Origin of the sequence: Sphingomonas sp. (genome assembly GCF_029239295.1) — a bacterium.
Taxonomy (GTDB): Bacteria; Pseudomonadota; Alphaproteobacteria; order Sphingomonadales; family Sphingomonadaceae; genus Sphingomonas.
The window spans coordinates 57,288-113,682 of the sequence record NZ_JAQZBC010000009.1; the positions used below are offsets into that span (position 1 = coordinate 57,288).

General features: G+C 65.0%; 53 protein-coding genes, 3 tRNA genes and 1 pseudogene (2 of these 57 only partly in view). 20 read left to right on the forward strand and 37 right to left on the reverse strand.

The annotated features are described in order from the left end of the window. Positions 1-873, reverse strand: the 5' portion of a protein-coding gene (locus tag K0S66_RS10515; protein WP_301075331.1) for a TetR/AcrR family transcriptional regulator. The gene continues 378 nt to the left of window position 1, outside the view; 873 of the gene's 1,251 nt are visible here — the first part of the coding sequence; its start codon is at positions 871-873; its stop codon lies off the left edge, out of view. Between the two features lie 155 nt (positions 874-1,028). Between K0S66_RS10515 and K0S66_RS10520 the strand changes: the two genes are divergently transcribed. The 5 genes from K0S66_RS10520 (at position 1,029) to K0S66_RS10540 (ending at position 6,260) form a co-directional block, all read left to right on the forward strand. Then, positions 1,029-2,348: an acyl-CoA dehydrogenase family protein gene (locus K0S66_RS10520; RefSeq protein WP_301075333.1), complete on the forward strand. Its 1,320-nt coding sequence runs from the start codon at positions 1,029-1,031 to the stop codon at positions 2,346-2,348. Between the two features lie 103 nt (positions 2,349-2,451). Continuing rightward, positions 2,452-3,540, forward strand: coding sequence for a Zn-dependent alcohol dehydrogenase (locus K0S66_RS10525; protein ID WP_301075334.1), 1,089 nt, complete (start codon positions 2,452-2,454; stop codon positions 3,538-3,540). After that, complete coding sequence (locus K0S66_RS10530; protein ID WP_301075335.1) at positions 3,537-4,607, forward strand: phosphotransferase family protein; 1,071 nt, start codon at positions 3,537-3,539, stop codon at positions 4,605-4,607. The genes K0S66_RS10525 and K0S66_RS10530 overlap by 4 nt, the downstream gene beginning before the upstream one ends. A 30-nt stretch (positions 4,608-4,637) precedes the next feature. After that, positions 4,638-5,417, forward strand: a complete 780-nt coding sequence (locus tag K0S66_RS10535; RefSeq protein ID WP_301075336.1) for an SDR family oxidoreductase — start codon at positions 4,638-4,640, stop codon at positions 5,415-5,417. 48 nt (positions 5,418-5,465) lie between these two features. Beyond that, positions 5,466-6,260 carry a glucose 1-dehydrogenase gene (locus K0S66_RS10540; RefSeq protein ID WP_301075337.1) on the forward strand — a complete coding sequence of 265 codons (795 nt, stop codon included), beginning with the start codon at positions 5,466-5,468 and terminating at the stop codon, positions 6,258-6,260. Positions 6,261-6,503: 243 nt separating this feature from the next. Here K0S66_RS10540 and K0S66_RS10545 read toward each other — a convergent pair whose 3' ends face one another. The 8 genes from K0S66_RS10545 to K0S66_RS10580 all read right to left on the reverse strand — a co-directional run bounded on the left by K0S66_RS10545 (position 6,504) and on the right by K0S66_RS10580 (position 17,092). Further along, positions 6,504-8,354: a DUF885 family protein gene (locus tag K0S66_RS10545; RefSeq protein WP_301075338.1), complete on the reverse strand. Its 1,851-nt coding sequence runs from the start codon at positions 8,352-8,354 to the stop codon at positions 6,504-6,506. Positions 8,355-8,463: 109 nt separating this feature from the next. Beyond that, a complete protein-coding gene (locus K0S66_RS10550; RefSeq protein WP_301075339.1) occupies positions 8,464-9,375 on the reverse strand; it encodes an acyl-CoA thioesterase II in 912 nt (303 codons plus the stop codon). A gap of 126 nt (positions 9,376-9,501) precedes the next feature. Continuing rightward, positions 9,502-10,629: an acyl-CoA dehydrogenase family protein gene (locus K0S66_RS10555; RefSeq protein ID WP_301075340.1), complete on the reverse strand. Its 1,128-nt coding sequence runs from the start codon at positions 10,627-10,629 to the stop codon at positions 9,502-9,504. A 138-nt stretch (positions 10,630-10,767) separates the two neighbouring features. Next, the gene (locus K0S66_RS10560) at positions 10,768-11,952 is read right to left on the reverse strand and encodes an acyl-CoA dehydrogenase family protein (RefSeq protein WP_301075341.1); all 1,185 of its coding nucleotides are present in this window, start codon (positions 11,950-11,952) and stop codon (positions 10,768-10,770) included. Next, a complete protein-coding gene (locus K0S66_RS10565; protein ID WP_301075342.1) occupies positions 11,949-12,353 on the reverse strand; it encodes a VOC family protein in 405 nt (134 codons plus the stop codon). Before K0S66_RS10565 ends, K0S66_RS10560 begins: the two co-directional genes overlap by 4 nt. Beyond that, positions 12,350-13,672, reverse strand: a complete 1,323-nt coding sequence (locus K0S66_RS10570; protein WP_301075343.1) for an amidase family protein — start codon at positions 13,670-13,672, stop codon at positions 12,350-12,352. Before K0S66_RS10570 ends, K0S66_RS10565 begins: the two co-directional genes overlap by 4 nt. Positions 13,673-13,777: 105 nt before the next feature. Continuing rightward, entirely contained in the window at positions 13,778-15,808 is a 2,031-nt protein-coding gene (locus K0S66_RS10575) for a 3-hydroxyacyl-CoA dehydrogenase NAD-binding domain-containing protein (RefSeq protein ID WP_301075344.1), read from the reverse strand. Between the two features lie 60 nt (positions 15,809-15,868). Then, positions 15,869-17,092: a serine hydrolase domain-containing protein gene (locus K0S66_RS10580; protein ID WP_301075345.1), complete on the reverse strand. Its 1,224-nt coding sequence runs from the start codon at positions 17,090-17,092 to the stop codon at positions 15,869-15,871. A 114-nt stretch (positions 17,093-17,206) separates the two neighbouring features. Here K0S66_RS10580 and K0S66_RS10585 point away from each other — a divergent pair, with 114 nt between their 5' ends. The 6 genes from K0S66_RS10585 to K0S66_RS10610 all read left to right on the forward strand — a co-directional run bounded on the left by K0S66_RS10585 (position 17,207) and on the right by K0S66_RS10610 (position 22,909). Further along, positions 17,207-18,937 carry an AMP-binding protein gene (locus K0S66_RS10585; protein WP_301075346.1) on the forward strand — a complete coding sequence of 577 codons (1,731 nt, stop codon included), beginning with the start codon at positions 17,207-17,209 and terminating at the stop codon, positions 18,935-18,937. A gap of 32 nt (positions 18,938-18,969) precedes the next feature. Continuing rightward, positions 18,970-19,695, forward strand: coding sequence for a Crp/Fnr family transcriptional regulator (locus K0S66_RS10590; protein WP_301075347.1), 726 nt, complete (start codon positions 18,970-18,972; stop codon positions 19,693-19,695). A 122-nt stretch (positions 19,696-19,817) separates the two neighbouring features. Next, complete coding sequence (locus tag K0S66_RS10595) at positions 19,818-21,059, forward strand: AI-2E family transporter (RefSeq protein WP_301075348.1); 1,242 nt, start codon at positions 19,818-19,820, stop codon at positions 21,057-21,059. A gap of 24 nt (positions 21,060-21,083) precedes the next feature. Further along, positions 21,084-21,160: transfer RNA gene (locus K0S66_RS10600), tRNA-Asp, on the forward strand. Positions 21,161-21,287: 127 nt separating this feature from the next. Further along, positions 21,288-21,364, forward strand: a tRNA-Asp gene (locus K0S66_RS10605). Between the two features lie 195 nt (positions 21,365-21,559). Next, on the forward strand, positions 21,560-22,909 hold the full coding sequence (locus K0S66_RS10610; RefSeq protein WP_301075349.1) for an MFS transporter: 1,350 nt from the start codon (positions 21,560-21,562) through the stop codon (positions 22,907-22,909). 11 nt (positions 22,910-22,920) lie between these two features. Here the strand turns inward: K0S66_RS10610 and K0S66_RS10615 are convergent, their stop codons facing one another. The 18 genes from K0S66_RS10615 to K0S66_RS10700 all read right to left on the reverse strand — a co-directional run bounded on the left by K0S66_RS10615 (position 22,921) and on the right by K0S66_RS10700 (position 39,686). Further along, on the reverse strand, positions 22,921-23,367 hold the full coding sequence (locus tag K0S66_RS10615) for a DUF6628 family protein (RefSeq protein WP_301075350.1): 447 nt from the start codon (positions 23,365-23,367) through the stop codon (positions 22,921-22,923). A gap of 64 nt (positions 23,368-23,431) precedes the next feature. After that, positions 23,432-24,775: a bifunctional folylpolyglutamate synthase/dihydrofolate synthase gene (locus tag K0S66_RS10620; RefSeq protein WP_301075351.1), complete on the reverse strand. Its 1,344-nt coding sequence runs from the start codon at positions 24,773-24,775 to the stop codon at positions 23,432-23,434. A gap of 106 nt (positions 24,776-24,881) precedes the next feature. Next, a complete protein-coding gene (gene accD / locus K0S66_RS10625; RefSeq protein ID WP_301075352.1) occupies positions 24,882-25,742 on the reverse strand; it encodes an acetyl-CoA carboxylase, carboxyltransferase subunit beta in 861 nt (286 codons plus the stop codon). Continuing rightward, positions 25,739-26,533, reverse strand: a complete 795-nt coding sequence (trpA, locus tag K0S66_RS10630) for a tryptophan synthase subunit alpha (protein ID WP_301075353.1) — start codon at positions 26,531-26,533, stop codon at positions 25,739-25,741. The genes accD and trpA overlap by 4 nt, the downstream gene beginning before the upstream one ends. After that, positions 26,530-27,759 (reverse strand): tryptophan synthase subunit beta, encoded by a 1,230-nt coding sequence (gene trpB, locus K0S66_RS10635; RefSeq protein ID WP_301075354.1) that lies wholly within the window; start codon positions 27,757-27,759, stop codon positions 26,530-26,532. Before trpB ends, trpA begins: the two co-directional genes overlap by 4 nt. After that, positions 27,756-28,388, reverse strand: coding sequence for a phosphoribosylanthranilate isomerase (locus K0S66_RS10640; protein WP_301075356.1), 633 nt, complete (start codon positions 28,386-28,388; stop codon positions 27,756-27,758). Before K0S66_RS10640 ends, trpB begins: the two co-directional genes overlap by 4 nt. A gap of 73 nt (positions 28,389-28,461) precedes the next feature. Beyond that, entirely contained in the window at positions 28,462-28,698 is a 237-nt protein-coding gene (locus K0S66_RS10645; protein WP_366520814.1) for a glutathione-dependent formaldehyde-activating protein, read from the reverse strand. Positions 28,699-28,824: 126 nt separating this feature from the next. Further along, complete coding sequence (gene pyrF / locus K0S66_RS10650) at positions 28,825-29,499, reverse strand: orotidine-5'-phosphate decarboxylase (RefSeq protein ID WP_301075358.1); 675 nt, start codon at positions 29,497-29,499, stop codon at positions 28,825-28,827. Between the two features lie 3 nt (positions 29,500-29,502). Then, on the reverse strand, positions 29,503-29,841 hold the full coding sequence (locus K0S66_RS10655; protein WP_301075359.1) for a hypothetical protein: 339 nt from the start codon (positions 29,839-29,841) through the stop codon (positions 29,503-29,505). Positions 29,842-29,896: 55 nt separating this feature from the next. After that, a complete protein-coding gene (locus tag K0S66_RS10660; protein ID WP_301075360.1) occupies positions 29,897-32,182 on the reverse strand; it encodes a patatin-like protein in 2,286 nt (761 codons plus the stop codon). Beyond that, positions 32,179-32,877, reverse strand: a complete 699-nt coding sequence (locus tag K0S66_RS10665; protein WP_301075361.1) for an endonuclease/exonuclease/phosphatase family protein — start codon at positions 32,875-32,877, stop codon at positions 32,179-32,181. Before K0S66_RS10665 ends, K0S66_RS10660 begins: the two co-directional genes overlap by 4 nt. Positions 32,878-32,922: 45 nt before the next feature. Continuing rightward, a tRNA-Thr gene (locus K0S66_RS10670) sits at positions 32,923-32,998 on the reverse strand. A 20-nt stretch (positions 32,999-33,018) separates the two neighbouring features. Next, positions 33,019-33,867: a hypothetical protein gene (locus K0S66_RS10675; RefSeq protein WP_301075402.1), complete on the reverse strand. Its 849-nt coding sequence runs from the start codon at positions 33,865-33,867 to the stop codon at positions 33,019-33,021. A gap of 31 nt (positions 33,868-33,898) precedes the next feature. After that, positions 33,899-35,131 carry a serine hydrolase gene (locus K0S66_RS10680; RefSeq protein ID WP_301075362.1) on the reverse strand — a complete coding sequence of 411 codons (1,233 nt, stop codon included), beginning with the start codon at positions 35,129-35,131 and terminating at the stop codon, positions 33,899-33,901. A 297-nt stretch (positions 35,132-35,428) separates the two neighbouring features. Beyond that, the gene (locus K0S66_RS10685) at positions 35,429-36,742 is read right to left on the reverse strand and encodes a replication-associated recombination protein A (protein ID WP_301075363.1); all 1,314 of its coding nucleotides are present in this window, start codon (positions 36,740-36,742) and stop codon (positions 35,429-35,431) included. A 160-nt stretch (positions 36,743-36,902) separates the two neighbouring features. Continuing rightward, a complete protein-coding gene (locus K0S66_RS10690; RefSeq protein ID WP_301075364.1) occupies positions 36,903-37,514 on the reverse strand; it encodes a septation protein A in 612 nt (203 codons plus the stop codon). Between the two features lie 67 nt (positions 37,515-37,581). After that, complete coding sequence (gene ftsY / locus K0S66_RS10695; protein ID WP_301075365.1) at positions 37,582-38,514, reverse strand: signal recognition particle-docking protein FtsY; 933 nt, start codon at positions 38,512-38,514, stop codon at positions 37,582-37,584. Next, positions 38,511-39,686: a MiaB/RimO family radical SAM methylthiotransferase gene (locus K0S66_RS10700; protein WP_301075366.1), complete on the reverse strand. Its 1,176-nt coding sequence runs from the start codon at positions 39,684-39,686 to the stop codon at positions 38,511-38,513. Before K0S66_RS10700 ends, ftsY begins: the two co-directional genes overlap by 4 nt. Between K0S66_RS10700 and K0S66_RS10705 the strand changes: the two genes are divergently transcribed. Beyond that, complete coding sequence (locus K0S66_RS10705) at positions 39,685-40,272, forward strand: DUF924 family protein (RefSeq protein WP_301075367.1); 588 nt, start codon at positions 39,685-39,687, stop codon at positions 40,270-40,272. The genes K0S66_RS10700 and K0S66_RS10705 overlap by 2 nt on opposite strands. Positions 40,273-40,282: 10 nt before the next feature. Here K0S66_RS10705 and K0S66_RS10710 read toward each other — a convergent pair whose 3' ends face one another. The 3 genes from K0S66_RS10710 to K0S66_RS10720 are packed head-to-tail and all read right to left on the reverse strand — an operon-like array spanning position 40,283 to position 43,221. Next, positions 40,283-41,080: a crotonase/enoyl-CoA hydratase family protein gene (locus K0S66_RS10710; protein WP_301075368.1), complete on the reverse strand. Its 798-nt coding sequence runs from the start codon at positions 41,078-41,080 to the stop codon at positions 40,283-40,285. A 21-nt stretch (positions 41,081-41,101) separates the two neighbouring features. Then, complete coding sequence (locus K0S66_RS10715) at positions 41,102-42,253, reverse strand: acyl-CoA dehydrogenase family protein (RefSeq protein ID WP_301075369.1); 1,152 nt, start codon at positions 42,251-42,253, stop codon at positions 41,102-41,104. Then, the gene (locus K0S66_RS10720; protein WP_301075370.1) at positions 42,250-43,221 is read right to left on the reverse strand and encodes an acyl-CoA dehydrogenase family protein; all 972 of its coding nucleotides are present in this window, start codon (positions 43,219-43,221) and stop codon (positions 42,250-42,252) included. Before K0S66_RS10720 ends, K0S66_RS10715 begins: the two co-directional genes overlap by 4 nt. Before the next feature lie 151 nt (positions 43,222-43,372). Here K0S66_RS10720 and modA point away from each other — a divergent pair, with 151 nt between their 5' ends. The 3 genes from modA to K0S66_RS10735 are packed head-to-tail and all read left to right on the forward strand — an operon-like array spanning position 43,373 to position 45,406. Then, positions 43,373-44,131, forward strand: coding sequence for a molybdate ABC transporter substrate-binding protein (gene modA, locus K0S66_RS10725; protein ID WP_301075371.1), 759 nt, complete (start codon positions 43,373-43,375; stop codon positions 44,129-44,131). After that, positions 44,128-44,814, forward strand: coding sequence for a molybdate ABC transporter permease subunit (gene modB, locus K0S66_RS10730; protein WP_301075373.1), 687 nt, complete (start codon positions 44,128-44,130; stop codon positions 44,812-44,814). The genes modA and modB overlap by 4 nt, the downstream gene beginning before the upstream one ends. Beyond that, positions 44,804-45,406 carry an ATP-binding cassette domain-containing protein gene (locus K0S66_RS10735; RefSeq protein ID WP_301075375.1) on the forward strand — a complete coding sequence of 201 codons (603 nt, stop codon included), beginning with the start codon at positions 44,804-44,806 and terminating at the stop codon, positions 45,404-45,406. Before modB ends, K0S66_RS10735 begins: the two co-directional genes overlap by 11 nt. Here the strand turns inward: K0S66_RS10735 and K0S66_RS10740 are convergent. From K0S66_RS10740 to K0S66_RS10760, 5 genes are all read right to left on the reverse strand, one after another. After that, positions 45,396-46,022, reverse strand: coding sequence for a TIGR02281 family clan AA aspartic protease (locus K0S66_RS10740; RefSeq protein ID WP_301075377.1), 627 nt, complete (start codon positions 46,020-46,022; stop codon positions 45,396-45,398). The two genes, K0S66_RS10735 and K0S66_RS10740, sit on opposite strands and share 11 nt — an antisense overlap. A gap of 172 nt (positions 46,023-46,194) precedes the next feature. Then, the gene (gene rpsI, locus K0S66_RS10745; protein WP_301075378.1) at positions 46,195-46,743 is read right to left on the reverse strand and encodes a 30S ribosomal protein S9; all 549 of its coding nucleotides are present in this window, start codon (positions 46,741-46,743) and stop codon (positions 46,195-46,197) included. Further along, complete coding sequence (gene rplM / locus K0S66_RS10750) at positions 46,743-47,222, reverse strand: 50S ribosomal protein L13 (protein ID WP_301075380.1); 480 nt, start codon at positions 47,220-47,222, stop codon at positions 46,743-46,745. The genes rpsI and rplM overlap by 1 nt, the downstream gene beginning before the upstream one ends. Before the next feature lie 140 nt (positions 47,223-47,362). Continuing rightward, entirely contained in the window at positions 47,363-49,786 is a 2,424-nt protein-coding gene (locus K0S66_RS10755; RefSeq protein WP_301075381.1) for a TonB-dependent receptor, read from the reverse strand. 224 nt (positions 49,787-50,010) lie between these two features. Then, positions 50,011-52,287, reverse strand: a complete 2,277-nt coding sequence (locus K0S66_RS10760) for an FdhF/YdeP family oxidoreductase (RefSeq protein ID WP_301075382.1) — start codon at positions 52,285-52,287, stop codon at positions 50,011-50,013. A gap of 106 nt (positions 52,288-52,393) precedes the next feature. Here K0S66_RS10760 and K0S66_RS10765 point away from each other — a divergent pair, with 106 nt between their 5' ends. Beyond that, positions 52,394-53,047, forward strand: coding sequence for a sulfite oxidase-like oxidoreductase (locus K0S66_RS10765; RefSeq protein ID WP_301075383.1), 654 nt, complete (start codon positions 52,394-52,396; stop codon positions 53,045-53,047). A 12-nt stretch (positions 53,048-53,059) separates the two neighbouring features. On the opposite strand, the gene K0S66_RS10770 is transcribed toward K0S66_RS10765, so the two are convergent. Continuing rightward, entirely contained in the window at positions 53,060-54,100 is a 1,041-nt protein-coding gene (locus K0S66_RS10770) for a COX15/CtaA family protein (protein ID WP_301075385.1), read from the reverse strand. Positions 54,101-54,244: 144 nt separating this feature from the next. Here K0S66_RS10770 and K0S66_RS10775 point away from each other — a divergent pair, with 144 nt between their 5' ends. Then, the gene (locus K0S66_RS10775; RefSeq protein WP_301075386.1) at positions 54,245-54,634 is read left to right on the forward strand and encodes a MerC domain-containing protein; all 390 of its coding nucleotides are present in this window, start codon (positions 54,245-54,247) and stop codon (positions 54,632-54,634) included. Between the two features lie 15 nt (positions 54,635-54,649). On the opposite strand, the gene K0S66_RS10780 is transcribed toward K0S66_RS10775, so the two are convergent. Next, positions 54,650-55,486, reverse strand: coding sequence for a methyltransferase domain-containing protein (locus K0S66_RS10780; RefSeq protein ID WP_301075387.1), 837 nt, complete (start codon positions 55,484-55,486; stop codon positions 54,650-54,652). 45 nt (positions 55,487-55,531) lie between these two features. Here K0S66_RS10780 and K0S66_RS16790 point away from each other — a divergent pair. From K0S66_RS16790 to grxC, 3 genes and pseudogenes are all read left to right on the forward strand, one after another. Continuing rightward, a pseudogene (locus K0S66_RS16790) lies at positions 55,532-55,723 on the forward strand (double zinc ribbon domain-containing protein); the annotation flags it as partial. Positions 55,724-55,798: 75 nt separating this feature from the next. After that, positions 55,799-56,257 carry a phosphoribosyltransferase family protein gene (locus tag K0S66_RS16795; protein ID WP_366520818.1) on the forward strand — a complete coding sequence of 153 codons (459 nt, stop codon included), beginning with the start codon at positions 55,799-55,801 and terminating at the stop codon, positions 56,255-56,257. A gap of 31 nt (positions 56,258-56,288) precedes the next feature. Further along, positions 56,289-56,395, forward strand: partial view of a glutaredoxin 3 gene (gene grxC, locus K0S66_RS10790; protein ID WP_301075389.1) — the start only. Its footprint extends 151 nt past the window's final position; only the first 107 of its 258 coding nucleotides appear in the window; it begins with the start codon at positions 56,289-56,291; the stop codon falls past the right edge of the window.

A 56,395-nucleotide genomic window follows, 5' to 3' on the forward strand; every position in this document is an offset into this window, starting at 1 on the left:
GTCAGCCAGCCGCTGGGTTGCCGATATGGTATCGAAGCTCCGCTTGTAGCAGGCGATCACCAAATCATCCTTGGCATCAAGGTGGTGGTAGAAGCTGCCCTTGGTGACGTTCAGTTCGCCCGCAATTCGCTGAACCGAGGCGCCGCGATAGCCCAGTTCATTGATAAGCCGGGTGGCCGCTAGCAGGAACGCCTCGCGCCCCTCCGCCGGGTCCTGCGGTAAGGCGACTGGGCGCGGCGCCCAGTGTGCGCTCGGGCCGGCAAGTCCGTGCCGAAAGACATCCATGACGCGTGCTTCAACGCGCCCGAGTTGGTCCATGTCATAACGCGGCAGCCAGACGGGTAGCCAAAAGGTGTTTTCCATCAGAACATGCGCTCTCGCGCCGTTGAGGTCCGTCTGCGCTCTTGTTTCCGCTGGCCCCCACAGGCCACGCGCACGCCGAAATACTTCGCGCCACCCGCCGAGAAGGCGGCTGCGCACCGGATCCTCCATCGCCCTCAGATCGGACAGGCCAGCAATCTGGCGTTCCTCGCCACGCTGGACACGCGACAGGCGCGCCATGTTCAGCGCGAGGTAGCGTTCTACCCGCGCCTCCGGGGTCGGTGCCTCCATCGCGGCGTCCAGCATCACCAGCAGGTAATCAAGCGTATGCTCGAACGCTGCGGCGGCGAGATCTTCCTTTCGCTTGAAATAGTAGGTGACGCTGGTGGTGTTCAGCCCCACGCGTCGCGCGACGTCCGCAAAGGTCATGCCCTTTGCGCTCTGTTCGTTGATTGCGTCGGCTGCGGCGGCAAGAATGGCTTCGCGCTTCGCCCGAAAGCGCCGCGTGCCGATCTCCTCCCCGTCGCCGCTCGGTTCCACCTGAGCTTGCATCCGGTGATCGTAGCAGCGATTTTTCGAAGAAATAGTCCCTTTTATGATCAGGCTGACGCAACTCTCCTCGCCGCCGCGGAGGCACTAAATCAGGTGCTTTACCGAACATGCGGTACGCTCTACAGCCACATCAAACAGCGAAGCGGAGGGATGCGATGGACTTCACCTTGAGCGAGCGCGAGACCTACTTCCGGGACCGCGTGAAGGTATTCATCGACGCGGAAATTGCCCCGCGCCAGGAAGAATATAATCAGCAGTCCCATAGCGGCGATCGGTGGAAGGTGATCCCGGTCATCGAAGAGGTAAAGGAGAAGGCCAAGGCAGCCGGACTCTGGAATTTCTTCATGCCGCCGCACTCCGGCCAGCAGCATGTCGACGACACCTTCGAGTTCGAGGGCACCCAGCTTACCAACCTCGAATACGCGCTGTGTGCCGAGGAGATGGGCAAGATCGGCTGGGCGAGCGAGGTGTTCAATTGCTCCGCGCCCGACACGGGCAACATGGAGGTGCTGCATCGCTACGGCACGCTTGAGCAGAAGGAAAAGTGGCTTCGTCCACTGATGAAAGGCGAAATACGTTCCGTTTTCTTCATGACCGAGCCGGCAGTCGCCTCATCGGACGCTACCAACATCGAGACGCGCATTGAGCGTGATGGCGACCATTACGTCATCAATGGTCGCAAATGGTGGTCCTCTGGCGTGGGCGATCCGCGCTGCAAGATCGGCATCCTGATGGGCAAGACCAGCTTCGAAGGATCGCGGCACCAGCAGCAAAGCCAGATCCTCGTGCCGATGGATACGCCGGGTATCAAGATCGAGCGGATGCTGTCCGTGTACGGATACGACCATGCGCCGCACGGCCACGGGGAGGTCAGCTTCACAGACGTTCGCGTGCCGGTCGAAAACGTGCTGCTGGGCGAAGGGCGCGGGTTCGAAATCGCGCAGGGTCGCCTCGGGCCGGGCCGTATTCATCACTGCATGCGCACGATCGGCGTCGCCGAAGTCGCGCTGGAGAAAATGGCGAAGCGTCTGCTGAGCCGCGTCGCGTTCGGAAAGCGGATTTCCGATCATTCGGTATGGGAGCAGCGTGTCGCGCAGGCCCGCATCGAGATCGAAATGACCCGCCTTCTGTGTCTGAAGGCAGCGCAGACGATGGACAAGGCAGGCAACAAGGCTGCGTTGCAGGAAATCGCCATGATCAAGGTGTTCGCTCCGAACATGGCGCTGCGCGTACTGGACGATGCGGTCCAGGCGCATGGCGGCGGCGGCGTGGCAGAGGACTACGGTCTCGCCCACGCATGGGCGTCGCAGCGCACGTTGCGCCTCGCTGACGGTCCTGACGAGGTGCATGCTCGCACGATCGCGCGCAACGAGTTCGGCAAATATGCCGACTGGAAGGCCGAGGTTGCCTCGAACGATCGCGGTGGACCGCGTGGTGCCGAAATCTCCAGCGGAGACATTGGCGTCTCGCGCTGATCGCATTCCGGGTTGAGGATTGATCTGTTCCAGTCGCGTCGCCGTCGCCGCCTTGTCGCGGTGATCGTGCGATGCCGGCTTGGACCGAGTGGAGGGAATAACCGTGAAAGCCGCTGTTCTATTTGAAACCAAGGCCCCGCTTCGGATCGAGGACGTGGTCGTGTCGAAGCCCGGCCCGCATGAGGTTCTGATCCGGACGGTCGCCTGCGGCGTGTGCCGTTCCGACCTTCACTTCGTCGACGGTGCCTATCCTCACCCGCTGCCCGCAATTCCGGGCCACGAGGCTGCTGGCATCGTGGAAGCGGTTGGTGACGAGGTGCGCACCGTCAAGGTTGGCGATGCCGTGGTGACCTGCCTCAGCGCGTTCTGCGGGCATTGCGAGTTCTGCATCACGGGCCGCATGTTCCTGTGCGTCAGCGCGGAAACGCGGCGCTCTCCGACGGCCGAGCCGCGGTTGAAGCTCGCAAACGGCGGAAACGTCAACCAGATGCTGAATTTGTCGGCCTATGCCGAGCAGATGCTGGTTCACGAGCATGCCTGTGTCGCGATCGATCCGGAAATGCCGCTCGATCGGGCCGCCTTGATCGGTTGCGCGGTAACCACCGGCGCCGGAGCGGTCTTCAACACCACGGACGTCACGCCGGGCGAGACGGTTTGCATCGTCGGTTGTGGTGGCATCGGGCTGGCTGCGGTCAACGCCGCGAAGATCGCCGGGGCGGGCAAGATCATCGCGCTGGATCCGGTGCCGGAAAAGCGTGCGGTTGCCGAGAAGTTGGGCGCGACCCACACGTATGATCCGATGGCGGACGGCGTCGTCGGTGAAGTGGTGGAACTGACCAAGGGCGGCGTTCATCATGCGATTGAGGCGGTTGGTCGGCCGCAGTCCGCACAGACCACCATCGACGTTCTTCGTCGCGGCGGGACCGCCACGATCCTGGGCATGATGCCGCTGGATTCGAAGGTCGGGCTGTCGGCAATGGAGTTGCTGTCCGGCAAACGATTGCAGGGTGGCATCATGGGATCCAATCGCTTCCCGGTGGATATTCCCAGGCTCGTCGACTTCTACATGCGGGGGCTGTTGGATCTGGATACGATCATCGCCGAGCGGCTGCCGCTGGCCCGCATCAACGATGCCTTTGACGAACTGCGCAAGGGCGATGCGACCCGCAGCGTGATTGTATTCGATCAATGAGCACGGCAGTGGCGGAAGATACCGGGCTCCAGGCGGAGATCAGCGAGCGCGATCAGCTCGATACCGGCCGACTGTCGGCCTGGATGAAGGCGCATGTGGCCGAGTTCGAAGGGCCGCTCAGCTATGCCAAGTTCGCCGGGGGCCAGTCCAACCCCACGTACAAGCTGATGACGCCGGCACGCAATTACGTCCTGCGGCGCAAGCCAATGGGCGATCTGCTGCCATCGGCGCATCAGGTCGATCGCGAGTATCGCGTTATGGCGGCGCTGCATCCCACCGGCTTTCCGGTGCCGCGTCAATATGGCCTGTGCGAAGACGATGGCGTGATCGGTTCGGCCTTCTACGTGATGGAGATGGTTGAGGGGCGAACGATCTGGGACGGATCGTTTCCGGGGATGGATGCCGAGACCCGGCGCGCGCACTATCACGCGATGATCGACACCTTGGCGGATCTGCATAATGTGGATCTGAAGGCGACGAACCTCGAAGATTTCGGCCGGCCGGGAAATTACTTTGAACGGCAGGTGAGCCGCTGGACGAAGCAATATCGCGGTGCCGAAACCGAGCATATGCCGGCGATGGAACGGTTGATCGAATGGCTGCCGCGAACCATTCCCGAGCAGACACGCACGTCGATCGTTCACGGCGATTACCGGTGCGACAACATGAAGTTTGCGCCTGGTCTGGAGCCGCGGGTTGCGGCCGTATTGGACTGGGAGCTTTGCACGACGGGTGATCCGCTGGCGGACCTCAGCTACTTTCTCATCAGCTGGGTGACCCAGCCGGAGGGTCGTTCTGGCGTCATGGGGCTCACTGGTCGCGAGACGGGTATTCCGACGCTGGAAGAGGTCGTCGCGCGCTACTGCGAAAGGACCGGGCGAGACTCGGTTCCTGATCTGAACTGGCTGCTCGCTTTCAACCTGTTCCGCCTTGCCTCGATCGTTCAGGGAATTCGCAAGCGCTTCCTGATCGGCACCGCCTCAAGCGCGAATGCCGAGGCGACCAGTGCGCGCGTTCCGATGCTGGCAGATGCCGCTTGGGACTTTGCGGTGAAAGCCGGCGCGTAGGCCGCCACATAGAATAGAGAAGAGAGACGGATGAGCTTATTCGATCTGACCGGGAAGGTCGTCGTGATCACCGGTTCGTCGCGCGGCATTGGCAAGGCCAGTGCTATCGCGTGTGCGGAGCAGGGCGCGAAGGTGGTGATTTCCAGCCGCAAGCAGGATGCATCGCAGGCCGTTGCCGACGAAATCAACGCGCGCTTCGGCGACGGTACGGCCATCGCGGTGGCGGCCAACATTTCCGACAAGGCGGCGCTGCAGAACCTGGTCGATGAAAGCCGTCGAGCATTCGGCAAGATCGACTGCCTTGTCTGCAACGCAGCATCCAACCCCTATTACGGGCCACAGGAAGGGATTGCCGACGAGCAGTTCCGCAAGATCTTGGACAACAATATCCTGTCGAACCACTGGCTGATCACCATGGTCGCGCCCGAGATGAAGGAGCGCGGCGCAAAGGGCGAGGACGCGGGATCGATCGTGATCGTGTCGTCGATCGGCGGCCTGCGCGGATCGACCGTGATCGGCGCTTATTGCATCTCCAAGGCGGCCGACATGCAACTCGCGCGGAATCTGGCGCATGAGTATGGCCAGCACGGCATCCGGGTGAACTGCATCGCGCCGGGCCTGATCAAGACCGACTTCGCCAAGGCATTGTGGGAAGACGAGGCCGCGGTCGCGGAGCGAAACCGTACTACCCCGCTGCGCCGCATCGGAGAGCCTGAGGAGATCGCCGGAGCGGTGGTTTACCTGGCGTCGAAGGCCAGCGGTTTCATGACCGGCCAGACGATGGTGATCGACGGCGGCGTGACGATCTGAGGATGTCACCCGAAGGTGCGTAGCGCACGGGTTTGAGCGGAGGTTGAAGTGAGGTTCACGGGCAAGTCGGTCATCGTCACTGGAGCAGGATCCGGTATCGGCCGGGCAGCGGCTACGCTGTTCGCCGCAGAGGGTGGGCAGGTTGTGGTCGCGGACAAGGTTGGTGCCGAGGCTACGGCCGCTGCCATCCGGGATGCAGGTGGTACCGCGCATGCGATCGAAATGGATGCCGGCAATGAGGAGGACGTCCTGCGCACGATCGCGCTGGCGTGCGACAGCTTCGGCGGACTGGATGTAATGTTCGCCAATGCCGGAATATCCGGCGGGATGGCGAACATCTTCAACACAGATGTCAGCCTGTTTGCCGAAGTGCTGCGGGTGAACCTGATCGGGCCGTTCCTCGCCATCAAGCATGGTGCCCCGCGCATTGCCGAACGGGGAGGTGGGGCGATCATCCTGACGGCGAGTGTCGCCGGAATCCGCTCAGGCGCTGGATCACCAGCCTATTCTGCGTCAAAGGCGGGTGTCATTAACCTCGCGCAGGTGTCGGCGCAGCAATTGTCGGGCTCGAACGTGCGGGTCAATGCGATCTGTCCGGGGCTGACCGAGACGGGCATGACGCAGTCGGTATTCGATTACGCGCGCGATGCTGGAAAGATTGACCGCGTCGGCAGGCTCAATCCGCTACGACGCGGCGCGCAACCGGACGAATTGGCGAAGGTGGCGTTGTTCCTGGCCTCGTCGGACGCCAGCTATGTCAATGGACAGGCGCTGGCGGTCGACGGTGGTTTGTCCTCCAGCCATCCGGTGACTAAGCAAGAATACGGGCGCACCAGCGCCTGACGGTACCGACTCCACCGAGATTTGCCGAGGCAAACCCGGTGGTGCCCGCGCGTTCTTCCATCGTTAGGGGTGGCAGCGTGTAGATGTCCCCGGACGATCGGCGCGATGAGAAACACTTGTTCCTGACCTTTGCGGACGGCGCGGACCGAACGTTGGTTTTGGCTTGTAGATCGGGGCAACGCGCGCGTGTTTCCGGCCGGCGAAGAACGCCAGTCCCACGCGCGCTGACGCAGTCCCTGACACTTAAGCTGGCACCGCGTCGGACCACCGGTCGACTACCTGTCCGAGCACCCCGAGCGGCATCCCGCCGGCCTGGACCACCGCGTCGTTGAACCCACGCACGTCAAAGCCGGCGCCAAGCTTTTGCTTGGCGACATCCCGCAAGCGATTGATTTCATTGTGGCCGGTCTTGTAGCCCAGCGCCTGTCCCGGCCACACGCAATAGCGGTTGATCTCTGACCGGGCGCGGCTTTCGGTATAGCCGGTGGCGGCCATCAACCAGCGGACAGCCTGATCAACGGACCATTTTTTGTGATGAAGTCCGGTGTCGACGACGAGGCGCGCTGCGCGGAAGTTCATCGATTGAAGATACCCAATGCGCCCCAGCGGATCGCCTTCATAATAGCCAAGTTCAGCGCCGATCTGCTCCGCATATAGCCCCCAGCCTTCGGAATAGGCGTTGAAGCCGAGCAGTGTGCGGATCAGCGGCAGATCAAAGGTATATTCACCCTGCCAAATGTGCCCCGGGATACCTTCGTGGAAGGTGAGCGTCGCGAGTTCGAAGCGGGGCCAGTTCGCCGTGTCGCGCAGGTTGATATAGTAGATGCCTGGCGTCGAACCATCGAGTGCGCCCGGGCCAGCATAGCCGTTGGGTGCGCCGTTCTGGATCGCCGGGGGGACCCGCTTGATCACGAGATTACCGCGCACCAGCTTGCCAAAGGCCTTGGGCAGGCTGGGGCGAAGCTTCGCGACGACGGTGTTGAGGTAGGCGAGCAGCTCTGCGCGGCCCTGGTCATTATTAGGAAAAAGCAGCTCAGGCCGCTTGCCGAGCGCGGCGAGGCGCTCACCCGCGGTGCCTTGGGTGAGGCCCTGCGCGCGGAGCAGCGGATCGAGTTCTGCCGCATAGGCCCGGCATTGCTCCAGGCCGGATTCGTGGATTTCGTCGGGCGTTCGCTTCGTCGTGGTGGCGGCCTCGGCGAGCCAGGCGTAGCGATCCGCTGCGTCCGGCATTCGCCACATCCCGCCCTCCTCAGGAGCGCGCGTGCGCAGGGCGGCGAGGGCGTCGGCCTGTTTGGCTAGGGCGGGGGAAATGCGGCGGTCGACAATCGCAGTCGCGCGGGCCGTCCAGTCCCCGGTAAGGCCCGCCTTCGCCGTCTTTTCGGCGAAGCTGCGGATGACGCCCTGCTCGGCCGCGGGCTGCGCGGCGCCGGTGCGCAATTGAGCGACCGTGATGTCGTTGAAGGGGGCGGGGAGGAGGACGTTTTGGCGAGCATCGGCCTGTATCCGGCCAGTTTCGGCCTCCAACTGAGCGGCATAGGCCTCCAGCCGTGCAAGATAGGCCTCAGCATCGGCGCGGGCCGCGATCTGATGCTTGTTCTCGAGCAGATCGGGCGTGTCGACGAACGCACCATTGCCCTGCGTCACTACATAAGGGGTGGAGCGGTAATTGTTGTTCGACAGGAACGCCATGTCGCCGACCGGCATCCGCTGCCAGCCGTCGAGCGCGATCTCATGCGCTGCGATCACCGTTTCGACGTGAGTGGCGACCGTTGGCGACAGAGCGGCCCGATCGATCTTGCGCAAGCGGGCGAGGCGCTGCGCGGCGTCGCACCGGCGGGCTGCCTCCGCAGCGGCGCTGCGGTCGGTCAGCTTGCCCTTCAGCGCCAGGCGCTTGCCACTGTCGAGGCCGAGATAGGCCGCACCGTCGGGATAGGCGGTGAGGAGCGCCTCGGCCTGCTGATCCAGCACGGCGAGCGCGGCAGCGTCTGCACTGCTGCCGGCAGCCGCCGTCTGGGCGGTCGCCGGGGGCACCAGCGCACTGCTGGCGGCAAGCGCGGCGGTGCCGGTGAGGAAGTCGCGGCGGTCGATCGTCATGCGGACACCAGAAGCAGGAGGGCGAGGCGGGTTGTCAGGTCGGCGAGAGCGAAAACGCGAGGAAAGCCGGGCGGCGCGAAAACATGCCGCGCTCCGGAGGCGCGCGGCGTTATTCCGCGCGTGGGGTGCGCTGGCGGATCAAACCTTCCTGCGCCACGCTGGCAACCAGACGACCATCCTGGGTGAAGATCTGGCCGCGGTTCATGCCACGCGCGTGTCCGGTCCAGGGACTGTCGGTGGCGTACAGCAGCCATTCGTCGGCGCGGAAATCCTCATGAAGCCAGATCGAGTGATCGAGGCTCGCGCTCTGGAAGCCAGGTGTCGTCCAGTTCACGCCGTGCGGCAGCATGCAGGTGCCGAGTAGCGCCATGTCGGACGCGTAGGAGAGGATCGCGCGGTGCATCGAGGGATCGTCGCCGACCGGCGCAACCGCCCGGAACCAGCTGTGCTGGATTGGATCGGTCGGGGTGGGATTGAACCATTTGCGCGGATAGACCGGGCGGATCTCGATCGGGCGTGGGCGAGTGACCATGCGCCGCTGCTTTTCGGGCAGGTTGACCGCGTCCTTCTGACGCAGTTCGGCCTCCGTCGGCAGCGATTCCGGCGGCGGCACGTCGGGCATGCGATCCTGATGGTGGAAGCCTTCCTCCGGCACCTGAAGCGAGCAGGCGAGGTTCAGGATCGGTGCGCCGCGCTGCATGGCGATCACGCGGCGGGTGGAGAAGCTGCGCCCTTCGAAATCGCGCACGACGCGGTAGATGATCGGGAAGTTTTCATCGCCCGGGCGCATGAAATAGGCGTGGAGCGAGTGGGCGATCTTGGGCGCCTCGGTCGAGCGCTGGGCTGCCTGAAGCGCCTGGGCGATCACCTGGCCACCAAAGACGCGTCCGACGCCGCCCTTGGAGCGGCGCCCGCGGTAGAGATCGGTATCGATTTCCTCGACGTCGAGCAGGTCGACGAGGTCAGCAGCCAAGGCTTCGGGTGTAGGGGGAGTGCGCGTGTCGTTTGAGGTGTCGCTCATCTAGTCCATTCCCTGTGCCCGCTGCGACGGGAACAGGAAACCCGGCGCCGGAACATGCCCGGCGCACCTGTTTCGACCTGCCCCGATCTTGCTCCCCTCCCTCCTGCGGGAGGGAGGGGAAAAGCGTCAATAGCCGGCTGCGCGCGCGAGCCGATCGGCGTGGAAGTTTGCGTCTCCGAACAGCTCGGCAAGGACGCGCTGGCGCTTCATGTAGAAGCCGATGTCATACTCATCGGTCATGCCGATGCCGCCGTGCATCTGGATGCCTTCCTGCACGCTGAGCATCGTGGCGAAGCCGGTCATCGCCTTGGCGACCGAGACAGCCGCGTCCGCCTTCTCATCGCCAGCGTCGAGCAGCTGCTGCGCCTTCAGCACGGCCGCGCGCGCCACTTCCATCTCGCTGTAGAGATGTGACGCACGGTGCTGCAGCGCCTGGAAGCTGCCGATCAGCACGCCGAACTGCTTGCGCTCCTTCAGATAGTTCACCGTCATGTCCATCGCGCCAGCGCCGACGCCCAGCATTTCGGCAGCGGCACCCGCACGGCCAGCGCGCAGCAGGCGATCGAGCGGCGTGCGGCCGGCATCGACCTCACCGATCACCGCATCAGCATCAACCTCGACGCCGTCGAACTCGATGCGGGCGGCGAGGCTGGCATCGGTCAGACGCTCGGCGGTGGCAGTCATCCCGGCAGCGTTCTTCGGCACGGCGAACAGCGTGACACCGTCCTGATCCTCGGCTGAGCCGGCGGTGCGCGCGGCGACGATCACGACATCGGCGACATGGCCGTGGTGAACGAACTGCTTGGCGCCGGTAAGCTTGAAGCCGTTGCCGGCACGTTCCGCTTTCATGCCAACGGCAGAGCGGAACTTCGCACCCTCGTCGATCGCCAGCGCAGCAACAGTTTCACCGGCCAGGATGCCAGGGAACCAGCGCTCCGCGTGCGGCGTGCCCTTCATTGCCTCGACCGCGGCGACCGCGGTCTGCAGGAATGGCGACGGCGACAGGTTGCGGCCGATCTCCTCCAGCACTACGCCCGCCTCGACATGTCCGAGGCCAAGGCCGCCCTGTGCCTCGTCGATGAGGATGCCGGTGAAGCCCATGTCCGCGAACTGCTTCCACAGATCGCGCGAGAAACCGGTCTGGTCATTGTCGTCGCGCAGCTTGCGCATGTGGCTGACGGGGGCTGAATCGCCCACGAAGTCGCGCGCGGTGTCGCGCAGCATCGTCTGATCTTCGTTCAGGAAAAGAGGCATCGTTGATCCCTTATACGCTCCGGCGCGGATCGGCGCCGGAGGGGCGGGAAGGGCGGCTGGCGCCTGCGGCGGCGCCGCCCGTTTCCCGTGGATGGTTTGGCGAGCGCGCCCTCCCCCCTGCGGGGAAGGACGACCCGATCACGCGCCCGGCAGCTCCAGGATGCGCTTCGAGATGATGTTGAGCTGCACCTCGCTGGTGCCGCCCTCGATCGAGTTCGCCTTGGTGCGCAGCCAGTCGCGTGCCGGCGCGCCGCCGCGCGAACGCTCGCTCTCCCATTCCAGATTGTCCGAGCCGCCCGACGCCATCAGCAGTTCGTGGCGCGCCTTGTTCAGCTCCGTCCCATAATATTTCATCATCGACGGCTGGGCCGGATGCGCGCGGCCAGCCTTCAGCTCGTCAATGAAGCGTTCGGACTGGGCGGCGAACGCCTTGGAGCGGACCTCGAACTCGGCGATTTTGGCGCGGAGCAGCGGATCGGCGAGGCGACCGTCGTGATCGAGCCCGATGGTAGCGATCGCGCCTTCGATCAGCGGGTTCCTGCCGCCGCCGCCGAGGCCCATGTTCGAGATCATCTCACGCTCGTGGCCGAGCAGGTACTTCGCGACGTCCCAGCCCTTGTTGAGCTCCCCGACGAGGTTCTCCTTCGGCACCTTCACATTGTCGAAGAAGGTTTCGCAGAAGGGCGAATAGCCGCTGATCAGCAGGATCGGCTTCGTAGAGACACCCGGCGTCCGCATATCGAACAGGACGAAGCTGATGCCCTTGTGCTTGTTCGTCTTGTCGGTGCGCACGAGGCAGAAGATCCAGTCCGCGTAATTCGCGTAGCTGGTCCAGATCTTCTGGCCGTTGATGAGGAAGTGATCGCCCTTGTCCTCCGCCGAGGTGGCGAGGCTGGCGAGGTCGGACCCGGCGTTCGGCTCCGAATAGCCCTGGCACCAGCGGATCTCGCCGCGCGCGATCTTGGGCAGATGCTCCTTCTTCTGCTCCTCAGTGCCGTATTTCAGCAGCGCCGGCCCGAGCATCGAAATGCCGAAGGAGGAAAGCGGGTTGCGCGCACGGATGCGGCCCATTTCCTCACGCAGGATCTTGGTTTCGGCCGCCGAGAGGCCGCCGCCGCCATATTCCTTGGGCCAATCGGGCACGGTCCAGCCCTTGGCGCCCATGGCGTCCATCCACTGCTTCTGCGCCGGGGTCATGGCGCTCTGATCGCGGCCACCCCAGACGCTGTCTTTTTCGCTGCGGATCGGCTCGCGCATCTCGGGCGGGCAATTTGCCTCGAGCCACGCGCGCGTCTCGGCGCGGAACTGATCAAGATCGGTCATTCGCTTGCTCCTTCGCGGGTATTCTCGCGCAGATATTGGATGAGTTCGATGGTGTGGCCTTCCGGATCATCGAGGAAGGCGATGCGCATGCCGGGGAGATCCTCCGGCGGGCGAACGGATGTGGCACCGGCGGCGATCGCGCGATCCCAAGCGGCCTGGATGTCGCGGGTCGAGAGGCCGAGCGGCCCGTGATTGTCCCCGCGCACCAGGGTGCGGCCGTCAGTGTGGTGATAGAGGACGAGGGTGAAGGGATCGTCGGCGAGGCCGATCAGCACCTCCTCCAGGCCCGGAAGCGCGATTCGCCGGCGCTCCGTGAAGCCGAATGCCTCGCCGTAGAAGGCGAGGGCGCGCGGCAGATCCTCCACGACGAACTTGGTGAAAAGGATGCGTCCGACCGTCATTGCGCGCCTCCCGCAGCGTCATGGATGTCGCGCGCCGCGGCGATGGCGGTGCGATCGGCGTAGAGATCCGCGATCACCTGGACGCCGATCGGCAGCCCCTCCGCATCCTTGCCGATCGGCACGCTGGTCGCGGGCAGCATCGGGAAGGTGGCAAGGCCGGGGAAGGCGAACTGGTGGAAGAACTGCGTGTCCTCGCCATCGATCGAGAGGCGGCGGGTGGCGAGTGGTGTCGGATCGTGCGGGAAGGCCGTCATGCCCACGGTCGGTGCGATCACGGCATCATAGGTTTCGAACAGGCGGCGCCACTGGCGCTGGTTGCGGGCCTGTTCGTCATGGAGGTGAAGCCAGGGTTCGAGCTCGGGTGCGGGCACACCTTCCGGCCGCGGCGCGCGGCGCGACATCGCGATGTTGAGCATCTGCCAATAGCCGGTGTGCTGGCGTTCGAGGTCGGGCAACAGATCGCTGCTGGTGTCGACAGTCGCGCCGGTTTCGCGGAGTGCATTGCCGACCCGTTCGAGCGCCTCGACGATCGCACGTTGCACCTTCGCCATTGGATGGTTGGTGAGAAGGAGGAACCGCCATGTCGCACCATGGCGACGCGCGGGCGCGAGCGGGTGATCGGCGACAACCTCAAGCGCGGCTTCGAGATCATCGGCGTCGCGCGCCATTGGCCCGAGCACCGAGAGCGCAGTGCGCGCGCTATCGGTGCCGGGCATGTAATGGCCCTCTGTGGGGATGACGCCCCAGGTGGTCTTGTGCCCCCACACGCCGTTGAACGCGGCGGGTACGCGGATCGAACCGCCGATGTCGGAGCCGAACTCCAGCGGGACCATGCCGGCGGCGAGCGACACGGCCGATCCGCCGGACGAGCCGCCCGCGACCCGGTTCGGGTTCACCGCATTGTTGGTGCGGCCATAGACGGGATTGTCGGACTGGAGATCCGACAGCGCCGGGGGCACGTTGGTCTTGCCCAGGATGATCGCGCCGGCCCCCTTCAGCCGGCGGACGGTGACCGCGTCCTCCGCGGCGGTGAACTCGCGATGCTCGGCAAAGCCGAAGGTCGTCGGCAGGCCGGCGACGTCATAGCTTTCCTTGATCGTCATCGGCACGCCGAGCAGCGGGCCGTCAAACCCCTCGGCGATGCGCGCGTCGAGGTCAGCGGCTGCCTGCCGGGCGCGATCGAAGTCCCGCACCACGACGGCGTTGAGCGGGGCGTCGCGTTCCTCGATGCGGGCGATCGCCGCCTCGGTTTCCGCTAGCGCCGTGGTGGCGCCAGAGCGGATCGCGGCGGCGGTCTGGAGGGCGGTGCGCTCAGTCATGGCTAGAGGCTCCCGTGCCCGCCTGCCCGGCGCGCGCGGGGACCGATACCTCCAAGAGGGAGGGGCGGCACCACGGCGCGACGGGCAGGGCGGGGCACGATGCGGTCACTTCAGTGCAGCGCCCGTCTCGGCGGCGGTCTTGAGGCTCTCGGCGACCTTGAAGCCATGCTTTTCAAGGCCTTCGACGATCTTCTTCAGGCCGACCTCATTCTGCGCCCAGAACATCGGGCCGCCGCGATAGACCGGCCAGCCATAGCCCATGATCCAGACGACATCCACGTCGCTCGCGCGCTGCGCCTTGCCCTCCTCGAGGATCAACGCACCTTCGTTGACCATCGGGTAGAGCGTGCGCTCGACGATCTCCTGATCGGTGATCTCGCGCTTTGGCAGGTTCGACTTGGCGCGGAATTCCTCGATGATCTCGAGCGCGCGGGGGCTGGGCGTGGCGTTACGCTTCTCGTCGTAATCGTAATAGCCGGCACCCTTCTTCTGGCCCCAGCGCCCCTCGGCGGCGAGTGCATCGCGGATGCTCTCGATCCGGCTCGGGTCGCGGTGCCAGCCGATGTCGACGCCGGCGAGGTCGGCCATCTGGAACGGGCCCATCGGCATGCCGAAATCGGTGTGGACCTTGTCGATCTGCTGCGGCGTCGCGCCTTCCATGAGGAGCTTGTTCGCCTCGATCTGACGCGGGCTGAGCATGCGGTTGCCGATGAAGCCGTGGCACACGCCGGCGACGACTGCGACCTTCTTGATCTTCTTGGCGAGCGCCATGACGGTGGCGAGCACGTCCTTGGCGGTCTTCTCGCCGCGCACCACTTCGAGCAGGCGCATGACGTTGGCGGGCGAGAAGAAGTGCATGCCGACCACGTCCTCGGGACGCTTCGTCACCGCAGCGATCTCGTCGACGTTCAGGTAGCTGGTGTTCGACGCCAGGATCGCGCCCGGCTTGGCAATGGCGTCGAGCTTGGTGAACAGCTCCTTCTTGACGTCCATATTCTCATACACCGCCTCGATGATGAGATCGCAGTCGGCGAGATCCTCGAGCTTGAGCGTCGGGGTGAGCAGGCCCATCGCCTTTTCGGGCGCGTCGGGCTTGATGCGGCCCTTGGCGGCCGACGCCTCGTAGTTCTTGCGCATCACGCCGGTGCCGCGATCGAGCGCTTCCTGCTGCATCTCGACGATGGTGACCGGGATGCCCGCCGACAGGAAGTTCATCGAAATGCCGCCGCCCATCGTGCCGGCGCCGATCACGCCGACCTTGTTGATCGGGCGAAGCGGGGTCTTGGGATCGACGTCGTCGATCTTGGCGGCCTGACGCTCGGCGAAGAACAGGTGACGCTGCGCGGCGGACTGCGTGCCGGTCATCAGCTTCATGAACTGTTCGCGCTCGAACTTCATGCCCTCGTCGAAGGGAAGCTCGCTGGCGGCCACGACGCAGGCGATGTTGGCGGCTGGCGCATCGAAACCGCGCATGCGGCGGCCGTGCTTCTTCTTGAATTCCTCGACGGCCTCCGGGTCCGGGGCGACCGTCTTGTCGCGGACGCGCGGGATCGGCTTCTTGTCGGCAACCTCGCGGGCGAAGGCGATCGCGTCCGCCTCCAGGCTGTCTTCACCGACGACGCGGTCGACCAGGCCGACCTCGGCTGCCTTCTTGGCGGGGATCGGATCGCCGATCGCGACCATCTCGAGCGCGGCCTTCACGCCGACGATGCGCGGCAGACGCTGCGTGCCACCGGCGCCCGGCAGCAGGCCGAGCTTCACTTCGGGAAGCCCCATCACGGCCGACGGGACAGCAACGCGATAGTGGCAGGCGAGCGCGACCTCGCAGCCGCCGCCGAGCGCGGTGCCGTGGATCGCGGCGACGATCGGCTTCTCGCTCGAATCCATCATGTCGATGACTTCGTGAAGCGACGCGCCCTTGGGCGGCTTGCCGAATTCGGTGATGTCCGCGCCCGCGAAGAAGGTCTTGCCGTCGCAGCGGATCACCATCGCCTTCACCGCGGGATCGTTGATGCCCTGGGAGACGCCTTCCTTCAGCCCGTCGCGCACCCCAGCGCCCAGCGCGTTCACGGGCGGCGAATCGGAAATGATGACGAGAACGTCGTCGTGGCGTTCGAAGCGGACGGGGGAAGTCATTGTGCGTTGATCTCCAATTCAGGATGGTCGTGCGGCCGGTCACCCGGCCAGAAAGCCGTGTCAGCTGAGCGCGGAGTAGATCATCGTCTTCAGCTCACGCCGGATGGGATAGATCATGCTGGGCGACAGCTGGGTCATGAACACCATGGTCAGCCGTTCGACCGGATCGATGAAGAAGGCGGTGGAGAACATGCCACCCCAATAATATTCGCCCACGCTGCCCGGCATCATCGAACGCGCGGTATCGATCGTCACGGCAAAGCCGAGGCCGAAGCCGGTGCCGGCGTTCTGTGTCTCGCTGAACAGCGAGCGCGACATGGACGACAGGTCTGCGCCATTGGGCAGATGGTTCTGCGTCATCAGATCAAGCGTCTTGCGGCCCAGGATGCGTACGCCGTCCAGCGTGCCGCCGTTGAGGCACATCTGGCAGAAGCGCTGATAGTCGAGTGCCGTGGAGACGAGCCCGCCGCCGCCGGACACCAGCGTGAACGGCTTCGACCACATGCTTTCTTCGGCGCGGTCGAACATTACGCGGCCCTTGCCCGGCACCAGCGTGTAGCAATCGACCAGCCGGTCGAGCTTTTCCGAAGGCACGGTGAAGCCGGTATCGTTCATGCCCAGCGGCTTGAAGATACGCTGTTCGAAGAATTGCGGCAGCGACATGCCGGACACACGCTGCACCACCGCGCCGAGCACGTCGGTGGAGACGGAATAGTTCCAGCTGGTCCCAGGTGAGAATTCGAGCGGCAGCTTGCCCAGTTCGGCAACGAAGCCATCTAGATCGTACCCGCCGTGCCAATTCTCCAGCTTCAGTTCGCGGTGTGCGGCGTCGATGTTGGAGCGGTTCTGGAAGCCGTAAGTGAGGCCGGAGGTATGCCGCAGCAGATCGATCATCCGCATCGGTTCATGGGTCGGGCGGGTCATGAACGGCACGCCCGCGCCGCCGCCGGCATAGACGCCAAGCTTCTTGAATTCGGGAAGGACGTGATGAACCGGCGTGTCGAGCGCGACCTTGCACTCCTCCACCAGCATCATGAACGCGACCGAGGTGATCGGCTTCGTCATGGAGGCGATGCGGAACAGGCTGCTTTCGTCGATCTGCTTCGAACCACCCTCCCGAGCAGCTCCCTGCGACGAAAAGTGCACGATCTCACCATCGCGCGATACGAGCAGCTGGGTGTTGGGGAATTCGCCCGAATCGAGGTACCGCTCCTTCAGGAACGTATCGATCATGGTCAGCCGCTGGCTGTTGAAGCCGTGCTTCTCGGGTGATGCGATCTTCATGGCCCCTCCATACCCCCGTTTCTAATTCATACTCTCCCTATCGCTTGAGCAGGGCGGGAATCAATCCTAACGTCGCGTCAGAGCGAAGCGAATTTTACGGTGGGAGAATTTTTCGTGGCAACGCAACCTTTGGTCGCATCCTGGCCAGCAGTCTCGATCAAAGAGGCCGAAGCGTTGCTGACCGCGCCCGGCGCGAAGTTCGAGATGGAGACCGTGGCGATCCGCGGTATCCCGACCAGGGTGTGGAAGAACGCGCCGCCGCATATGGCCGCGCTGGTCGCGGTATCACGTGACCATGGTGAGCGGCTGGCGACGATCTATGAGGACGAGCGAGTCAGCTATGACGCGCAACACCGCGCCATCGCGGCACTTGCCGCCGATCTGGCGGCGGGCGGGGTTCGCAAGGGCGACCGTGTGGCGATCGCGATGCGCAACCTGCCCGAATGGATCATCGCCTTCTTCGCCACGACCGTTCTCGGCGCGATCGCTGTCCCGCTGAACGCGTGGTGGACCGGCGATGAGCTGGTTTATGGCCTGACGGACTCGGGCGCGAAAGTGGTGATCGCCGACGATGAGCGTTGGGAGCGGCTGGCGGATTTGCGCGCGGAGTATCCGGGCGTCACCCGCATCCTGATCAGCCGGGCGGCTCAGCCGCTGGATGGCGCGGAGCGGCTGGAGAATATCATCGGCACGCCTCACGACTGGGCGGCGCTGCCGGCGCGCGAACTGCCCGATGCGGGGCTGGTGCCCGAGGATGAGGCGACAATCCTTTATACCAGTGGAACGACCGGCAAGCCAAAGGGCGCGCTGGGCACGCACCGCAACTTCATGACCAACATTCTGTCGACCGGCTATGCGATGGCGCGGACGATCCTGCGCCGCGGCGATCCGCTGCCGGAACCGACGCCCAAGGTCGCGTTGACGGTCATACCGTTGTTCCACGCCACGGCGCTGTCATCCGGGTTGATGGGCTCGATGGCTGCGGGGCACACGATTATCTACATGCGCAAGTTCGAGCCCGTTCGCGCAATGGAGATCATCGAGCGGGAGAAGGTGAATTCGACCGGCGGGGTGCCGACGATCGCCTGGCAATTGCTCGAACACCCAGAGCGGCACCGCTACGACCTCTCCAGCCTGGAGACGATCGGCTATGGTGGCGCCCCATCCGCGCCGGAACTGGTCCGCAAGATCGCCGGCGAGCTGAAATCCTCCCCCGGCAACGGCTGGGGGATGACCGAGACGACTGCGACAGTGACCACCCATTCAGGCGAGGATTACCTCCAGCGCCCGGAAAGCTGCGGCCCTGCCGTCGCGGTCGCCGACCTGAAGGTTACCGACGCGGAGGGGCGCGAGCTGCCGCCGGGCGAAGTTGGCGAGTTGTGGGCGCGCGGGCCGATGATCGTAAAGGGGTATTGGAACAAGCCCGAGGCGACGGCCGCTACCTTCGTTGATGGATGGGTCCGCACCGGCGACCTCGCGCGGCTGGACGATGAAGGGTTCTGCTTCATCGTTGATCGCGCCAAGGACATGGTGATCCGGGGTGGCGAGAACATCTATTCGAGTGAGGTCGAGAACGTCCTCTACGATCACCCAGCGGTCACCGACTGCGCGCTGATCGGCATTCCGCATCGCACCCTGGGCGAGGTTCCGGCGGCGGTCGTTCACCTGGCGCCGGGCATGGCGGCGAGCGAGGCGGAGTTGCAGGCATGGGTGCGCGAGCGGCTGGCGGCATTCAAGGTGCCGGTGGCGATCCATTTTTGCGACGAGATGCTGCCCCGAAACGCCAATGGGAAAATCCTGAAGCGCGATCTGAAAAGCTACTTTGAGGATCGTGTAGCAGCCTGAAGCGTTGCGACTTCGCAACAAAGGGGTAGGCAGTGCACACCAAGGATTTCCTGCGCGGTCGGCGCCGCAACGAACTGAGCGCCGACGAACTTGCCGCCCTGGAAGGGGCGATCGAGCGCGTGGAGAGGTATCCGGCCCGCAAGGTGGTGTCCCGCCGCGGTGAGCGAATGCGCTACAGCACCCTTTTGATCGAAGGGCACATGTGCCGCTTCATGGATGCACGCGACGGGTATCGCCAGTTGCTGTCCTATCAGGTGCCCGGCGATTTCGTCGATCTGCACGGCTACCCGACGCGGTGCATCGACCATGACGTTGCCACCATTACCGAGGCGACGGTGGCGCTGGTACCGCACGAGCGGATCGACGCGATCATGGCGGAACGGCCGCACCTGGCATCGCTGCTGTGGTTCAGCACGATGCTCGACGCGGCCGCCCACCGCGAGTGGATTTTCCGTATTGGGCGTCTGGATGCCGCGGGCCGCCTCGCGCACTTCGTCTGCGAGGCGTATTGCCGGATGGCGGCCGTGGGGCGCGTTGACGACCGCGCATTCGACCTGCCGCTGACGCAGCAGGATCTGGGCGAGGCGGTCGGGCTTACCAGCGTGCATGTCAATCGCGTGGTCCGGCGACTGCGCGAGGAAGGGCTGGCAGTGATTGCGCGCGGGCGGGTGCAGATCCTCGACATGCCGCGCCTGTCGCGTCTGGGCGAGTTCGAGGCTGACTATCTGTACCTAGAGGATGGTCCTTGGGTGGAATAAGCGTGGCGGGCGCGAACCCGCATGCGCGCCCTCTCCGCCGTGGTCTTCCGCCGCAGTGACGGCTATGCCCGGACGCCGGCATTCGCGGCGTGCAGTCTCGCTTCATACCAGAGTCGATCGTCATGGCTGATCCTGTTCCCGGTTCCTCGGTGCCTTTGATCGGGGAGCAGCAGCCGGCTGCCGTGATCGGGCATGTGCCGGAGGATCCCCGCGTCGCGCTTCGTCGCGATCGATTGCTCGCCGCCCTGACGCTGACCGCGGGGATGGGGCTGGTCGTCGGACTGCCCTTCGCATTGAAGGCCGGGTCGGAGTTCTTCATGCCGACCGCCGTCGCGCTAGTCGTGTCGGTGGCGCTGATCCCGCTGCTGGAGTGGATCGAGGCTCGCCGCGTCCCGTCGCCGATCGCAGCGCTTTTCTGCGTTCTGGTGTTCCTCTTCGCCGCGAATATTGCGCTGGCGGCGATCGTGGTGCCGGCGATCGACTTTTTCCAGCTGCTGCCGACGCGCATCGACCGCATCCAGAAGAACCTGGAGCCGCTGCTGGACCTGTATTCCAACCTGGAGCGCTACGCGAACAAGACGCTTCAGCGCCTGGCGACCAACAATGTGCGCCAATCGCCCACCGCCGCGGTGGCGCCGCCCAGTTCGATCCTGGAACTGGCGGCGACATCGGCGCCGGCAGTCATCATCCAGGTGCTCTATGCGGTGCTGGTAACCTTCTTCTTCCTGTCGGGGTGGACGCGGATCCGCGAGCGGCTGATCACCAATCGGGAAAGCTTTGGCGGGGCGATGGCGACTGCACGCGTAATCCAGGATGTGGTGGACGACGTGTCGAGCTATCTCGGCACCATCACCGCCATCAACATCGTGCTGGGGCTGATCACCGCGGGCGCGCTCCACATGCTGGGCATGCCCTTCCCCTTGATGTGGGGCGGGATCGTCGCGCTGTTCAACTACATTCCCTATTTTGGGCCGGTGATAGCTGCACTGCTGGTCGCGATCGGGGGGCTGATGACATTTCGCGATATCGGCACGGCGATGGCTGCCCCGGCGATCATGTACGGCCTTCACCTGATCGAGGCGAATGTGGTGACCCCGCTGGTCGTGGGTCATCGCCTGACCATCAACCCGGTGTTGATCCTCGTGTCGCTGAGCTTCTGGGGCTGGGTATGGGGGACTGTAGGCGCGCTGCTGGCGGTGCCGCTGCTGATCATTATCCAGACGATCATAAAGGGGGCGGGCAAGCCCGACATTGCCGGCTTCCTCTTTGAACATGGCACATTGGTGCGGCAGCCGGCGGGTGGAGTGCGCCCGGGCGAAAAAAGTGACGGCGCAGTCGTTGACAGTCCTGCGCCCGTGGCATAGTGGCGCGCCTCCACGCTGATCCAAGCGGGTGTAGCTCAGTTGGTTAGAGCGCCGGCCTGTCACGCCGGAGGTCGCGGGTTCGAGCCCCGTCACTCGCGCCACTCCTTGCGGAGTTGGTGCAGATCAGTTGGAACTCCGACGACCTTGTCGTTCGCGTGCCGCTTTGCCGGCGCCTTGGGGTAAGTGCCTGGTCGTTCGCTCCAAGAGCGGCGGCGAAGGCAGATGAGAGCGGGTGTAGCTCAGTTGGTTAGAGCGCCGGCCTGTCACGCCGGAGGTCGCGGGTTCGAGCCCCGTCACTCGCGCCACCCCAGGGGGGGTGGCGTTTTCCTTCCCCGTCTCATCATGCCATTCTCAACACCGATGACGCTGCCACGATCGTCCTACGATGCGATGTTTCGCAGGATAGGCACCGTCTGGCCGAACCGCTGATGCGGCGGGATGACGACGCCGTGACGATCGGCTAGTCCGCTGTGAGACGGTGGGCAGAAGGTTTAGCGTAGATGTCAGAGACGGTGGCGCGACGCGGGTTTGTCGCGGCGATGAAGCCTTATTTGCGACCGCGACCGGCGGCGGCCTTTCTGTTGGGGATCTCCAGCGGCTTTCCGTTGACGCTGTTGCTGGGCACGATGACGTTCTGGCTGGCCAAGGTCGGCATCGACAAGAAGACGATCGGCTTCGCCATCGGGCTGACCACACCCTACACCCTGAAATTCCTCTGGGCGCCGCTGATCGACCGTTTGCGCCTGCCGATCCTGACCGGATGGTTCGGCCAGCGGCGCGCGTGGCTGTTCCTGGTCCAGGCGTTGCTGTTCGGATCGGTATGGATGCTGGGCGCCAGCCAGCCGGAACTGCACATCGGCACGTTTGCCTTCTGGGCGATCGTCACGGCTTTCCTGTCGGCGACACAGGACATCGTCATCGACGCCTATCGCATCGAGATCCTGCCCGATGAGGAACTGGCGCACGGTACGGCAGCCAACCAATTCGGCTATCGCACGGGCAATTTCATCGCCGGCGTGGGGACGATTGCGGTCGCCTCCAGCGAGGGGCTGGGGCTCGGCTGGGCGCTGGGCTATGGTTTGACGTCATTGTGCGTGTTGCCGGGTGCATTTGCCGCTTTGTGGATCGGGCGGGGGCTGCACGATCAGGTGGTTCAGCGTGGTGGACGCGGCTGGTTCACCGACACGGTGGTCAGCCCGTTCCGCGAATTCTTCCGCCGCCGCGGTGCGGCGCTGATCCTGCTGTTCGTGCTGGTTTACAAGCTGGGCGACGCGATGGGGCAGGGCATGCTCAACCCGATGATCGTCGAGCTTGGCTTCTCCGACAAGGAGTTCCTGGCGATCAACAAGGTCGTTGGCCTGTGGGGACTGTTGATCGGCACCGCATTGGGCGCACCGTTTCTGGCGTGGCTAGGGATGGGACGCGCGTTGTTCGTGTCGGGCGTGCTGATGATGCTTTCCAACGCGACCTTCGCCATCCTGGCGGCGAAGGGGCATTCCCCGACATGGCTGTTCATTGCGGTTGCCACCGAACAGGTGACCAGCGGGATCGGCCTGACCGTCTTTGCGACCTATCTCTCGGGTCTTGCGAACATCGCCTACACTGCGACGCAGTTCGCGTTGCTGTCCTCCTTTGCGGTGGTCGGGCGCACTTGGCTGTCGACGCCGTCGGGCTATGTCGCGGAAGCCTTTGGCTGGGTCGGCTTCTGGATTGTGACCATGATCGTCGCGCTGCCGGGGCTAATCCTGCTGTGGATCCTGTGGGCGCGTGGGTTCGTGGTGGATACCGCGCGACAGTCGGTATCGGAGGAGCCGGTCGTGGTCCCGGCGCCCACTACCCAATCGAATTAGCGCCGGAATGATCAGCCGCTGATCGGCCGCCCTTCGTCTGCGAAGGCCATCGCGACGGCCGCGGCACTAGCCAAGACGCCGTCAATCCGGCGGATGCCGAGCAGGTCGCCCAGGAGCAGTCGGGCGTTATCCGGCTGCCGCTCGACGCGTGACAAGACGTGGATCAGCGCGGCCTCGGCATGTGTCATGCGCGGACAGCAGCAATGGGCGATCGCGATTGGTCCCGCGGCGGTGCCCGCGAGATCGGCCATGAATGCGCGAACGAGCATTAGCGGTCGGCGGAACCCCTCGCCGAAAGCGGTGAACATCGCATGTGCGGCACGTGCGTCCGACAGGCCGTTTGCACCCATCCGGCGCATCGCGAACAATGCTAATCGTGCATTGTCACAGCCGGGGTTGGAATGCGGCAGGACCGACAGTCGCTCGGCAACGGTGGGCGGCGGGACGTGCATGGACATGGCGGCGACTCCTCTCCCGCCAATGTCTCTGATGCGCTATTGCAAGTCAATCGCAAGTATGTGGCTAGTCGGGCAGTTCGTCGTTCGCTTCGAGCACCTTGCCGGCAAGGTAGAGCGATCCGGCAATCAGGATCCGATCTGGCGAGGGCAGCGCGGGCAACAGACCGAAGGCGTGTTCGATGCTCTCGGCTGGCGTCGCCGCGGCAGCGCCTAGATCGAGAGCCTGTCGGACCAGCGATTCTGGCGGGTGATACGCGTGCCCATGGACGGGGAGCGCGATGACGCTGACGGATTGCGCCATCCCGAGAAGATGCCGGAGGATCGCGCCAGCATCCTTGTTCGCCAGCACCCCCAGGATGATGGTGGTTTGAGCCGTCCCCGGCCAATTAGCGGCAATGGCGGCAGCGGCAGATTCGTTGTGCGCGCCGTCGAGCCACACACCCTGTGCAGGCTGGGCAGGGAGGGTGCGGAGCAGCGGGCCATCCGACAGCCGCTGCATCCGTGCGGGCCAGCGTGCATCGCGGATCCCGGCTGACATTGCCGCCTCTGACACGGTGACCCCGCACTGATGCCGCATCATCGCGACGGCGAGCGCGGCATTGTCGCACTGGTGGGTGCCGGCAAGCGCGGGCAGCGGAACCTCGAGTGATCCGATAGCGTCTTGATAGGCGATCGAGTCGCCGCGCTGCGTCGCCTGCCATGCCTCACCGCGTGCGCGGAGCACCGCGCCTCGGGCCGCTGCCACATCGGCAACCGCAGCGCTGGCGATCGCTGGATAGCGCTGGGTCACGAGCGGCACGCCCTGTTTCGCAATGCCGGCCTTTTCGAACGCGATCCGAGCCATGGGAGTCGACGGCGTTCCGTCCTCCGCGGCCAGCAGGAACGCCTCATGATCGATCCCGAGGCCCGCGACACCGCATACCATTGGGTGGACGACGTTGGTCGCATCGAGCCGTCCACCGAGGCCGACTTCAATGACGCATGCATCGGCCGGGGTTCGCGCGAATGCGAGAAAGGCGGCTGCGGTCGTTACCTCAAAGAAGCTGGCGCCAACGTTGCCTGCGCGATCGAGGACCTCCGCCAGCAATGGTGCGAGCGCCGCATCGTCGATCAGCCGACCTGCGAGGCGAATGCGCTCATTGAAGCGGACCAGATGCGGACTGGAGTAAACATGGACGCGCTTTCCGTCCGCTTCCAGCATGGCGCGAAGGAAGGCGCACGTCGAACCCTTGCCGTTGGTACCGGCCACATGGAAGACGGGGGGCAGGCGATGATGCGGGTTGCCAACGCGCGCCAGCAATTCGGTGATCCGCGAAAGGCCGAGCACGTCCGCGCCGGGAGACAGCGACCATAGCCTGTCGAGTTGTGCCTGCACGGCCGGGTCGTGGGAAAGTGCGTGATCGGGCATCGTCGTTCCGCCTTCGGCGCCGCTGGATGGAGGGCATGACAGAGGTCCGCCGCCCGTCCGCTCCCACGCTAACTACCGCCGCCCCGACGGGGCGGCGGCAAGACGATCAGGCGGCTTGGCGCTCGGGACAGAGGTAGCTGATCACCGTGGCGAGCCGGTCGCGCAATTCCTTGCGGTGCACCACCATGTCGATCAGGCCATGTTCGAGATAATATTCGCTGGTCTGGAAATCATCCGGCAGCTTCTCGCGGATCGTGTTCTCAATCACCCGGCGACCGGTAAACGCGAGAGTAGCACGCGGCTCCGCGATGTGGACGTCGCCGAGCATCGCATAGGCAGCCATTACGCCGCCCGAGGTGGGATCGGTCAGGACGACGATATAAGGCAGGCCCGCATCGTGCAGCATCTGGATCGCCACCGTGCTGCGCGGCATCTGCATCAGGCTCAGGATCCCCTCCTGCATCCGGGCGCCGCCGCTGGCGGTGAAGACCACATAAGGTGCCTTGTCGGCGATTGCGGTCTCTACTCCCTGAATGAACGCTTCTCCCACCGCCTGGCCCATCGAGCCGCCCATGAAGGCGAAGTCCTGCACGCCGATCACGACGCGGCGGCCGTGGATCGTGCCGCGAGCATTCAGGAACGCGTCCTGTTCACCGGTATCGGCGCGCGCCGACTTCAGCCGATCAACGTAGCGCTTGGAATCCCGGAACTTCAGCGGGTCCTCAGGCGCGGGCGGCGGGGGGAGCACCTGCGCGCTGCCTTCATCGAGCAGCTGCGCGAACCGCTTTGTCGGGCCGATGCGACCATGGTGATCGCAGCTGGGGCATACCGAGAGGTTCTCCTCGAACTCCTTGGTGAACACCATCGTCCCGCAACCCTTGCACTTGTGCCAGAGATTGTCGGGCGTTTCCTTGGTTGCCGGAACAACGAAGGACAACGCGTTACGAACGCTGGACAACCAGCTCATGCAAATTCCTTCCGAGCAGCGCGGATCGCCACCGCCAAAGTCTCAACATAGGTGCGGATCGGGGCGGGCGCATCAGCGCCGAACCGTTCGACCAGTTCCACGATCGCCGACCCTACCACGACGCCATCGGCCACGCGGGCAATCGCTTTCGCCTGATCCGGTGTGCGCACGCCGAAGCCCACCGCAATTGGAAGATCGGTCGCTGCCTTGAGCCGTGCGACCGCTTCCTCGATCGAAGCCTGTGCTGCCTGCTGCAGTCCTGTGATTCCTGCCACCGACACATAATAGATAAAGCCCGAAGCGCCTTCCAGAACCGACGGCAACCGTGCGTTCCCAGTGGTAGGGGTCGCCAGACGAACGAAGTCGATCCCCGCGCCGCGAAGCGCCGGACCAAGAGCGTCATCCTCCTCAGGCGGCACGTCGACGCAGATCACGCCGTCGACGCCAGCATCGCGCGCTGCCGCGGCGAACCACTCCGGGCCGCGCCGAAGCATGGGGTTGGCATAGCCCATCAGGACCAGCGGGATGGTCGGGTGACGGCCACGAAAATCCTGCGCGATCTGAAGGATACTGGCGGTTGTTGTGCCTGCGGAGAGGCTGCGGATGTTCGCTGCCTGGATCGAGGGGCCGTCCGCCATCGGATCGGTGAACGGCATGCCCAGTTCGATGACATCGGCACCGCCCTCAACCAACGCGTCCAGGATCGCTGGCGTGTCGCCGTCGCCGGCGGTGACGAACGTCACGAGCGCCGCGCGGTCGGCAGAGAAAGCCTGGGTGAGACGCGCGCTCATATCGACACCCCCAAGGCGTGGGCGACCGTGAAGATGTCCTTGTCACCACGACCGCACAGATTGGCGAGGATGATCTGATCCTGTCGGAATTCCCGTGCCTTACGCGTCACTGCCGCAATGGCGTGCGAAGGCTCCAGCGCGGGAATGATGCCCTCGGTCCGGCACAGCAGCTGGAAGGCGTCGAGCGCCTGGTCATCGGTCACCGCGGTATATTCGACGCGGCCCATGTCCTTCAGCCAGGCGTGTTCGGGACCGATGCCCGGATAGTCGAGCCCCGCCGAGATCGAATGCGCCTCTGCGATTTGGCCGTCCTCGTCCTGCAGCAGATATGTCTTGTTGCCGTGAAGGACGCCAGGAACCCCGCCGGCGAGGCTAGCCGCGTGCCGGTTCTCCAAGCCTTCCCCCGCCGCCTCGACGCCGAGCATCGCCACGTCGGCATCGTCGAGGAACGGATGGAACAGGCCAATGGCGTTGGACCCTCCGCCAATCGCAGCAACGAGCAAGTCGGGCAGGCGCCCGGTGCGGCTAAGCATCTGTGCGCGCGCCTCGCGACCGATGACGCTCTGGAAGTCGCGCACCAGCTCCGGATAAGGGTGCGGGCCAGCAGCCGTGCCGATGATGTAGAACGTGTCGTGGATGTTCGCGACCCAATCGCGCATCGCTTCGTTCATCGCGTCCTTGAGCGTGTTGGCGCCCGAGGTGACTGCGCGAACCTCCGCGCCCAGAAGCTTCATCCGGAAAACGTTTGGCTGCTGCCGCTCCACATCCTTGGCGCCCATATAGATGACGCACGGAAGACCGAAGCGGGCGCAGACGGTGGCGGTCGCCACGCCGTGCTGACCGGCACCGGTTTCTGCGATGATCCGCGTCTTGCCCATGCGGATCGCGAGCAGGATCTGGCCGATGCAATTGTTGATCTTGTGCGCACCGGTGTGGTTCAGCTCGTCGCGCTTGAACCAGACCTGCGCCCCCATCCCGGTATCGGCATTCTCGCGAAGTGCTTCCGTCAGCCGCTCTGCGTAATAGAGCGGCGAGGGGCGGCCGACATAATGTTCGAGCAGATCGTCGAACTGCGCGTGGAACGCCGGATCCTCCTTCGCGGCGCGATATTCCCGCTCGAGATCGAGGATGAGCGGCATCAGCGTCTCGGCTACGTAACGGCCACCATAGTCGCCGAAGTGACCGCGTTCGTCGGGCTGAGCGCGAAAGGAATTGGGTGCATTCATGATGCGGCGACCGCTTGCAGGAATGCCGCTATCTTGTCCACGTTCTTCACGCCCGCCTCAGTTTCCAGACCCGACGATGCATCAATGATCGAGGCGCCCGTTTGCCGGATCGCCTCGGCAACGTTGCCCGCGTCGAGGCCGCCGGACAGCGCCCAGGCCTGAGGGTGACGAAAGCCGTCGAGCAATCCCCAGTCGAACCGAACGCCCATGCCACCGGGTAAAGAGCCTTCGGGTGTCTTAGCATCATAGAGGATCCGATCCGCCGCACCGGCGAGGGAGGCTGCCGAGTCAAGATCGGCCCGCGTCTTCACGGGTAGGGCCGACCAGGCTTCGACGCCCAAGGCCGTGCGCAACTGCGACACGCGGCGAGGCGCAGCCTTGTGGAGTTGGATCACGTCCAGCCTTGCAGCGCTCAACGCGCCGCCGATGAATTGGTCATCGGGATCAACGAACACGCCGACGCGCTTCACATGCGCTGGCACCCGCGCCGCGAGCGCAGCCGCCCGGTCGAACGACAGATGCCGTGGCGAGGGGGGGTAGAACACGAAGCCGACATGGCTCGCGCCGCCGGCAATGGCGGCGTCGAGCGTTTCGATCGTCGACAGCCCGCAGATCTTGGCGGTGGTCATTGCATCTCCAGCATGGGCGAAAAAGCGCGATCAACAGCGGCGGATACGCGGGCCATGATCCAAAACGACCCAGTCAGAACCTCGCGCCGTCAACCTTTTCGATGGCAAGCGCGTCGAGATCGATCGACGGCACACAGCGCAGGTTTACCGCGGTCGTTCTCACGCCGCCCGGCACCACGCCCTCGGCATGCGTTTCGCAGCCGCAGATCGAGCAGAATTGGTGCCGGATCACGTGCTTGTTGAACAAATAGGAGGTCAAGCGATCCGCGCCAGTCAGCAAGATGAAGGTTTCCGCCGGCAGGAAGGCCAACAGGAAACCCTTGCGGCGGCAATGCGAGCAGTTGCAGCTCATGGCGCCAACCGGAGGATCGGCATCAACGCGGAACGTCACCGCGCCGCAGTGACAGCTACCCTCGAAAGCCATGGCAAGAACCTCCTATAGCGTGGCGCTGATCGAGCGCGCTGCGTCGTCAGGATCGTCGGCCTGGGTAATAGGGCGGCCCACGACGAGAATGGAGGCGCCGTCGTCCAGCGCCTGTCGCGGGGTGACCACCCGCTTCTGATCGCCGACCACTGCGTTTGCTGGGCGCACCCCGGGAACCACGAAGAAGCCCGCGGGCCAGAGCTGATGCGCGGCTTTCACCTCTTCGCCTGAACAGACGATGCCATCGACTCCCGACCGCATTGCCAGTTCGGTGAGACGGAGAACCTGATCATGGGCCGATCCGCCGATACCCGTTGCGGCAAGATCGCGCTGATCAAGGCTGGTCAGCATGGTGACGGCAACAACCTTTGTACCAGTAGGGGCGGCCGCCTTGGCGTCTTCGAGCATTGCCTGGCCGCCGGCCGCATGCACCGTGATGATCGCCGGCTCCAGCGCGCGAAGCGCCTGGATCGCCTTGGCGACAGTGTTCGGAATGTCGTGAAGCTTCAGATCAAGGAAGATCGGTAGGCCAAGATCGGCCATCTCGCGCACGCCGTGGCGACCATTGCCCGCGAAGAATTCCAGTCCCAGCTTGATCCCCCCGACATGATGGCGAACGCGCCCCGCGATCGCCTTTGAGCGCTCCAAGTCAGGCGTATCGAGCGCAACGAAAATCCGGTTGGACATGGGTCAGATCGCCTCAGGCGGAAAGTCTGTGGGAGAAGGCGGCGCCGGAGCAGCGACGACGGGCACCGGGGCCGGCGTTTCGGTCAGCGGCAGTGCGCGCAGATCGGCAATGGTCCGCTCAGCCGCGGACAACCGCTGGCGCAGGCGCCAGCGCAGCGCACGCTGGTACAGGAACGTCGGCAGGAAGCCGGCGAGAAACGTCACCAGCAGCAGCACCGGCAGATTCACTTCGGCCATCAGGTTGCCGAACAGCGCGATCGACACCCATTTCCAATTGCCGAACGTGAACACCGCAGCGGCGAAGGCGACGAGCGCCCAGAACAGGATTTTCAGGAACTGCATGTACAAGGCTCCGGCATGGCGCGACGCTATTACGCCGGCGCCGTTTTGGCCAGCCTCAGCCGATCTCGCGGCGCAAGTTGGCGATCAGGTCGCCAGCGGTGGCAAGGCGCGGTTCCTCTTCATCAAGGATCGCGAGGAAGGCGGCGCGCTTCGCTGCGCCCACCTTTCCCGGCCCCAACCGGGCCGTGGCCGGAAGCGCGGAGACGATAATGTCGATCATGCGCTCAGCCCCGTGGAGCCGGCCCCAAAGATAGTCATTTTCGCGATAGCTGCGGCTGAAGAAGGCGCCGAAGTTGCTGAACTGAATACCCTTCAGCGTCGCTTCAGCCCCGCCCGGCCGGATCGATGTGCAATCATCTGGCGAGATACGATCGACCTTCACAGGATCAAATTCGTCCAGCCCCTCGCCCTGAAGCAGCGGGAGCGTCGCTAAGTCTACGTACGGAAAGCCAAGGTAGTGCAGAAGCAGCGTGCGTCGGACCTGTCGCGGAAGCGTGGCAAGCGCCTCGGCAACCCGCTCGTCGGTTTCACGGTCAAGTCGCGTCAGATCGAGGGAAGCGGCAAGATCGTCGAGCAACGGCGCTGCGTCGCCCCGCAGGCTACGCACGGCGCCACGTAGCGCGCGATGCGCTTCAGGCGCCTTGCTGTGGAGGTAGGAACCAAGCGAATCGTAGATGGCGGTGCGCACCGGAGCGAGCACAGCCTCCTCATGTTCGCCCTCCAATTCCACCAGCCGCCTGGCGAGTAGCCGGAGGCGTCGGATGCGAAACCCGATGTCGAACGTCCGAAGGAAGTCGATCGACGCGGCGCTGGAGACATCCGAAGGCGAGACCTCGTCATAGCCGCGGGCATGGAGCGCTGCCTCGATCCGGCTGCGGATGCGCTGCCAACGGTGCGGACCCGGTTCATCGCCGGCAGCGTAGAGCAGCGCGGTCATCGTTTCGATCACGCCAGCGATCTTGAGGTGCGCATAGCCAGCGTAGCTGAAGCCGGCGCGCTCGGCAGCGGCGATTTGCGCGCGTCGCCGCCACACTACGAGACGGGCCGCGGTTGGGCGATCAAGGAAGAAGGTGCGGCCGAACAGCGCCTCGACCGCCGATTCGATTTCCGGCCGGACCGCTTCGGTAATGGTACGCATCCGCGCGATCCGCCGCGAGCGTGCGGCCAGCGCCTCCAGATTGTCGCGGATCGGCTGCTTGCGTGGCAGCTCGCTGATCGCGCCCAGGATCGTCTGGAAGAACCCCGGCGGGCCCTCCGCTGGCCCGGTCAGCCGGAATTTCATGCCAGGCGAGGGGTCGATGTACACGAAGCGCCGATCAACTTCGCGCCGGGCCGGGCGCGCGTTGAGCGCGTCAATCGCTGGGCGGAAGGGCGCGTTCGCTAGCACAGAGCCATCGATCAGCACTGCCGTGTCTAGCGCGTTGGCGGCGGCCTGGCGCGGCAGCGCGCGGGCGAGAAACGCGTGGCGGCCGGGCCACCGGTCCTCGCGCGCGGTCAAAACCTGATCCAGCTCGCTTACGGTGAATGCCGGAAAGGCGCCGGGGAAACTGGAGGTCGCGCGAGCGGCGAAGGCCAGTTCGGGTGCGGCAGCGAGCGTTTCCACGGCGTGGCCGTGGTCGCTGAACGCCAGCACCACGCGGTGTTCGGTCTCCACCACCTCTGGCGGGGAGTGCAGCTGAAGCCGCTCCGGGTGACCGTTGAAATCGGTCACGGTGACGAACAGGTCGAGCGGCTGGCCTTCCGGCAGGAGCCGGGGGCCGCGCGGTCCCGCCTCCATCGCGGCAAACGCGTCAAGCAACATGCCGGTGAAACCCGGGCCGTCGAACGGCGGCTCAAACCATCGCGAACGGACAAAGTGCGACAGCTTCGTGCGCACCTCCTCCCGGGTGTGCTCGTCCAGCTCATCGAGCCGGTCAACGCCTCGGCCGGCCGCCATCCAGGCAAGCGGCAGCGCCCACGCCTTGGAAAAGCGGGAGGGGGGCGCGGCGGCTGGGGCGATCAGCGCTTCCACATCGGCATTGTCGAGCCACAGATCAGTGAGGGGATCGAGCGATTGGCCGGCGCTGAGCGCCTGACCCAGGAAGATGCCGTTGATGCCGCCTGCGCTGGCCCCCGCGATAATGTCGGGCAGGACGCGAAGGCGGATGCCGGTGGAGCGGGCAATCTCCGTGATCAGCTCTTGATAGACGCCCGCCGAGGCATCGAGCGTTTCACCCGATTGGCTGGCGCGGCTGGCGCGCGCGACGTGCCAGATCTCCTTGGTGATGCCGTGCATGTACACGGCGAGGCTGATGCCGCCGTAGCAAACCAGGGCCAGCCGCAGTTCCGAATCACGGATCATGTGGCTTCGACGTCGGCCCAGATCGGCAGATGGTCGCTCGCCTTGCGTGCAGCGGCGCTGGTGTGAACGCCGCAATCGATGACCTTCACATCGCTGGACACCATGATCCGGTCCAGCCGGCCGATCGGACGCGTGGCGTGATAGCTGGGGCCTGTTTCGGCAAAGGCGAAGTCACGGCCGAAATCGCGCAGACATCCCCCCGCCCGGGTCCATTCGTTGAGATCGCCCATCATCACGGTGGGTAGCTGAGCCGAGCTGGATGCGACATGACTGAGGATCGCCGCCGCCTGTTTCCGGCGCCACAGCCCTGATAGATCGAGGTGCATGCCGACAAAGCGCCAGACACCGCCATCGGCAAGCCGCACCTCCGTCGCGACGGCGCCGCGTGGCTCGAGTGCCGGAAGGTGGATAACCTCGCAATCAACTACCTGGGACGATTTGCGGATCAGAAAGGCGTTTCCGTGCCAGCCCATCGATCCCGCGCGAACGCCGAAATCCACCGCTTTCCAGTCGCTATGCTCGTCCAGCAGATGGGGGGTGATAACCGCGACGCGGGCGCCGAAGCGTCGATCGGCTTCCTGAAGGGCGACGACATCCGCGTCCAGCTCGCGCAGGACCTCCAGCACGCGTTCGGGACTGCGGCGACGGTCGGTGCCGATCGCTTTGCGCATGTTGTAGCTGGCGATGCGGATCATTGCGTTGGTGGAACGCCCCTCCACTGGTGAGGTTGCGTGGAAGAATGGTGCCGGTTGCAGGAATCGAACCCGCGACCTTCGGTTTACAAAACCGCTGCTCTACCAGCTGAGCTAAACCGGCGTATGGGCATGCTCCATGCGTCAGGTCACGCCGAAGGTCCAGCCTTCGGTTTGCTGAACCTGCGCGTTGAGGCCACTCGGCTGCCACAGGTCCGACCGATCGGCGCTCGCACGCAGCCACGCCGCAGCCAGGATCGCGTCTGTCGAATGGTCGTCATACTGCACCAGCGGTGCGTGCGGGCGAGTGCCGAGCCGCTCGAGCGCATGGTCGAGAGCCGACGCGTCGCGCAGCTTGCTGCGGCCGCGCGGCATCCCGGCAGCCCGCGCCGCAATGGCCGTATAGATCTCGACCAACAGGGCGCCGCTGGTCGGGCGAGGGTCGAACGGCCAGATCGGCAGGCGGCCGTTGAGGTGGTGCAGCATCCGCATGCCGGCGAAGCTGGCCTTCGCCACCTGAGCAGCGCCGATGGCATCATAAACAGTGGTGGGCTTGGTCGAGCGGTCACCCGCCATTTCGCAGGTGCGCCAGTGCAGGAAGTCGCTCTTCGTCCCGTCTGCCGCGCCGAGATAAAAATGGCGGCCGCGGCGAGCCTCCAGGAAGGAAGCCGCGCCGAGATCCTCGTCCGCGCTATGGTGGTCAACATAGGCCCACAGTTCGCGCGCGGTTGCGGTCTGCGTCTCCCCGGGCAGATGCGCGCCGCGGGCAATGAAGGGCGCCGAAAAGCTGCAATCGATGCCGACTAGCAACGGCATAGTCGCTTGATCGAGCAGCCATGCGCAAACGTCGGCACGCGACCACCACCGCTGCGGCGGCGCGACCAAGCGAGGCGCCTCGTCACCGGCGTGGCATAGCGCGACCGCTATTCCCTTGTGGCGCGATCCTTTCGCCCCCGACCAGTCGATCGCGGCGAACTGTTGAAAATGGGTCAGCGCCGATCCCCTGACACCGCCGGCGCCGATGTCACTTCACATCCCGAATCACATCCGCGGTGAAACGGGCGATGTCGAAGCGGGTATTGGCGGGATCCTCGCCGCGCCGGACGATCACCAGTCGTTCGGACGGGACCACCATCACATATTGCCCGCGGTTGCCTTGCGCCGAATAGCTGCCGGCGGGCAAACCCTGCGCCGCGCCGAACAGCCACATGGTGGCTCCATAGCCGGGGCCATCGGCGGGCTGCGGGCCGCTAGGCGTGGTCATGTAGCGCATCCAGCCTTCGGGCAGCAGGCGCTTCCCCTGCCACACGCCGTCCTGGAGCCAGAATTGTCCCAGCCGCGCGAGATCGCGGGCGGTGGTATACACCTGGCTGGAGAGGATCAGATTGCCCTGCCAATCGGTGCCCGCGGTGGTGTGCTGCATGCCGAGCGGGGTGAACAACTGTGAGGGCCACGCGGCGTAACGGGCGTCGTTGTTCATTGCGGCGCGAACTGCGCGTGCCGCCAGCATGATGTCGTTGTTGGCATAGCGGAACCGCGTGCCGGGCCTGACCTCCAGCGGCCATCCGGTCGCCTGTTCGGTCACGGTCGTGCCGCCGAAGTAGATCGCGTCGGTGCGATTGCCATAATGATCGGAATGCAGCCCCGATGCCATGCGCAGAAGGTGATCCATCGTGATCTGGCGGCGCGGGTCGGCGGGGTGGCCCCATTCCGGGATCGAAGCGGCCTTGCGCGGATCGATCTTCAGATCACGCACGGCGATACCGACCAAGGTTCCGCCAATGCTCTTCGCGACCGACCAAGTGCGGTTGGCGGTGAACGGGCCGAAGCCGTCAGCGTAGCGTTCTGCCACGATTCGACCGTCACGCATCACGACGACGCCGACCGTCTCGCCCTTGTAGGTTGCGCGATCGAACGCGCGGGCGACCGTCTGCGCCAGCGCAGGCCGCGGACGGGGCGCAATACCCGCATCGCCCAACGGCCACGGCCGTGCATCGCCCGGTAGCGGGAGCGCAGCCCGTGGCGCGGACGCCGGCCATGGCGCCACGGCACGGCCGATCGGCTGGACAACACAGCCAGTGCGCGGCGACCAATCAGCGCGGCGCGGTGGAAGGTCACTCGCGAAACTGACCTGAACGCTGCGGTTGGTACGATCAATTGTGGCGGGAAGCCGTGGCAGCAACGGCTGATATTCGGGATAGATGCCGCGAAGCTCGAGCGCCTCAACTTGCGCCTCTGTCCGACCGGCGGCAATCACCCCCTCGCAAAGCGCGAGCGCCTTGTACCCAGCCGCAATCGCCTCCTGATAGGCAGTCGACGTTTGCGCCCCAATGACTTGGGCGTTGGCTGGGAATGGAGCTCCAGCAAAAGCAGCCGCAGCGGCAAGCGGAGTGAGGAGCTTGTGGGTCGACCTGTTGGTGCGGGTTCGAGCGGCGCCTGCGTACGCCAGCGTGCTCCCGGCCGGGCGCCCATTCCGTTCAATGATAGATGCGAAGCAACCCCTGATGCGCACGTCCGACTTCCTCCACCTGCTCAAGGCTTGCCCTTAAGCGCATCAATGATCGTCTGTCTCTCCCCGTGATCGGCGCGCCTGCCAAAAGGCGAGGCGCTTCTTCACATCACGCTCGAACCCGCGTTCATTGGGTCGGTACAGCGGCTCCCGCCCCGCGGCCGCAATCTCATCGGGGAAGAATTCCTGCCCCGAGAAGGCGTCCGGCATGTCGTGATCGTAGCGATAGCCCGCGCCATAGCCATGTTCCTTCATCAAGGCGGTAGGCGCGTTCAGAATATGCTTGGGCGGGGGCAGCGAACCGGTGCGCCGGGCAAGGTCCGTGGCCCTCCCGAAGGCGAGATAGGAGGCGTTCGATTTAGGCGCGGTGGCGACATAGTTGATTGCCTGCGCCAGGAACAGGCGGCCCTCCGGCCAGCCGATCCGCTCAAATGCCTGCCAGGCCGTCAGTACCTGAACAAGCGCCTGCGGATCGGCCATGCCGACATCCTCTGACGCGGCGCACGCCAGACGGCGGAACAGAACGGCCGCATCCTCACCGCCATTAGTCATGCGCGCTGCCCAGTAGAGCGCCGCATCCGCATCGCTGCCGCGCAGACTTTTGTGGAAGCAGCTGAGAAGATTGTAATGCTCTTCCTGTCCCTTGTCATAGAGCGGCGCGCGGCGCAGCGCGAAGCTGGCTAGCGCAGCGCCATCGAGCCGATCCTTCTCATCCAACGTGAGGAGATCTTCGCAAATACCGAGCATGTAACGGGCATCACCGTCCGCCATATCGACCAGCACGCCGCGAGCGTCGTCGTCCAGCGGCAGCGATCGCCCGATCAGGCGTTCTGCCCGGTCCAACACCTGGGTGAGGGCTGCGGCATCGAGCCGGTTGAGCGTCAGCACCTTCGCACGTGAGAGCAGCGCCGACACCAGGCTGAAGCTTGGATTTTCGGTCGTTGCGCCAATCAGGGTGAAGGTGCCGTCTTCGATCGCGGGCAGCATCGCATCCTGCACAGGGCGCGAGAAACGGTGGAGCTCGTCGATGAAGACCGCGGTCGACCGCCCGCTGATCTTGCGCAAATCGGAAGCGGCAGCGATCGCCTTTCGCAGATCGACGATCCCGGTCGACACGGCCGACAACTGAATGAACTCATAGCCGGTTTCGCGGGCGATCAGGCGAGCGATCGTCGTCTTGCCGACTCCGGGTGGCCCCCACAGCACGAAGGATGACAATCGCCGCGCCTGTACCATGCGCCCCAAGGGAGCGGCCGGCGCGAGCAGATGATCCTGACCTATGACATCGGCCAATTGCGCGGGGCGAAGCTCCTCTGCGAGAGGTTTGCGAACGGCCGTCTGGAAGAGCGAGTCGGTCACGAGCGAACCGCCATACGAAGCACAGATCGGGCGATCACAGTTGGTATGCAGAGGCGGTCGAGGGGCGCGGGAGGTGCGGGCATAGAGACAAGATAGGCGTGAGCGGCCCGCTTCCCAACATGCTCGCCGTGCCGGGTGCCTCTCTGTCACCCGGCCTGCGTCATTCCTGCGGCGGGATGGTGTTGGGAACGTCGCCGGCCTGCAAGCCGTGCCGCATCAGCATCGGAACATTCGCAATGGCGAAGATCATGGTGAGCGGGATGGCGCCCCACAGCTTGAACCCCACCCAGAAATCCGTGGTGGTTGAGCGCCAGACCGCTTCGTTCAGAACGGCCATGAAGAGGAAGAAGAACACCCAATTGCGGGTCAGCTTGCGCCAGCCATCAGCTGTGAGCCCAGGATAGGCGCTCTCCAGCAGGAGCTGCAGCAAGGGCCGGCCAGTGGCGAGACCGAAGCCGAGAACGGCTGCGAAGATCGTATAAACGAACGTTGGCTTCATCTTGATGAAGCGTTCGTCCTGGAACCAGATCGTCAGTCCGCCGAAGACGATCACCAGCGCACCGGAGATCAGAAGCATCGGCGGAATATGGCGGGTCTTCCACCATGAGATGCCCAGCGCCACGGCCATTGCGATCATGAAAGCGGCGGTCGCGGCGAGGATGCGCGCGATGGCAGGCCCCGGTGCGAGGAAATTGACCGCAAAGAAGACGATCAAAGGGCCGTAATCGAGGGCCAGTCGGAGGCCCGACGCGCTCTTGGTACTGTTACTCACCAGTTACTCCGTTGTCAGGCCAGCACAGCGGCCATGACCCAAGATTTGGTTCGATGCGAACGGATGATCAGCGCGCTCGATCCACGCCGGCGATGATCCGGCTGACCTCATGCGCATCGAACGGGCGCAGATCGTTCATCGACTCGCCGATCCCGATCGCATGGATGGGAAGGCCGTAGCGTTCGGCCGCTGCCACCAGCACGCCGCCCCGCGCCGTGCCGTCCAGCTTGGTCATCACCAGTCCGGTGACGCCCGCGACCTCCTTGAACACCTCGATCTGGCTCAGGGCGTTCTGGCCGGTCGTCGCGTCCAGTACCAGCACGACGTCATGCGGGGATGCGGGATTGATGCGGCCAAGAACGCGGCGAATCTTGGCGAGCTCATCCATCAGCTCACGCTTGTTCTGAAGTCGGCCGGCTGTATCCACGATCAGCACGTCGATCCCGGTCTCGGTCGCCTTCTTCACGGCGTCCCACACAACGCCGGCGGCATCTCCACCCTCGGGCCCCGTGACGATCGGTACGCCGACCCGCTCCGCCCAGGTCGCCAGCTGACCGATTGCCGCTGCACGGAAGGTGTCCCCCGCGGCGAGCATCACGCCGTAATCCTGCTCCATGAACAGATGCGCGAGCTTGGCGATCGTGGTCGTCTTGCCGGATCCATTGACGCCAATTACCAGCACCACTTGCGGACGCGGAAAGGCATCGATCTCCAGCGGCTTGGCTACCTTTGCTAAGACCTTTTCGACTTCCTCCGCCACGACCAGGCGGATGCCGAGTTCTTCCATATTCCGCTCGAAGCTGCCCTCGGCCAGGCGCGTGCGAATGCGCGCGGCCGTCTCCGGGCCGAGGTCGGAAGCGATCAGCGCCTCTTCGATCTCGTCCAGCGTTTCATCATCGAGGCGTGCAGTACCCAGACCGGCGAGATTGCCGACCAGCCTGTCAGAAGTTCGCCGAAAGCCGCCGAGAAGCTTGTCGTGCCAGGATCGGTTGTCGGTCATGCAGGAATTCCGATGAGATGATCGTCGGCGGCAGCAGTGATCCGCACTGTGGCGATATCACCGATGGTCGACATCGGTTGGGGCAGGCGAACCTCGGCAAAGCCGGGAGTGTGGCCGCGGTCGCCGGGCTTTTCGATCACGATCGGCTGATCGCTGCCGACCAGCGTGGGCAGCCATGCCGCGCGGCGGCGCGCCGCTGCTTCACGCAAACGGGCCGCACGTTCACGGATAACGCCCGGTGGAACCTGCGGCATCTTGGCCGCAGGAGTGCGATCTCGCGGCGAAAACGGGAAGATATGGGCGTGAACGATGTCGCAATCGGCCAGAATCTCAAGGGTGTTGGCCGCGGCCTCGTCCGTCTCAGTCGGGAAACCGGCGATCAAGTCGGCGCCGATGACAATTTCGCGTCTGGCTTTCAGGCGCTCGACCATCGCCACCGCCTCGCGGCGGGAGTGGCGGCGCTTCATCCGCTTCAGGATCAGGTCGTCGCCCGATTGTAGCGACAGATGAAGGTGCGGCATCACCCGCGGTTCGCTCGTCACCAGTTCAAAGAGACGATCATCAATCTCGATCGTATCGAGCGAGGAGAGTCGTAGTCGGGGCAGACGGGGTACGTCCGTCAGAATCGTTTCCACCAGCGCGCCCAGGCCGTCGGCGTAGCTGGTGAGGTCGACACCGGTCAGCACGACCTCCTGTGCGCCGTCCTCAACAAGCTCGGCGATACGCGCAACAACTTGGCCGATCGGGTCGGAGCGGCTGGGGCCTCGGCCGAGCGGGATAGCGCAAAAGGTGCAGGAGTGATCGCATCCGTTCTGCACGCCGACGAAGGCGCGGGCGTGGCGGCGAGCGGGACGGTGATTGGGGAAGCCACCCCAAGTGGCCGGCAGTAGCTTCGCCGCATTGGGAACGATGCGGTCGACTTCCGGCATGGCCGCGAAGGCGGCGCGATCCATCTCGGACGCGCAGCCGGTCACGACGATCTCCGCTCCCGGACGATCCCGGCGCGCGCGACGCACAGCAACCCGCGTCTGGCGGACAGCCTCATTTGTCACGCCACAGCCATTGATCACCACCATATCCCGTGCGCCAGCGAGCGAACGGATCGTTTCGCTTTCGGCAAGGTTCAATCGACAGCCCAGGGTAATCACGTCGGGCGAACGGGAGGCGAGCATGGCTGGCGATCTAGGGATACATTCATCGTTAGTCCACGATGAGGCGCGTGCGATACTCGACTTCTGGTTCGCGCTGTCGATGGAGCGGCAGTTCAAGCGCGATCCGGAAGTCGACCGCGAGATCACGAGGCGGTTCGGCGCGCTGCGCGACACCGTGTTCGCCAGCGGCGCGGCCGGCTGGCGTGGCGGCCCTGACGAACTGCTGGCGGCAATTATCCTGCTCGATCAGTTTTCCCGCAACATCTACCGCGATTCGCCACGCGCTTACGAGGCCGATGACCTGGCGGTGGAGTTGACGCTGCTGGCGATCGCCAATGGGTGGGAGGGCCGATACGTCGAGGAGGAGCGGGCGTTCCTCTACATGCCGCTGATGCATGCTGAGGACCTTCTCCTGCAGCGACTGTCGGTGGAGAAGTTCACAGAACTGGGCGGCCCGAATGTGCCGTTCGCGATCGGGCATCGCGACCTGGTGGAGCGGTTTGGCCGGTTTCCTACCCGCAATTCAGCCTTGGCGCGAGAGAGCACGACCGAGGAGCGGGCGTATCTGGCCATGCCCGACGACGGCACGGGGCCGCCGAAGGACTGAACGTCTTGGTTTAGCGCCCCTGAAAGACGGGGTCGCGCTTTTCCAAGAGCGCGGCGACGCCTTCGCGGTGATCGTCGGTGGCATGACTTACCGCTTGGGCAGTCGACGCCGAATCGAGTGCCTGATCGTAGCTGCTGGTCTGCCCCTGGCGCAGCAGCGACTTGGTGAGGCGAAGCGAGTGGGGCGGCAGGGCAGCAATGCGGTTTGCCAGTGCTAGTGCCTCATCCATCAACGTGTCGTGCGGCACGACGCGGCTGACGAGGCCCCATTCGGCCGCTGTCGGCGCGTCGATAACATCGCCGGTGAAGAACAGTTCTGCGGCACGGCTCATCCCGATGGCCCGGGGCAGCAGCCACGAGCCGCCATCGCCGGGTACGAGACCCAGCTTCAGAAAGGTTACGCCGAACTTCGCCTTGTCGGACGCAATCCGGATGTCCGCCATGCAGGCCACATCGCAGCCCAGCCCGATGGCGGCGCCGTTGACGGCTGCGATCACCGGCATATCGAGCGAGAACAGCGCGCGGGCGATACGGTGGATGTTACGCTGATAGTGGCTGCGGATCGGCAGTCCGCCGCCCGAGAACGGGCCCTCCGGATCCGCCATCTTCTTGATGTCGCCACCCGCAGAGAAGGCGCGACCCTCGCCGGTCAGGATCACACAGCGGATCGAAAGATCGGCGTTCAGCGCATCGCAGGCAGCGCGGACAGCCTCGCCATCACCGTCAGCCCCAAGCGCGTTCATAGCGTCCGGACGGTTGAGACGCAGGATCGCGATCGGGCCGCGAACTTCGGTGGTAACGACGGTCATCTTGGTCTCCGAAAGTGGGTCTCAGCGTACGCCAAGTCCGCGGGCGATGATGCCGCGCAGGATCTCACGCGTGCCGCCTCGCAATGAAAAGCTGGGCGAGTTCATCGTAATATGCGCGAGAACCGCGATGAAGTCTGAAGTGGAGGCGGCGTCCGGCTCGGCATCGACGAGGCTACGGGCGATGTCGGGCAGATCCTGCTCGAACGTTGCACCCAGATCCTTGACAATGGCGGCGTGCGTACCAGGATTATCGCCTGCATCGAGCATCACGGCCACACCGCGCGACAGCCGGCGAAGCGTAATCAGATGCGCGGTCAGTCGCCCGAGCGCCAGTTGCGCTGCTTCGCTTGGAGCATGTTGAAGCACGCCGACAAGCTCTATGAGCAACTGCATCGACGACAAGAATCGCTCCGGCCCGCTGCGTTCAAACGCAAGCTCGCTCATCACCTGCTCCCAGCCCGCCCCTTCGGTCCCGATCAGCGCGGAGGCGGGGAGGAAGGCGTCCTCGAAATGCACCTCATTGAAATGATGCTGCCCGGCCAGATCGATGATCGGGCGGATAGTGATTCCCTCGGTAGTACGCAGGTCGACGAGCAACTGGCTGGTACCCGCCTGGCGATCCGCCGGCGTGCCGCTCGTCCGGCAGAACAGGATCATGTAATCGGCGTCGTGCGCGCCGGTGGTCCAAAGCTTCGTTCCGGTGACTCGCCAGCCCCCCTCCGCGGGAACCGCGCGGGTGCGCGTCGCGGCGAGGTCAGAGCCCGAATCGGGTTCGCTCATGCCGATGCAGAACACCGTCTCGCCAGCGGCGATGCCCGGCAGGATCGACTGCTTCTGTTCTTCGGTGCCGTATTTCAGGAGGCTGGGGCCGCTCTGGCGATCGGCGATCCAATGCGCGGCTACCGGCGCGCCCGCCGCCAGTGTTTCCTCCACCACGACATAGCGTTCAAAGACGCTACGTTCATGTCCGCCGTAACGCTTCGGCCATGTCATGCCGAGCCATCCACGCTGACCCAGTTTGCGGCTGAAATCGCGATCGAAGCCGTTCCAGCTGTCGGCACGCGACAGCGGGGAGCGCGTGGCCAGTTCTGTGGCGAGAAACGCCCGCACCTCTTGGCGGAGCCCCTCGGCGGCGTCGTGCCGAAGCGGCGCGGGGAAGCGAAGCGTTGTCATGCTGCCACCACCATCGGCCAATATCCCTCCCGTCCCGCCGCCAACGCGCGCTTGCCCAACGCGAGCGTCCAGGCGCGCTGCGTTCCATATTCGTCGCGCCACGACCAAAGCGCCGTGGTGTAGCGGTGCAGAACATGTTCGCGGGTGAAGCCGATCGCGCCGTGCAGCTGATGGGCGATGGCGCTCGCCTTGCTCGCAGCCTCTCCGATACGGGCGCGTGCGACTGCGACTGCGACCGCGAAGCCGAGGTCCGTGTTTTCGGCAAATGCATCTGCCGCCTGATCCGCGGCTGCGGACGCCGCGGCGACCTCACCGGCCAGCTTAGCGAGTTCCTGCTGGATCGCCTGGAACTTGGCGAGCGGCCGACCGAACTGAACGCGCGTCGACACGTGATCGACGGTGAGTTGCAGGACATGCTCGAGGGCACCGGCCATCTGCAGCGCGCGGGCGAGCGCCGCCCACTCGAGCAGCGATGCGCCAGGGAAGGGCGCAGTCTCTCCGCCGGCGAGATCGAGCAGGTCGCGCGGGGCGCTCGCCAGATTCTGACCCTGCTGCACGACCGTCGGCGAAGTATATCGATGGAGCTGCCCGTCGCTGAACGCGACCACCGTCTGGGCGAAGCGACCCCACGGCACTGGTTTCTGCGGCTCCGGGGCCAAGCCAGCTGGCCCCTCGGCGAGTGGCAGACCGGCAGCGGCGAGGGCCGCGTTGGCGATCATCGTCTCGGCGAGCGGCAGCGCGAGCGCGTGGGTCCCCGCTTGCCGGATGAGCGCCAATGCCTCTGCGGGAGGGATGCCGAAGCCGCCATGTTGCTCTGGCACGAGGGCGAGCGGCAGGCCGCTTTCTTCGATGGCGTTCCAAGCCTCAGTTGCCCAGACACCCTGCGCCGCTGCTTGTTCGATCGCCTCGGCATGGGTCGTAAACAGGCGCTCCGCGGTATCCGCGAGCATCGTCCCGATGTCGCTCACGCCCGTCGCTCCCGGCGGTCCTGCATGTGCATGGCCGTTCCTCTCCGTTATCCATTCGTCGCTAGGGCAAGCGGCGGTCGCTTGTCCACCTGACAGTCCTGCTGGTCGGCACGATAGTCCGTGGTAAGAGCGCGCGGCCGAGGGGAATGTGATGCGCCTGTGGTCACTGCTGTTGATGCTTTTGACGCTGCTGGGCGCGCCAGCGGCGGCGCAGGGCCGCGGACCGCTGGTGCTGGCGGCAGCGAGCATGCAGGAGGCACTCGGCGAGGCGGCCGATAGCTGGGCGCGGCAAGGGCATGAGCGGCCCGTCCTTTCCTTTGCCGCATCGTCCGCGCTGGCGCGGCAGATCGGCGCCGGTGCACCCGCCGACCTCTTCATTTCCGCCGATGAGCGATGGATGAACTGGCTCGCGGAGCGGCGGCGGATCGTGCCGAGCACACGCGCGGTGCTAGCCGGCAACCAGTTGGTCGTGGTGGCCGCGCGGGGCAGGGGGCAGGAACTCGGCGGGCGCGGTGGTCTAGCGCTCGGCCAGATGCTGGCCGCAGGCCCGCTCGCGATGGGCGACCCCATGGCTGTGCCGGCCGGACGTTATGGGAAGGCCGCGCTGGAGCGGCTGGGTGCATGGTCGCTGGTCGCGCCGCGCGTGGTGCGCGCCGATAGCGTCCGGGCGGCGCTATCGCTGGTGGAGCGTGGTGCCGCGCCCTACGGCGTCGTCTATGCCACCGATGCGCGCATTGCGCCGCGGCTGCGCATCGTGGGCCGGTTCCCGGCGGCGAGCCACCCGGCGATCACTTATCCCATCGCACGGCTGAGCAGTGCGCGGCACCCCGGTGCCGAAGGCTTCCGCCAATTCCTGCTGTCCCCCGCCGGCAAGGCCATAATGGCGCGCCATGGGTTTGCCCCGCGATGACGGAAGAGATCGCAACAATCGTTCGGCTGTCGCTGCTGGTTGGCGGGGTGGCGACATTGGGCATGCTGCCGGTCGCGTTTGGACTGGCGTGGATCCTGGCGCGGGCGGAGTTTCCCGGCAAAGTCATCCTCGACGGGATCATCCATCTGCCGCTGGTGGTGCCGCCGGTGGTGACCGGGTGGATGCTGCTGCTGGCGTTTGCGCCCGAGGGGCCGCTAGGAGCGCCGCTGGAGCGGTGGTTCGGGATCAGCGTGATGTTCCGCTGGACCGGGGCCGCGATCGCCGCCGGCATCATGGCGCTGCCGTTGATGGTGCGCGCGATGCGGCTGTCGATCGAGTCCGTTGATCAGCGGCTGGAGCAGGCAGCGCGAACGCTGGGGGCAGGGCGATGGCGCGCGTTCGCTACCATCACCCTGCCGCTGGCGTCGCCGGGCGTGATCGCGGGCGTTGTGCTGGGCTTTGCGCGGTCGCTGGGCGAGTTTGGCGCGACGATCACCTTCGTGTCCAACGTTCCAGGGGAGACGCAGACCTTGCCGCTGGCGATCTATGCGGCGCTTCAGCAGCCGGGCAGCGAGGCGGTCGTGTGGCGGTTGGCAGGGATCTCTGTCGCGCTAAGCCTGATCGCGCTGATCGTGTCGGAGATGATTGCGCGGCAACAGGGACGGCGGCTGAATGTCCTTTGACATCGACCTGACCGTCCGGCGCGGTGAACGGGTGATCGGCACGGCGTTTCGCTCGGAGGCGCGAAGCACCGTGCTGGTCGGTCACTCAGGCGCAGGCAAGACCAGCGTGCTGATGATGATTGCCGGGCTGCTGCGGCCAAGCTGTGGCCATATTCGAATCGCCGGGCGCACGCTGTATGACGAGGCCGCGGCGGTCGATCTGCCGCCGCAGCACCGCCGGGCGGGGGTGGTGTTTCAGGAACCCCGCCTGTTCCCGCACCTCTCCGTGCGCAAGAACCTGCTATATGGCGCCGCAGATGCTTCGGCCGTGGCGCGGATCGCGGCGACGCTGGAGATCGCGCCACTGCTGGATCGTTGGCCGCGCAGCCTGTCGGGCGGTGAGGCGCGGCGGGTCGCGATCGGCCGCGCGTTGCTGAGCGATCCCGCGTTCCTGCTGCTGGACGAGCCGCTTGCCTCGCTTGACCGCACCCGCCGTGAGGAAGCGATGCAGGAGATTGAACGGCTGCGTGACGACATGCGCCTGCCGATGCTGATCGTTACGCACGACCCGGAGGAGGCCGAGCGGCTCGGTCAGCATATCGTCAGGATGTGACCGCTTGCGGGTGATTGGGCACGAGCACCAGCGTCCGCCCCTCGACCCGCCACGATTTCAGCCGCGACAGGAAGTTCATCCCCAGCACGTCGGTGTCGCCGAACGCGGGGGAGACGACCACAGGCACGTCACGCGCAACGATGTTACCCAGCGCCAGTTCGTCGATGGTTGCGGTCTGCGCGCGGATCGTGCCGTTCGCCGTCCGCAACAGCATCGGGAACACCGCGTCGCGCACGTCCAGGCCGGCCGCCTTGGCGGTGTCGAGCGACAACGCGGTGACAGTCGCGCCGCTATCGATCAGCATGCGCCGCTTCACCCCGCCGAACGTAGCATTGGCCCAGAAGTGCCCGTCGGGGCTCATGCGGATGCGCGTCTCGGCACCCTCGACCTGCTGGCCCGAGAGGTTCAGCGCCTCGGTGACGCGACCGAGATAGGGATCGAAGCGTTCGCGCTCACCCAATACAAAGACCAGTGCGCCGATGAGCGCCACCCACATCGCGATACTGATGAGGCGTCCCAACACGGGGATGCGGCGGAGAAAGCCTGCCACCACAACCAACGCGAACAGGGCAAGGATCAGCGGATAGTGAGGTGCCAGATCGGCCAGTGCGTCCATTTTCTCCATATAGGACGGCAGGGCGTCGCTGCGATGTGGCGGGCAACGGATTTTTCTAAGGCGCGCCGTCAGGCATGCAGACAGCAAAAAGGGGCCGCTCCCTTCGGAGCTGCCCCTTTTGTCTTGCCAGTAGCCAGCAACGGACCGGTAAGCCGACCCGCTGCCAGAAACCTTAGCGCTTCGAGAACTGGAAGCTGCGGCGTGCCTTGGCGCGGCCGTACTTCTTACGCTCGACGGTACGGCTGTCGCGCGTCAGGAAGCCCGCTGCCTTTACCGGCGCACGCAGGATCGGCTCGTACTTGGTGATCGCCTGGCTGATGCCGTGCTTCACCGCGCCGGCCTGACCCGACAAACCGCCACCCTTGACGGTGCAGATCACGTCATACTGGCCCTCGCGCTCGGTGATACCGAACACCTGGTTGATGACGAGACGCAGCGTCGGACGTGCGAAATACACTTCTTGGTCACGGCCGTTGACGGTGATCTTGCCCGAGCCCGGCTTCAGCCAAACGCGAGCAACCGCGTCCTTACGACGACCGGTGGCATAGGCGCGACCGTACTTGTCGAGCTCCTGCGCCCGCAGCGGGGCGCGCTGCGACGGCTCATCGATCTTGCCTTCGAGATAGGCCTCGGCCTTCTCTTCCGAAGCGGCGACGGCGGTTTCGCGCTGCTCGTTGAGCGCGGCACCGAGATCAGCGAGAGACTGGCGATTGTCGGACATTATGCGCCCACCTTGTTCTTGCGGCTCATGCCGGCGATGTCGAGGACCTCGGGGTTCTGCGCTTCGTGCGGGTGCTCAGCGCCCTTGAAGATGCGCAGGTTGCGCATCTGCTGACGGCCGAGCGGGCCACGCGGGATCATGCGCTCAACAGCCTTTTCGAGGACACGCTCCGGGAAGCGGCCTTCGAGCACCTTGGCGGCAGTGACGCCCTTGATGCCGCCGGCATAACCGGTGTGCTTGTAATAGACCTTGGCAGCCAGCTTGTTGCCGGTGAAACGCACCTTGTCGGCGTTGATCACGATGACATTGTCACCGCAATCGACGTGCGGGGTGAACGACGTCTTGTGCTTGCCGCGTAGGACGTTGGCGATCACCACCGCTGCACGACCGACCACGAGATCGGTGGCATCGACGATGTGCCACTTCTTTTCCACCTCTGCGGGCTTGGCCGCCTTGGTGGTCTTCATCAGCGCCTTCATGGGCTTAGACCTTTGTAAGAAACAGAGACGCCACCCCTTGCGAGGGCGGCGTGATGGAGCGGCATTGAAGAAAGGCCTGCTGAAAGTCAACGATTCAGCGGCTTTCCTGACGGGTAACATGATACCCGTCAGTGTTCGGCCTAGAAGAACAGCTTGCGGAAGCTGAGCCTGACCGACCGTCCGAGCGGGTCTAGCAGCGCCGGCTGATACCCGATCGGGACCGCCCCGGCAGCATCGCGCACGTCCAGCCGCTGATTGAACAGGTTATTCACGGAGAGCGTCACGCGTGAGCCACGAAAGAAGGGCGCGTTCTGCACCAGCGACCGCTGTTGGCCAAGATCGGCGAAGACGCGCAGATTGGCGGTGAACAGCGAGCCGAAGCTGAGATCCTCGGGCGAGGGCGCGCCATTGGGATTGGCGAGCAATGTCGTGCCGGCCTGCCATGTTCCATTCAGCCGTACGCCGACGCCATGACGATTATAGCCTGCGTTGAACTCGACCTCATGGCGTGGCTGGCCACCTCGTGCGCTTATCGCCGATCCATTCAGCAGATCTAGCTCGGGCACACCGGGCCGGATCAGGATCGTATCCTCCAGCCGCCAGGTGTGGAACACGCTCAGCTGGACGCGGCCCTGCCGTGCGCCGCCAAAGCCACCGCGGCCCATGCCGCCGGCGCGTCCACCGAATCCGCCCGGGCCGCGCTCCCCAGGTGTGCGAACGCCCGTCTGGCTTGCCTCGCCCGGTGCGGTTCCGCCCGCGCCGGAGCGCCCACGCTCGCGGAAAGCGGCGCGGCGCTCTGCGATCTGTTCGGCGGAGAGCGGTTGACCATCCGGGCCGGTTGGTGGCGGCGCCTCCAACGTCTCACTCCAGTTGAAGCCCCAACGAATCTGCCGGCTGTGGCTACGATCGAAGTTCACCGGCCGCGTGTCGATGCTGATGAGGGTGCCGGCGGCATCGCGGTCGAAGCGGTTAGGGAAGGCGGCCTCGATCTCTGGCGTGGCCGTCGGGAAGCTGGCGATCGGATTGTCGATCCGGCTGTCAGTGTAATTGGCGAGCAGCGTCAGATTGGTACCGCTGATCGGCTTCACCGTCAGGCCGAGTTTCACCACGCGGCGCTGATCGGCGGACAGGTTCGGATTGCCGCCAGTGATCGTGGTCGCATCGACCGTCTGACCGGTCACCAGATCGAAGACGCGGACATTGGGCGTCACGATCAATGGGTTGCCGAGCTGCTGGATAGTCGGCGCACCCTGTTCATGCGCAACCGAGCCGATCAGTCGAACAGCCTCCACAGGGCGCCAGTTGAACCCATATCCGACGGCACCCAGCGTGCCATAGTCCGACAGCTGGTCGACCCCGCCGTTGACCGTTGCCGATAGCGCACCGAGCGCTCCATCGCGGAAGATGGGGATGTCGATGTTGGCCTGCCCGGAGCCCTGATCGCGTGACAGGTCGGTAGAGGTGATGAGCCCTGCTCGGCGCGATTCACCGCTGATGTCGCGGAGCGTGAAGCCCGCCTTGAGCGTCGTCGTCACCGCGCCGGCAGGAAGATCGAACAGGCTGCCGCTGAGCGTCCCTTCTGTCTCGATCGTCTGCGCGACTGACTCGGCGCGGTCGCGCCGGATGCCGCCGCCAGCGTCGCGATCGGTGAGGGTGGTGGACCAGTCGCGCGTGTAGCCGCCGTTCAGCGACCAGCGCCATTGATCGGCATCGCCATTCAACGCGTAGTTGAGCACACCGGTGCGGGTACGGCCCTCGCGCAGCAGACGTTGGCCGTCTGCCGACGATCCAAGGCCCGCGCGCGTATCCGCGCCCTCTAGCTCACCGCTGATGGTGGCCGAGACATTGCCCAGGATCGTGCGATTGTAGGTCGCGTTCAGCTTCGCGGCATCGCTGGCGGCCAGCAACGTACGGTTCGGATCGGCCTCGGCCAGGTCGCGCTGGGTTTCGAACAGCGGGTTGCTGTGGGTATATTCCCCGTCGACGCTGAAGCGGCTGCCATTGCCCAGGCGCAGATAGTTGAGCGTTGCTTCATGCACCTGACGCCCGCCGTCGGTCGCCAGGTTCGTCTCCGCCTCCGCCGTGATGGCGTTGAAGCGCCGGCGCAGGACGATGTTCACCACCTTTTGGTCGGCGCGATAGCCGTATTTGAGTGCAACCTCCTCCGGCAGGATGTCGACGCGCTGGATCGCCTCGGGCGGAAGCCCGCGGATCTCTCGAAAGCCGCTGATCCGGCGGCCACCGAGCAGGACGACCGGTGCCCCGCCGCCACGCCCCTGAATGCTGCCGGTCAGCGGTGCGAGTTCCTCCAGCAGTTCACCGATCGTGCTGGCACCGTAGGCACGGATATCGCGACCGCTCAGCACCACCTCCGGCTTGATATCGCCAATCACCGACCCGCGCGGCTGCCGGCTGCCCGTCACGACGATGTCGTCCTCAAGCTCGAGCTCGGCTTCGGCCTCCTCGGCCGTCTGCGGCTCGGCGGCTTGGATGGCGGCAGGGGCTGGCGTTGGCGTCGTCGGGATTGCGGCAAGTGAAGCGACGGGCAGGAGGAGGATCGACAAGGACAAACTCCGGAACAGACGTAGGATGATCACGCCCTACGGCATGGGTGTGGGGGAAGTGTCGCAACGACCGTGCAGAATCGTCGCAAATTGTACCGGTGCGATGATCGCTCCCGATCGCAGATCGCGCCGCCGACAGTCGTTCCGGTGCCTGGGCGTGCAGATGCACGCCGACAGCCGAGCCGCCTTAGCGGCGCTCAGCTGATGACGATAGGAGGGGTTGGTCAGGTCACGATGCGGACCGGCACGCCTTTCGAAGCAGGCGTCTTCGACGCTTCATCATGGTACCAGAGCGGCACCAGCGGGTTGGCCTCCGGATAGTAGGCGCCGATGCAGCCGCGGGGCAGGAGATAGGGGGTCACCGTCAGGCCATCCACCTGACGATGCTGGCCGTCATCCGCGTCGCTGGCCAGGCTCACCACCTGTCCTTCGGCCAGGCCGGCAGCCGCAATGTCGTCCGGGTTCATCAGCACCACGTCGCGCGTACCTTCTATGCCGCGCAGCCGGTCGGAATAGCCGTAGATGGTGGTGTTGAACTGGTCGTTCGAGCGTAGCGTCATCAGCCGCCAACGGCCGACCTTGTCGCCGAGGCCGAGCGCCGACAACGATACCGGCACGGTGAACTCCGCCTTGCCGCTCTCCGTCTTCCAGATCCTCTCGCGCGCGGCATTGCCCTTGTAGAAGCCGCCCGGCGTAAAGACCCGCGCGTTGAAGTTGGCGAACATTTCCGGATAGGTCTGTTCGATGAGGTCGCGGATCAGGCCATAGTCGGCGGTCCAATCGTCCCATCGCGCCTTGGGGTTCGGCGGCAGCGTCGCCTTGGCCAAACCGCAGACGATCGCCACCTCGGATTTCAGATGTTCGCTCGCGGGAGTTCCGTTGCCCAGCGAGCCGTGGATGCACGACAGCGAATCCTCCATCGTCACGGTCTGCGCGCCGGTTACCTGCATGTCCTTTTCCGACCGGCCGAGGCACGGCAGGAGGTAGGCGATCTCGCCATTGATCAGGTGGCTGCGGTTCAGCTTCGTGGCGATCTGGACGGTAAGACGCATCGATTGCCACGCCTCCTCCATCTTTCCCTGTTCGGGAATGGCGCGAACGAAATTGCCGCCCAGCCCGATGAACGCCTTCACTTCGCCCGAGATGATCTTCTCGCACGCATCGACGGTGGTCAGCCCCTTTTCGCGAGGAGGGTCGAAGCCAAATTGTTCTGCGAGGCGATCTAGCGGGACGAGTTCGGGCTTTTCCGAGATGCCGACGGTGCGCTGGCCCTGCACGTTGCTGTGCCCGCGGATCGGCGCGATGCCCGATCCTTCGCGCCCCACGCTTCCCTTCAGCAGCGCCAGATTGACGAGCGTCGTCAGATTGTCCGACCCATGGACATGCTGGGTCAGGCCCATGCCGTACATGAAGATCGTCCGCTCGGCGGCGATATAGACATCCGCTGCGGCCTCAAGATTGGCGCGCGACAGTCCGCTTTCTCGTTCGATGTCGGCCCACGACAGGTTGTTGGCGTGCGCCTTCACCTCTTCGAAGCCTTGCGTGTGCTGTTCGAGGAAGTCGACGTCGAGCACATGGCGCTGCTCCTCGCGCCAGCGACGTTCCTCGGTGGCGAGGACGTGCTTGATCATGCCCATGATCGCCGCAATGTCGCCGCCGGCCTTCACTTGCAGGTATTGCGAGGAAATGTCGGTCTGCTTGCCGGTCAGCATCTCGACCGGGCTCTGCGGGTTCTTGAACCGCTCCAATCCCGTCTCGCGGATCGGGTTGAAGGTCACGATCTTCACGCCGCGACGCACCGCCTCTTGCAGCGGATGAAGCAGGCGCGGTGCGTTCGATCCGGTGTTGTGCCCGAAGAAGAAGATCGCATCGCATTTCTCGAGGTCCTCGAGAACGCAGGTGCCGACCGGCGACCCGATCGCCTTCTTGAGCGCGACGGAGGTCGTTTCATGGCACATGTTGGAACTGTCGGGCAGGTTGTTATGCCCGTACATCCGCGCAAACAGCGCGTAGAGGTAGCTCGTCTCCAGGCTGGCGCGGCCCGAGGCGTAGAATACCGTGCTTTTCGGATCCAGGCTGTTCAACTCTGTCGAGATTGCGGAAAATGCCTCGTCCCAGGAACAGGGCACGTATTTGTCGCTGGCCCGGTCATAGCGCATCGGGTGGGTGAGGCGGCCCTGATGCTCCAGATCATAATCCTTCCAGCCACGCAGCTCCGTCACACTATGCTGCGCGAAGAATTCAGGCGTGCAGCGGCGCGACGTCATTTCCCATAACGTGGCCTTTGCGCCATTTTCGCAGAACTCGAAGGGATGTGGATGCTTCGGCTTTCCCCACGCGCAGGACACACACATGAAGCCGCCGGGCTTGTTCTGACGCCGCAGCGTATCCAGCGCGGCTGGGGAGGGCCGTTCCCGCGCGAGCACCTCGGTCATCCCGCGGACCGAACCCCAGCCACCGGCGGCACCGGAATAATGAACCGTATCCTTCTCGTCAGCCACACAATGTCCTTTCGCGCGCCAGCCGTTCAAGGCTGACAACGCGGGCAACGAGCTTTAGATCAAAGGCGGCGGGACGAAATGCCGCAGCTCGAGGAGGATCGGTGTCATGGATGAGGAGCCGCTTCCCGACGAGACGAAGCTGACCCGATCGAAGCAGCACTGGGCGAGTGTGCGCAAGTTCATCACCGGAACGCCGCGTCATGGCGACGATCGCCTGCCGCCGGGGCAGCATCTCGTGCGCGACTGGCCAGTGCTCGATCTGGGGCGGCAGCCCGCCGTCGCGGTCGAGCGGTGGCGGCTGACGGTGAAGGGGCTGGTAGCGCGGCCGGTCACGCTCGACTGGGCGGCGTTCCAGGCCCTGCCGCAGGAGACGCGGCGTACCGATATCCACTGCGTCACCACCTGGTCACGCTATGACAATGAGTGGGCCGGGGTCGCAACGCAGTCGCTGCTTGATCTGGTCGAGCCGCGCGACGAGGCGGCGTTCGTGATGCTGCACGGCTATGACGGCTATACCACCAACGTGCCGCTGGCTGATTTCGCCGCGGACGATGCGGTGATCGCGCATGGCTGGCAGGGAAAGCCGCTCACGCGTGAGCATGGCGGCCCGGCACGGTTGGTGATCCCGCACCTCTACTTCTGGAAAAGCGCCAAGTGGATCAGCGCCATCGAGTTCCTCGGCGCTGACCGGCTCGGCTTTTGGGAGGTGAACGGCTATCACCGCCGCGGCGACCCGTGGGCAGAGGAGCGCTACAGCTGAGCGCCATTTCCGCTACGCGGAACGGCGGCCCAGCGTGTGACCGGCGGCGACCACGGCGATCAGTAGGATGGCGGCGTTCACCTGATGCGCGACTGCCACCGTGATATCGACGCCGGTGAGCAGGGTAGCGATGCCCAGCAGGATCTGGAGCCCGGTCAGCAGGATGACCGCGCCCCAGGCATTCACCGCGCCCCGCCGGCGCGCAGCGAACGCCAGCCATACGACGGCGGCCGCCGCAGCAAAGGCGAACCAGCGGTGGACGAACTGAACCACGATCGGATTGTCGACGAGATTGCGCCAGGCCGGCTCGAGCATCGGCGCGCCGACAGGGAAGAAGGTGTCGCCCATCAACGGCCAGGTGCTGAAGGCGTAACCGGCGTTGAGACCGGCGGTGAAGGCACCGATGAAGATCTGCACGCCGAGGAGCAACATGGCCACCGCCGCCAGTGGCCGCAACCGCGACGGCTGGGCGAGCGGATTTCTCGCCAGATCGCGCAGGTCGAGCGCCGTCCAGACGACGCCGCCAAGGATCACAAGTGCGGCGGAGAGGTGAACGGCGAGCCGGACATGGCTGACATCAGTACGCACCGACAGGCCGGAAGCGACCATCCACCAGCCGATCGCGCCCTGAAGCCCGCCGAGCGCGAGTAGCGCCAGCAGGCGAGGCCCGTAGCCGCGCGGGATCTGCCGCTTGATCGCGAACCATAGCAGCGGCACCGCAAAGGCCAGGCCGATCACCCGGCCGAGCAAGCGATGGACATATTCCCAGAAGAATATCTCCTTGAAGCCGTCCAGCGTCATGCCCTGGTTGATCTGCTGATATTCGGGAATGCGCTGATAATGAGCGAATTCGGCCATCCACTGCGCCTCGTTCAGGGGCGGGATGATCCCGGTGATCGGTTTCCACTGCGTGATCGACAGTCCCGATTCGGTCAGGCGCGTGATGCCGCCGACGGCAACCATGGCGACGATGAGGGCGGCGACGACGTAAAGCCATCGCGCCAAGGCAAGTGGCCGCGGTGAGACGCGAAAGCCAGGACTGGGCTTGAGCATGCAGCCATCTAGAAGCGTGGGATCATTGTCGCAATGGCGCGTCCCGCGCGGATCATCGGGATACGACGGCGTGGTCGAAGCGAAGCGACATTAATCTCGATGTGATGTTGTATCCTGTCCCGTGCGGCGCTACATGCGTCGGCGATGGCAACCCTGACGCATCCCGCCAGCACCTCCCGACTCGATCGCCTGGCGATCATCGTGTCCGGGCTTTGTGTCGTTCACTGCATCGCGAGCGCGGTGCTGATCGCGATGCTGTCGGCGGTCGGCGGCATGATGGTGGACCCGGTCTTCCACGAAGTCGGCTTGATGATCGCCATCATCCTGGGTGCGATCGGCCTGGGCCGCGGCGCATTGCAGCATGGCAACCTCTGGCCGATCGGTGTTGGATCGCTGGGCCTCGGCATCATGGCCGGCGCGCTGACGCTGCCGCACGATGCGGGGCTGGTGCATACCGGTGAGGCGTTCTGGACGATTGTCGGTGTCGGTCTGCTGGCGTTGGGCCACGATCTGAACCGGCGCGCCAACGCGTAATCAATTGAGTGCAGCTCAGCCGGGTGGCCGGAGCGTTGCTGCGAGCGATGCCGTTCCGCTGCCCCGCCGTGCCGGTTTTGGCTGATCGGGAGATGGCGCCCAGCCGGTCAGGAAGATGATTTCGAACCGTTCTGCAATCCGGCCGTCAGGGTCGGCCAGTTCGGCAAACGCCGCGGCGGTGCGGGCCACGGTCACCGCGCCAAGTGGCTGACGATCGATCAGCAGGTTGGTGGCTGCCATCCCGCGCAGATCATCGAACAATCGCCCGGCATTGCCGTAGCGAACACGCAGCGGCTCGGCATCCGCCACCGGCAACGCGAAGCCCGCGCGCATCAGCAGATCGCCCGCAGACCTGACGTCAATCTGCGGATGGAATCGCGCGGTGGGGCGGTCCGCTTCTGCCGAGCGAAAGGCCGCTCTCAAGGTGGAAAGCGAGCCAGCGCCCAGGAAAGCGCCGAGGAACAGACCGTCCGGTCGCAACGCGCGGCGGATGAGGGTAAGCGCGCCGGGCACGTCGTTTACCTGATCGAGGACGCCAGCCGACACGATGAGGTCGAAGGAGTGATCGGCAAACGGCAGGCGATCCTCGTCGCCCTGCACGCCGCCGGACTGGCGCGCAAACCGGAAGCCCGCATCCAGCCGCGCGATCCGAGCGCCGGCCGGCGCCGCAAAGCTGCCGTCAAAGCTGCCGAGATCGAGAACATCGGTGAACGATCGCTTCACGCTGTCGAGTCGCTCGGCGATGCCATCCAGCATGGTAGCGCGGATGAAATCATGCGCTGCGAAATCGGATGCAGCACGGTCGCGTCGAGTACGTCGCGCTGCTCGGTCAAATATTTCGGGAGCCGTCATCGCGCGGCTTGTGCGCCCGGCAGCGCCGCGCGACAAGCAGGGACAATGCTCGCCAAGCTGCTTCAGCCGGTGCTTTCTCTGGCGCTGCCACCGCGGTGCGCAGGATGTGGCGCGATTGCCGATAATGATCACCGCTTCTGCGCGGCGTGTTGGGGATCGTTGCGGTTCCTGGGGCCGCCCTGGTGCGCGGCCTGCCATATGCCCTTCAGTCATGAGCCGGAGCCCGGCACGCGATGCGGTCCTTGCCTGGCAGCCGCGCCCCGGCACGGGAGCGTTGATGCGGCGGTCGCCTATGGGGCCGTAGCACGAACGGTGGCGCTGCGGCTGAAATACGCTGGCCGCGCGGCTTTTGCCGAGACGGCGGCGCGGCTGATGGTCCGCCACCTGGCAGCGGATACCGATCTTCTGATCCCCGTGCCGCTCCATCGATGGCGCTTATGGTCACGCGGGTACAATCAGGCCGGCCTGATCGCCGGCGCGCTGGGGCGGCTTAGCGGGGTTCCGATCGACGTTCACGGGCTGGTTCGCCGCCGTGCGACCCCCGTCTTGCGTGTGCAGAGCGGGGCAGGTCGCCGACGCACCGTACGGGGTGCATTCGAGGTGCCGCACACGCTGCGAATCCGCGTTGCGGGCAAGCGGATCGTGCTGGTCGATGATGTCTATACCAGCGGGGCGACAACCGACGCCTGCATCGCGGCGCTTCATGCTGGCGGCGCTGCGCGCGTCGCGGTGCTGTGCTGGGCGCGCGTGATTGCAGATGGCGATGATTGACAATTGCGCGGCGCATCCACACGTCTTCCCCATGGCCCGTGTTGAAATCTACACCAAGGCGTGGTGCCCCTATTGCGTCCGCGCGAAGCAGCTCCTCGCAAGCAAGGGCGTCGAGCCGACCGAATATGACATCACGCT

What these genes read in the sequence shown, in the direction of transcription:
- rpsI (WP_301075378.1), bottom strand. Translation starts at nt 46,743, where the DNA reads ATGTCCGACAATCGCCAGTCTCTCGCTGATCTCGGTGCCGCGCTCAAC.
- modA (WP_301075371.1), top strand. Translation starts at nt 43,373, where the DNA reads ATGCGCCTGTGGTCACTGCTGTTGATGCTTTTGACGCTGCTGGGCGCG.
- K0S66_RS10740 (WP_301075377.1), bottom strand. Translation starts at nt 46,022, where the DNA reads ATGGACGCACTGGCCGATCTGGCACCTCACTATCCGCTGATCCTTGCC.
- K0S66_RS10560 (WP_301075341.1), bottom strand. Translation starts at nt 11,952, where the DNA reads ATGACCGATCTTGATCAGTTCCGCGCCGAGACGCGCGCGTGGCTCGAG.
- pyrF (WP_301075358.1), bottom strand. Translation starts at nt 29,499, where the DNA reads ATGTCCAACCGGATTTTCGTTGCGCTCGATACGCCTGACTTGGAGCGC.
- modB (WP_301075373.1), top strand. Translation starts at nt 44,128, where the DNA reads ATGACGGAAGAGATCGCAACAATCGTTCGGCTGTCGCTGCTGGTTGGC.
- K0S66_RS10775 (WP_301075386.1), top strand. Translation starts at nt 54,245, where the DNA reads ATGGCAACCCTGACGCATCCCGCCAGCACCTCCCGACTCGATCGCCTG.
- K0S66_RS10705 (WP_301075367.1), top strand. Translation starts at nt 39,685, where the DNA reads ATGGCTGGCGATCTAGGGATACATTCATCGTTAGTCCACGATGAGGCG.
- K0S66_RS10660 (WP_301075360.1), bottom strand. Translation starts at nt 32,182, where the DNA reads ATGATCCGTGATTCGGAACTGCGGCTGGCCCTGGTTTGCTACGGCGGC.
- accD (WP_301075352.1), bottom strand. Translation starts at nt 25,742, where the DNA reads ATGAGCTGGTTGTCCAGCGTTCGTAACGCGTTGTCCTTCGTTGTTCCG.
- K0S66_RS10610 (WP_301075349.1), top strand. Translation starts at nt 21,560, where the DNA reads ATGTCAGAGACGGTGGCGCGACGCGGGTTTGTCGCGGCGATGAAGCCT.
- K0S66_RS10780 (WP_301075387.1), bottom strand. Translation starts at nt 55,486, where the DNA reads ATGACGGCTCCCGAAATATTTGACCGAGCAGCGCGACGTACTCGACGC.
- rplM (WP_301075380.1), bottom strand. Translation starts at nt 47,222, where the DNA reads ATGAAGGCGCTGATGAAGACCACCAAGGCGGCCAAGCCCGCAGAGGTG.
- K0S66_RS10710 (WP_301075368.1), bottom strand. Translation starts at nt 41,080, where the DNA reads ATGACCGTCGTTACCACCGAAGTTCGCGGCCCGATCGCGATCCTGCGT.
- K0S66_RS10535 (WP_301075336.1), top strand. Translation starts at nt 4,638, where the DNA reads ATGAGCTTATTCGATCTGACCGGGAAGGTCGTCGTGATCACCGGTTCG.
- K0S66_RS10570 (WP_301075343.1), bottom strand. Translation starts at nt 13,672, where the DNA reads ATGACTGAGCGCACCGCCCTCCAGACCGCCGCCGCGATCCGCTCTGGC.
- K0S66_RS10575 (WP_301075344.1), bottom strand. Translation starts at nt 15,808, where the DNA reads ATGACTTCCCCCGTCCGCTTCGAACGCCACGACGACGTTCTCGTCATC.
- K0S66_RS10735 (WP_301075375.1), top strand. Translation starts at nt 44,804, where the DNA reads ATGTCCTTTGACATCGACCTGACCGTCCGGCGCGGTGAACGGGTGATC.
- K0S66_RS10595 (WP_301075348.1), top strand. Translation starts at nt 19,818, where the DNA reads ATGGCTGATCCTGTTCCCGGTTCCTCGGTGCCTTTGATCGGGGAGCAG.
- K0S66_RS10580 (WP_301075345.1), bottom strand. Translation starts at nt 17,092, where the DNA reads ATGAAGATCGCATCACCCGAGAAGCACGGCTTCAACAGCCAGCGGCTG.
- K0S66_RS10665 (WP_301075361.1), bottom strand. Translation starts at nt 32,877, where the DNA reads ATGATCCGCATCGCCAGCTACAACATGCGCAAAGCGATCGGCACCGAC.
- K0S66_RS10655 (WP_301075359.1), bottom strand. Translation starts at nt 29,841, where the DNA reads ATGCAGTTCCTGAAAATCCTGTTCTGGGCGCTCGTCGCCTTCGCCGCT.
- ftsY (WP_301075365.1), bottom strand. Translation starts at nt 38,514, where the DNA reads ATGACCGACAACCGATCCTGGCACGACAAGCTTCTCGGCGGCTTTCGG.
- K0S66_RS10700 (WP_301075366.1), bottom strand. Translation starts at nt 39,686, where the DNA reads ATGCTCGCCTCCCGTTCGCCCGACGTGATTACCCTGGGCTGTCGATTG.
- K0S66_RS10520 (WP_301075333.1), top strand. Translation starts at nt 1,029, where the DNA reads ATGGACTTCACCTTGAGCGAGCGCGAGACCTACTTCCGGGACCGCGTG.
- K0S66_RS10550 (WP_301075339.1), bottom strand. Translation starts at nt 9,375, where the DNA reads ATGAGCGACACCTCAAACGACACGCGCACTCCCCCTACACCCGAAGCC.
- K0S66_RS10555 (WP_301075340.1), bottom strand. Translation starts at nt 10,629, where the DNA reads ATGCCTCTTTTCCTGAACGAAGATCAGACGATGCTGCGCGACACCGCG.
- trpB (WP_301075354.1), bottom strand. Translation starts at nt 27,759, where the DNA reads ATGAATGCACCCAATTCCTTTCGCGCTCAGCCCGACGAACGCGGTCAC.
- K0S66_RS10640 (WP_301075356.1), bottom strand. Translation starts at nt 28,388, where the DNA reads ATGACCACCGCCAAGATCTGCGGGCTGTCGACGATCGAAACGCTCGAC.
- K0S66_RS10615 (WP_301075350.1), bottom strand. Translation starts at nt 23,367, where the DNA reads ATGTCCATGCACGTCCCGCCGCCCACCGTTGCCGAGCGACTGTCGGTC.
- trpA (WP_301075353.1), bottom strand. Translation starts at nt 26,533, where the DNA reads ATGAGCGCGCGTCTCACCCAGGCTTTCTCTGCCGACCGCGCGGCGCTC.
- K0S66_RS10765 (WP_301075383.1), top strand. Translation starts at nt 52,394, where the DNA reads ATGGATGAGGAGCCGCTTCCCGACGAGACGAAGCTGACCCGATCGAAG.
- K0S66_RS10715 (WP_301075369.1), bottom strand. Translation starts at nt 42,253, where the DNA reads ATGACAACGCTTCGCTTCCCCGCGCCGCTTCGGCACGACGCCGCCGAG.
- K0S66_RS10545 (WP_301075338.1), bottom strand. Translation starts at nt 8,354, where the DNA reads ATGACGATCGACCGCCGCGACTTCCTCACCGGCACCGCCGCGCTTGCC.
- K0S66_RS10770 (WP_301075385.1), bottom strand. Translation starts at nt 54,100, where the DNA reads ATGCTCAAGCCCAGTCCTGGCTTTCGCGTCTCACCGCGGCCACTTGCC.
- K0S66_RS10530 (WP_301075335.1), top strand. Translation starts at nt 3,537, where the DNA reads ATGAGCACGGCAGTGGCGGAAGATACCGGGCTCCAGGCGGAGATCAGC.
- K0S66_RS10620 (WP_301075351.1), bottom strand. Translation starts at nt 24,775, where the DNA reads ATGCCCGATCACGCACTTTCCCACGACCCGGCCGTGCAGGCACAACTC.
- K0S66_RS10565 (WP_301075342.1), bottom strand. Translation starts at nt 12,353, where the DNA reads ATGACGGTCGGACGCATCCTTTTCACCAAGTTCGTCGTGGAGGATCTG.